This is a genomic window from Pseudomonas sp. PARCl1, assembly GCF_947311875.1.
Lineage (GTDB): Bacteria > Pseudomonadota > Gammaproteobacteria > Pseudomonadales > Pseudomonadaceae > Aquipseudomonas > Aquipseudomonas juntendi.
Window position 1 is genome coordinate 1 of sequence record NZ_CAMZMX010000040.1, and the last position, 48,505, is coordinate 48,505.

General features: G+C 63.2%; 51 protein-coding genes. 31 read left to right on the forward strand and 20 right to left on the reverse strand.

What is annotated here, in order from left to right; genetic code table 11:
- Positions 1-206: 206 nt before the first annotated feature.
- On the reverse strand, positions 207-1,103 hold the full coding sequence (locus QME24_RS18920; protein WP_029887673.1) for a LysR substrate-binding domain-containing protein: 897 nt from the start codon (positions 1,101-1,103) through the stop codon (positions 207-209).
- A 106-nt stretch (positions 1,104-1,209) separates the two neighbouring features.
- Between QME24_RS18920 and QME24_RS18925 the strand changes: the two genes are divergently transcribed.
- From QME24_RS18925 to rpoS, 8 genes are all read left to right on the forward strand, one after another.
- Positions 1,210-2,322 carry an S-(hydroxymethyl)glutathione dehydrogenase/class III alcohol dehydrogenase gene (locus QME24_RS18925; protein WP_009686067.1) on the forward strand — a complete coding sequence of 371 codons (1,113 nt, stop codon included), beginning with the start codon at positions 1,210-1,212 and terminating at the stop codon, positions 2,320-2,322.
- Positions 2,323-2,330: 8 nt separating this feature from the next.
- Positions 2,331-3,185, forward strand: coding sequence for an S-formylglutathione hydrolase (gene fghA, locus QME24_RS18930; RefSeq protein ID WP_281690951.1), 855 nt, complete (start codon positions 2,331-2,333; stop codon positions 3,183-3,185).
- Positions 3,186-3,335: 150 nt separating this feature from the next.
- Positions 3,336-3,809: a 2-C-methyl-D-erythritol 2,4-cyclodiphosphate synthase gene (ispF, locus tag QME24_RS18935; RefSeq protein WP_192439741.1), complete on the forward strand. Its 474-nt coding sequence runs from the start codon at positions 3,336-3,338 to the stop codon at positions 3,807-3,809.
- On the forward strand, positions 3,806-4,864 hold the full coding sequence (truD, locus tag QME24_RS18940) for a tRNA pseudouridine(13) synthase TruD (protein WP_281690952.1): 1,059 nt from the start codon (positions 3,806-3,808) through the stop codon (positions 4,862-4,864). The genes ispF and truD overlap by 4 nt, the downstream gene beginning before the upstream one ends.
- Positions 4,852-5,601 carry a 5'/3'-nucleotidase SurE gene (gene surE / locus QME24_RS18945; RefSeq protein ID WP_281690953.1) on the forward strand — a complete coding sequence of 250 codons (750 nt, stop codon included), beginning with the start codon at positions 4,852-4,854 and terminating at the stop codon, positions 5,599-5,601. Before truD ends, surE begins: the two co-directional genes overlap by 13 nt.
- Before the next feature lie 35 nt (positions 5,602-5,636).
- A complete protein-coding gene (locus QME24_RS18950; protein ID WP_009686062.1) occupies positions 5,637-6,275 on the forward strand; it encodes a protein-L-isoaspartate(D-aspartate) O-methyltransferase in 639 nt (212 codons plus the stop codon).
- A 219-nt stretch (positions 6,276-6,494) separates the two neighbouring features.
- A complete protein-coding gene (locus tag QME24_RS18955; protein ID WP_054881999.1) occupies positions 6,495-7,340 on the forward strand; it encodes a peptidoglycan DD-metalloendopeptidase family protein in 846 nt (281 codons plus the stop codon).
- 108 nt (positions 7,341-7,448) lie between these two features.
- Positions 7,449-8,456, forward strand: a complete 1,008-nt coding sequence (rpoS, locus tag QME24_RS18960) for an RNA polymerase sigma factor RpoS (RefSeq protein ID WP_009686059.1) — start codon at positions 7,449-7,451, stop codon at positions 8,454-8,456.
- Positions 8,457-8,977: 521 nt separating this feature from the next.
- Here rpoS and fdxA read toward each other — a convergent pair.
- Both fdxA and mutS read right to left on the reverse strand, forming a co-directional pair.
- The gene (fdxA, locus tag QME24_RS18965) at positions 8,978-9,301 is read right to left on the reverse strand and encodes a ferredoxin FdxA (protein ID WP_004375459.1); all 324 of its coding nucleotides are present in this window, start codon (positions 9,299-9,301) and stop codon (positions 8,978-8,980) included.
- A gap of 140 nt (positions 9,302-9,441) precedes the next feature.
- Positions 9,442-12,015, reverse strand: a complete 2,574-nt coding sequence (mutS, locus tag QME24_RS18970) for a DNA mismatch repair protein MutS (RefSeq protein ID WP_154211909.1) — start codon at positions 12,013-12,015, stop codon at positions 9,442-9,444.
- 186 nt (positions 12,016-12,201) lie between these two features.
- On the opposite strand from mutS, the gene QME24_RS18975 reads away from it, so the two are divergent.
- From QME24_RS18975 to recX, 3 genes are all read left to right on the forward strand, one after another.
- Positions 12,202-12,714, forward strand: a complete 513-nt coding sequence (locus tag QME24_RS18975; RefSeq protein ID WP_029887665.1) for a CinA family protein — start codon at positions 12,202-12,204, stop codon at positions 12,712-12,714.
- Positions 12,715-12,786: 72 nt separating this feature from the next.
- Positions 12,787-13,854, forward strand: a complete 1,068-nt coding sequence (gene recA, locus QME24_RS18980; RefSeq protein WP_009686047.1) for a recombinase RecA — start codon at positions 12,787-12,789, stop codon at positions 13,852-13,854.
- A gap of 21 nt (positions 13,855-13,875) precedes the next feature.
- A complete protein-coding gene (gene recX / locus QME24_RS18985) occupies positions 13,876-14,346 on the forward strand; it encodes a recombination regulator RecX (protein WP_009686046.1) in 471 nt (156 codons plus the stop codon).
- 96 nt (positions 14,347-14,442) lie between these two features.
- Here the strand turns inward: recX and QME24_RS18990 are convergent, their stop codons facing one another.
- Entirely contained in the window at positions 14,443-15,561 is a 1,119-nt protein-coding gene (locus tag QME24_RS18990; protein WP_029887663.1) for an LOG family protein, read from the reverse strand.
- 161 nt (positions 15,562-15,722) lie between these two features.
- On the opposite strand from QME24_RS18990, the gene QME24_RS18995 reads away from it, so the two are divergent.
- A complete protein-coding gene (locus tag QME24_RS18995) occupies positions 15,723-15,932 on the forward strand; it encodes a hypothetical protein (RefSeq protein ID WP_009686044.1) in 210 nt (69 codons plus the stop codon).
- Between the two features lie 14 nt (positions 15,933-15,946).
- Here the strand turns inward: QME24_RS18995 and QME24_RS19000 are convergent, their stop codons facing one another.
- Entirely contained in the window at positions 15,947-16,366 is a 420-nt protein-coding gene (locus QME24_RS19000) for a quorum-sensing-regulated virulence factor family protein (protein WP_009686043.1), read from the reverse strand.
- Positions 16,367-16,552: 186 nt separating this feature from the next.
- Here QME24_RS19000 and QME24_RS19005 point away from each other — a divergent pair, with 186 nt between their 5' ends.
- From QME24_RS19005 to QME24_RS19015, 3 genes are all read left to right on the forward strand, one after another.
- On the forward strand, positions 16,553-17,263 hold the full coding sequence (locus tag QME24_RS19005; RefSeq protein WP_009686042.1) for a tRNA-uridine aminocarboxypropyltransferase: 711 nt from the start codon (positions 16,553-16,555) through the stop codon (positions 17,261-17,263).
- A 177-nt stretch (positions 17,264-17,440) separates the two neighbouring features.
- Entirely contained in the window at positions 17,441-18,091 is a 651-nt protein-coding gene (gene erdR / locus QME24_RS19010) for a response regulator transcription factor ErdR (RefSeq protein ID WP_009686041.1), read from the forward strand.
- 71 nt (positions 18,092-18,162) lie between these two features.
- On the forward strand, positions 18,163-18,528 hold the full coding sequence (locus QME24_RS19015) for a diacylglycerol kinase (RefSeq protein WP_009686040.1): 366 nt from the start codon (positions 18,163-18,165) through the stop codon (positions 18,526-18,528).
- Here QME24_RS19015 and finR read toward each other — a convergent pair.
- A complete protein-coding gene (gene finR / locus QME24_RS19020) occupies positions 18,525-19,451 on the reverse strand; it encodes a LysR family transcriptional regulator FinR (protein WP_009686039.1) in 927 nt (308 codons plus the stop codon). The genes QME24_RS19015 and finR overlap by 4 nt on opposite strands.
- A 120-nt stretch (positions 19,452-19,571) precedes the next feature.
- Between finR and fpr the strand changes: the two genes are divergently transcribed.
- On the forward strand, positions 19,572-20,351 hold the full coding sequence (gene fpr / locus QME24_RS19025; protein ID WP_054890398.1) for a ferredoxin-NADP reductase: 780 nt from the start codon (positions 19,572-19,574) through the stop codon (positions 20,349-20,351).
- 222 nt (positions 20,352-20,573) lie between these two features.
- Here the strand turns inward: fpr and QME24_RS19030 are convergent, their stop codons facing one another.
- Both QME24_RS19030 and QME24_RS19035 read right to left on the reverse strand, forming a co-directional pair.
- The gene (locus QME24_RS19030) at positions 20,574-21,068 is read right to left on the reverse strand and encodes a SprT family zinc-dependent metalloprotease (protein ID WP_009686036.1); all 495 of its coding nucleotides are present in this window, start codon (positions 21,066-21,068) and stop codon (positions 20,574-20,576) included.
- Positions 21,069-21,200: 132 nt separating this feature from the next.
- Positions 21,201-21,800 carry a Yip1 family protein gene (locus QME24_RS19035; RefSeq protein ID WP_009686035.1) on the reverse strand — a complete coding sequence of 200 codons (600 nt, stop codon included), beginning with the start codon at positions 21,798-21,800 and terminating at the stop codon, positions 21,201-21,203.
- 259 nt (positions 21,801-22,059) lie between these two features.
- Between QME24_RS19035 and ttcA the strand changes: the two genes are divergently transcribed.
- The gene (gene ttcA / locus QME24_RS19040; RefSeq protein WP_009686034.1) at positions 22,060-22,884 is read left to right on the forward strand and encodes a tRNA 2-thiocytidine(32) synthetase TtcA; all 825 of its coding nucleotides are present in this window, start codon (positions 22,060-22,062) and stop codon (positions 22,882-22,884) included.
- Between the two features lie 4 nt (positions 22,885-22,888).
- Positions 22,889-23,560, forward strand: a complete 672-nt coding sequence (locus QME24_RS19045; RefSeq protein ID WP_029887431.1) for a DNA-3-methyladenine glycosylase I — start codon at positions 22,889-22,891, stop codon at positions 23,558-23,560.
- A 460-nt stretch (positions 23,561-24,020) separates the two neighbouring features.
- Here QME24_RS19045 and QME24_RS19050 read toward each other — a convergent pair whose 3' ends face one another.
- The 3 genes from QME24_RS19050 to arsC are packed head-to-tail and all read right to left on the reverse strand — an operon-like array spanning position 24,021 to position 25,382.
- On the reverse strand, positions 24,021-24,434 hold the full coding sequence (locus QME24_RS19050) for a DUF2069 domain-containing protein (RefSeq protein ID WP_029887454.1): 414 nt from the start codon (positions 24,432-24,434) through the stop codon (positions 24,021-24,023).
- Positions 24,427-25,032 carry an NAD(P)H:quinone oxidoreductase gene (gene wrbA / locus QME24_RS19055; protein ID WP_029887453.1) on the reverse strand — a complete coding sequence of 202 codons (606 nt, stop codon included), beginning with the start codon at positions 25,030-25,032 and terminating at the stop codon, positions 24,427-24,429. Before wrbA ends, QME24_RS19050 begins: the two co-directional genes overlap by 8 nt.
- Positions 25,029-25,382, reverse strand: coding sequence for an arsenate reductase (glutaredoxin) (gene arsC / locus QME24_RS19060; RefSeq protein ID WP_154211880.1), 354 nt, complete (start codon positions 25,380-25,382; stop codon positions 25,029-25,031). Before arsC ends, wrbA begins: the two co-directional genes overlap by 4 nt.
- A gap of 85 nt (positions 25,383-25,467) precedes the next feature.
- Between arsC and QME24_RS19065 the strand changes: the two genes are divergently transcribed.
- Positions 25,468-25,932, forward strand: coding sequence for a TlpA disulfide reductase family protein (locus QME24_RS19065; protein WP_009684283.1), 465 nt, complete (start codon positions 25,468-25,470; stop codon positions 25,930-25,932).
- A gap of 146 nt (positions 25,933-26,078) precedes the next feature.
- On the opposite strand, the gene QME24_RS19070 is transcribed toward QME24_RS19065, so the two are convergent.
- The 4 genes from QME24_RS19070 to QME24_RS19085 are packed head-to-tail and all read right to left on the reverse strand — an operon-like array spanning position 26,079 to position 30,742.
- On the reverse strand, positions 26,079-26,483 hold the full coding sequence (locus QME24_RS19070) for an META domain-containing protein (RefSeq protein WP_009684284.1): 405 nt from the start codon (positions 26,481-26,483) through the stop codon (positions 26,079-26,081).
- Positions 26,480-26,917 carry a hypothetical protein gene (locus QME24_RS19075; RefSeq protein ID WP_029887452.1) on the reverse strand — a complete coding sequence of 146 codons (438 nt, stop codon included), beginning with the start codon at positions 26,915-26,917 and terminating at the stop codon, positions 26,480-26,482. The genes QME24_RS19070 and QME24_RS19075 overlap by 4 nt, the downstream gene beginning before the upstream one ends.
- Positions 26,918-26,948: 31 nt before the next feature.
- The gene (locus tag QME24_RS19080) at positions 26,949-27,938 is read right to left on the reverse strand and encodes a 2-hydroxyacid dehydrogenase (protein WP_029887451.1); all 990 of its coding nucleotides are present in this window, start codon (positions 27,936-27,938) and stop codon (positions 26,949-26,951) included.
- A 50-nt stretch (positions 27,939-27,988) separates the two neighbouring features.
- Positions 27,989-30,742, reverse strand: coding sequence for a response regulator (locus tag QME24_RS19085; protein ID WP_054881989.1), 2,754 nt, complete (start codon positions 30,740-30,742; stop codon positions 27,989-27,991).
- Between the two features lie 193 nt (positions 30,743-30,935).
- On the opposite strand from QME24_RS19085, the gene QME24_RS19090 reads away from it, so the two are divergent.
- The 7 genes from QME24_RS19090 (at position 30,936) to QME24_RS19120 (ending at position 39,226) form a co-directional block, all read left to right on the forward strand.
- Positions 30,936-31,655, forward strand: a complete 720-nt coding sequence (locus tag QME24_RS19090) for a response regulator transcription factor (protein WP_281690954.1) — start codon at positions 30,936-30,938, stop codon at positions 31,653-31,655.
- A 1-nt stretch (position 31,656) separates the two neighbouring features.
- Positions 31,657-33,018: a sensor histidine kinase gene (locus QME24_RS19095; RefSeq protein ID WP_232893047.1), complete on the forward strand. Its 1,362-nt coding sequence runs from the start codon at positions 31,657-31,659 to the stop codon at positions 33,016-33,018.
- 87 nt (positions 33,019-33,105) lie between these two features.
- Positions 33,106-34,005 carry a cysteine synthase CysM gene (gene cysM / locus QME24_RS19100; RefSeq protein WP_029887222.1) on the forward strand — a complete coding sequence of 300 codons (900 nt, stop codon included), beginning with the start codon at positions 33,106-33,108 and terminating at the stop codon, positions 34,003-34,005.
- Positions 34,006-35,364 carry a 23S rRNA (uracil(1939)-C(5))-methyltransferase RlmD gene (gene rlmD / locus QME24_RS19105; protein ID WP_029887223.1) on the forward strand — a complete coding sequence of 453 codons (1,359 nt, stop codon included), beginning with the start codon at positions 34,006-34,008 and terminating at the stop codon, positions 35,362-35,364.
- Positions 35,365-35,461: 97 nt separating this feature from the next.
- Entirely contained in the window at positions 35,462-37,702 is a 2,241-nt protein-coding gene (gene relA, locus QME24_RS19110; RefSeq protein WP_009684292.1) for a GTP diphosphokinase, read from the forward strand.
- 124 nt (positions 37,703-37,826) lie between these two features.
- On the forward strand, positions 37,827-38,660 hold the full coding sequence (gene mazG / locus QME24_RS19115; RefSeq protein ID WP_281690955.1) for a nucleoside triphosphate pyrophosphohydrolase: 834 nt from the start codon (positions 37,827-37,829) through the stop codon (positions 38,658-38,660).
- 26 nt (positions 38,661-38,686) lie between these two features.
- Positions 38,687-39,226: a DUF2058 domain-containing protein gene (locus QME24_RS19120; RefSeq protein ID WP_054881991.1), complete on the forward strand. Its 540-nt coding sequence runs from the start codon at positions 38,687-38,689 to the stop codon at positions 39,224-39,226.
- 45 nt (positions 39,227-39,271) lie between these two features.
- On the opposite strand, the gene QME24_RS19125 is transcribed toward QME24_RS19120, so the two are convergent.
- The 4 genes from QME24_RS19125 to purM all read right to left on the reverse strand — a co-directional run bounded on the left by QME24_RS19125 (position 39,272) and on the right by purM (position 42,090).
- Entirely contained in the window at positions 39,272-39,454 is a 183-nt protein-coding gene (locus tag QME24_RS19125) for a hypothetical protein (RefSeq protein ID WP_029886605.1), read from the reverse strand.
- 205 nt (positions 39,455-39,659) lie between these two features.
- Positions 39,660-40,370 carry a DUF3108 domain-containing protein gene (locus QME24_RS19130; protein ID WP_029886606.1) on the reverse strand — a complete coding sequence of 237 codons (711 nt, stop codon included), beginning with the start codon at positions 40,368-40,370 and terminating at the stop codon, positions 39,660-39,662.
- 8 nt (positions 40,371-40,378) lie between these two features.
- Positions 40,379-41,032 (reverse strand): phosphoribosylglycinamide formyltransferase, encoded by a 654-nt coding sequence (gene purN / locus QME24_RS19135; RefSeq protein WP_029886607.1) that lies wholly within the window; start codon positions 41,030-41,032, stop codon positions 40,379-40,381.
- Positions 41,032-42,090 (reverse strand): phosphoribosylformylglycinamidine cyclo-ligase, encoded by a 1,059-nt coding sequence (purM, locus tag QME24_RS19140; protein WP_009683953.1) that lies wholly within the window; start codon positions 42,088-42,090, stop codon positions 41,032-41,034. The genes purN and purM overlap by 1 nt, the downstream gene beginning before the upstream one ends.
- Positions 42,091-42,411: 321 nt before the next feature.
- On the opposite strand from purM, the gene QME24_RS19145 reads away from it, so the two are divergent.
- The 5 genes from QME24_RS19145 (at position 42,412) to QME24_RS19165 (ending at position 46,898) form a co-directional block, all read left to right on the forward strand.
- Entirely contained in the window at positions 42,412-43,473 is a 1,062-nt protein-coding gene (locus QME24_RS19145; RefSeq protein WP_154211881.1) for a DUF2066 domain-containing protein, read from the forward strand.
- Positions 43,474-43,485: 12 nt separating this feature from the next.
- Positions 43,486-44,559, forward strand: a complete 1,074-nt coding sequence (locus tag QME24_RS19150; RefSeq protein WP_029886609.1) for an AI-2E family transporter — start codon at positions 43,486-43,488, stop codon at positions 44,557-44,559.
- 187 nt (positions 44,560-44,746) lie between these two features.
- Positions 44,747-45,454, forward strand: coding sequence for a DnaA regulatory inactivator Hda (gene hda / locus QME24_RS19155; protein WP_009683956.1), 708 nt, complete (start codon positions 44,747-44,749; stop codon positions 45,452-45,454).
- 127 nt (positions 45,455-45,581) lie between these two features.
- A complete protein-coding gene (locus tag QME24_RS19160) occupies positions 45,582-46,220 on the forward strand; it encodes an NlpC/P60 family protein (protein ID WP_281690956.1) in 639 nt (212 codons plus the stop codon).
- 141 nt (positions 46,221-46,361) lie between these two features.
- Positions 46,362-46,898, forward strand: a complete 537-nt coding sequence (locus QME24_RS19165; protein WP_281690957.1) for a C40 family peptidase — start codon at positions 46,362-46,364, stop codon at positions 46,896-46,898.
- Between the two features lie 16 nt (positions 46,899-46,914).
- Here QME24_RS19165 and QME24_RS19170 read toward each other — a convergent pair whose 3' ends face one another.
- Positions 46,915-48,234, reverse strand: coding sequence for a sorbosone dehydrogenase family protein (locus QME24_RS19170; protein ID WP_260778588.1), 1,320 nt, complete (start codon positions 48,232-48,234; stop codon positions 46,915-46,917).
- Positions 48,235-48,505: the final 271 nt, after the last annotated feature.

Here is a 48,505-nt window from a genome sequence, read left to right on the forward strand (position 1 = left end):
GCACCAAGGCGTTCGCGCGCGAATCCCACAGGAATAATTGGCCCGAAACAAACGTAGGAGCGAGCGCAGCTCGCGATTGCGCCGCGCGGGCGGCGCTCGATCTCACAGGCGCTGGATATCTTCTGACAAACACCTGTCAGCCCTGATGCGATCCCTGTGGGAGCTGGCTTGCCGGCGATTGGGCCGCGCAGCGGACCCCTTTGCAATCAGGCCCCGCGATACTCCGGCAACCCCGCCAACCCTTCCTTTAGATAGTCCACCAACCGCCGCACCTTCGGCGACAGGTGCCGCTGTTGCGGGTACAGCGCCCAAACCGCGGTATTGGGCGGTTGGTGCCCCTCCAGCAACGACACCAGTGCGCCGCTGTGCAGGTGCTCCAGCACGTAATAGTCCGGCAACTGGCACAGGCCCATGCCTTGCAAGGCTGCATCCAGAACCGCCTGACCACTGTTGCAACGCCAGTTGCCCTGCACCCGCTGGCTGATCTCGCGGCCGTCCTGCTGCAGTGCCCACGCATCCGAGCTGCCGATCAGGCAATTGTGCCGCGCCAGTTCCGACAGGCTGTGCGGCCGGCCATAACGCTCCAGATAGGCTGGCGATGCGCACAGGTACATGCGCCGCGGCGCCAGGCGGGTCGCCACCAGTCGCGAATCGGCCAGCCTGCCCAGGCGGATGGCCAGGTCCATGCCTTCATGCAGCAGGTCAAGGGTGTGGTTGTTCAACTCCACATCCACGCGCAACTGGGGGTACAACGCCATGAAGCGTGTGACCAACGGCACGATGAAGCGCTCGCCATAGGCCACCGCGCAGGTCATGCGCAGCAGGCCCTTGGGCTCGCTGGCCAGGTCACCCATGGCGCGCAGGGCTTCTTCACGGCCATCCTGCAGGCGCTGGCAATGCTGCAGAAAGGTCTGCCCGGCTTCACTCAAGGTCACGCGGCGGGTACTGCGGTACAGCAGGCGGGTCTGCAAGCGTTCTTCCAGCCGGGCGATCTGCCGGCTGATGTGTGATGACGAAACCCCCAGGCGCTCGGCGGCAGCCGTGAACTGCCCCGATTCGGCGACAGCCACGAATTCATCGATGCCCTCCCAGCGGTTGTTCATGATTATCCCTGCACAGCAATAATGTTTTGTCTTTGCCTGGATTATTCATCAAAAGTCAGTGAATTACACTGGTGGTCTGAACTGACACCCTGTCTGGAGACACTCGATGATCAAGTCCCGTGCTGCTGTAGCCTTCGAAGCCAAGAAACCCCTGGAAATCGTCGAAGTCGACGTGGCCATGCCCAAGGCCGGTGAAGTGCTGCTGCGCGTGGTCGCCAGCGGTGTCTGCCACACCGACGCCTACACCCTGTCGGGTGCCGACCCGGAGGGCATCTTCCCATCCATTCTTGGCCATGAAGGCGGTGCGATCGTCGAAGCAGTAGGCGAGGGCGTGACCTCGCTGGCCGTGGGCGACCACGTGATCCCGCTGTACACCCCGGAATGCGGCAAGTGCAAGTTCTGCCTGTCGGGCAAGACCAACCTGTGCCAGGCGATCCGTGCTACCCAAGGCAAGGGCCTGATGCCGGACGGCACCACGCGCTTCTCCTACAAAGGCCAGCAACTGTTCCACTACATGGGCACCTCGACCTTCTCCGAGTACACGGTGTTGCCGGAAATCTCGGTGGCCAAGATCCAGAAAGAAGCCCCTCTGGAAAAGGTCTGCCTGCTGGGCTGCGGCGTGACTACCGGTATCGGTGCCGTGCTCAACACCGCCAAGGTCAAGCCGGGTGACACCGTGGCCATCTTCGGCCTCGGCGGCATCGGCCTGTCGGCAGTGATCGGTGCGGTGAAGGCCAAGGCCTCGCGCATCATCGCCATCGACATCAACCCGGCCAAGTTCGAGATCGCCCGTCAACTGGGCGCCACCGACTGCATCAACCCGAAAGACTACGACCGCCCGATCCAGGAAGTGATTGTCGACCTGACCGACGGTGGCGTGGACTTCTCCTTCGAATGTATCGGTAACGTGCAACTGATGCGTGCTGCCCTGGAATGCTGCCACAAAGGGTGGGGCGAGTCGGTCATCATCGGCGTGGCCGGTGCCGGCCAGGAAATCGCTACCCGGCCGTTCCAGCTGGTGACCGGCCGGGTCTGGCGTGGCTCTGCGTTCGGTGGCGTGCGTGGCCGCAGCGAGTTGCCGAGCTACGTGGAAATGTCCGAGAAAGGCGAGATTCCGCTGGATACGTTCATCACCCACACCATGGGCCTGGAAGACATCAACAAGGCCTTCGACCTGATGCATGAAGGCAAGAGCATTCGCAGCGTCATCCACTTCTGAGGTGCGCCATGAGCCTGGATAACATCTCTTGCCAGAAAAGCTTCGGCGGCTGGCACAAGCGCTACCGGCACCATTCCAGCGTGCTGGGTTGCGACATGGTGTTCGCCGTGTACCTGCCGCCACAGGCCGAGCATGGTGCCAAGCTGCCGGTGCTGTACTGGCTGAGCGGCCTGACCTGTACCGACGAAAACTTCATGCAGAAGGCCGGCGCCCAGCGCCTGGCTGCCGAACTGGGGTTGATCATCGTTGCGCCGGACACCAGCCCGCGTGGCGAGCAGGTGCCTGGCGACCCGGACGGCGCCTGGGACTTTGGCCTGGGGGCCGGCTTCTACCTCAATGCCACCCAGCAGCCTTGGGCCAAGCACTACCGCATGCATGACTATGTGGTAGAGGAGCTGCCGGCGTTGATCGAGGCGCATTTCCCGGCCTCGGCCGAGCGCAGCATCAGCGGCCATTCCATGGGTGGGCACGGTGCGCTGGTGTGCGCTTTGCGCAACCCGGGGCGTTATCGCTCGGTGTCGGCGTTTTCGCCGATCAGCAACCCCATGGATTGCCCGTGGGGCGAGAAAGCCTTCAGCCGCTACCTGGGTGACGACCGCGCGCGCTGGCGTGAGTGGGATGCCAGCGTACTGCTGGCCGAGACGGCCGCTGGCGAGTGCCCACCGTTGCTGGTGGACCAGGGCGACCGTGACGACTTCCTCGAAAAGCAGCTCAAACCTGAAGCGCTGGAGCAGGCAGCACGCAAGGGTGGCCACGAGCTGACCCTGCGCCTGCAGCCAGGCTATGACCACAGCTACTACTTCATTGCCAGCTTCATCGAAGAGCACCTGCGCCACCATGCGGTGGCGCTGGGGCGGGTGTAGGGCTTTGCTTTTTCGGGGGCTGTGAGATCGAGCGCCGCGCGGGCGGCGCTCGATCGCATGGGCGCTAAAAATCTTGAGGCGATCACCTCCAGCCCCAATGGCAGCCAAAGCAGGTAGAATCACGCCCTGACTCATTCAGGGCGTTTTCTTATGCGTATTGGCCACGGCTACGATGTGCATCGTTTCTGCGACGGTGATTTCATTACCTTGGGCGGGGTGCGTATCCCGCACACATTCGGCCTGCTGGCCCATTCCGACGGCGACGTGCTGCTGCACGCCCTGAGCGATGCCTTGCTTGGCGCTGCAGCGCTGGGTGACATCGGCAAGCACTTCCCCGACACCGACCCACAGTTCAAGGGTGCCGACAGCCGCGTGCTGTTGCGGCACGTGGTGGGCATCGTCCACGCCAAGGGCTGGAAGGTCGGCAACGTCGACGCCACCATCGTCGCCCAGGCGCCGAAAATGGCCCCGCACATTAACACCATGCGGCAGTTGATCGCCGAAGATCTGCAAGTCGAACTCGACCAGGTCAACGTCAAGGCCACTACCACCGAAAAACTCGGTTTCTGCGGCCGCGAGGAGGGCATTGCCGTGCATTCGGTTGCCCTGCTGCTGCCAGCATGACGGAACTGCAACTGCTGGGCCCGCGTGCATCGGGCGAAGTATTGGGCACCGCCGTGCTCAAGGCAGTGGCCGAGGACTTCCAGGTCGACGAGGTGTTGGATATCCCGTTGTCGGGCCAGGGCGAGCACCTGTGGTTGTGGGTCGAAAAGCGTGACCTCAATACCGAAGAAGCCGCCCGCCGCCTGGCCCGCGCCGCAGGCGTGCCGGTGCGCAGCATCAGCTATGCCGGGCTGAAGGACCGCCAGGCGCTGACCCGCCAGTGGTTCAGCCTGCACCTGCCAGGCAAGGCCGACCCGGACCTGTCACGCGCCGAAGATGCCACCCTGCGCGTGCTCAAGCAGGTGCGCCACCAGCGCAAGCTGCAGCGTGGTGCGCATTCGGCCAACGGCTTCACCTTGCGCCTGACCGCGCTGAACGCCGATCACCAGGCGCTGGATGCGCGGCTGCAACTGCTCAAGCAACACGGCGTGCCCAACTATTTCGGCAGCCAACGCTTCGGTCACGGCGGTGGCAATGTCCATGACGCCCTGGAGTGGGCGGCGCGCAAGGCCTTGCCCGAGCAACGCAACACGCGCTCACGGCTGCTGTCGGCCGGGCGCAGCTACCTGTTCAACCAGGTGCTGGCGGCGCGTGTCGCCGACGGCAGCTGGAACCGGGCCCAGGTCGGCGATCTGCTGGCGTTCACCGACAGCCGCAGTTTTTTTCCTGCAGGTGAAGCGGAATGTACCGACCCGCGCCTGGCCATTCTCGACCTGCACCCGACTGGCCCGATGTGGGGCGCGGGCGGTTCGCCCGCCGCCGCCGCGCCCGCGCAGCTGGAAAATGCCGTAGGCGACCAGCAACCGGCGCTGTGCCAGTGGCTGGCCCTGGCGGGCATGGATCACGAACGGCGTATTCTGCGGCTCCCTATTGCCGGCCTTACGTGGCATTATCCCGAGCCTGATATCCTGCAACTGGAATTCGTCCTGCCGGCCGGATGCTTCGCCACCGTGGTGGTGCGTGAAGTCGTGGATCTGGTGTCGGCAGGGCAGACGGACAGCCCATGCGTATTCTGATTTCGAACGACGACGGTGTTACCGCACCCGGGATCGCCGCGCTGCACGCTGCGCTGGCGGATTACGCCGAGTGCGCGGTAATTGCCCCGGAGCAAGACAAGAGCGGCGCCAGCAGTTCGCTGACGCTGGACCGGCCCCTGCACCCGCAGACCTTGGCCAACGGCTTCATCAGCCTCAACGGTACGCCGACCGACTGCGTGCACCTGGGGCTCAACGGGCTGTTGCCGTACATCCCGGACATGGTCGTGTCGGGGATCAACCTGGGTGCCAACCTGGGGGACGACGTACTGTATTCGGGTACGGTCGCCGCGGCGCTGGAGGGGCGCTTCCTTGGGGGGACGTCGCTGGCGTTCTCGCTGCTCTCGCGCCAGCCCGACAACCTGCCGACCGCTGCGCATATCGCCCGGCGCCTGGTCGAGGCGCAGTCGCGCCTGGCACTGCCCCCGCGTACCGTGCTCAACGTCAACATTCCCAACCTGCCGCTGGCGCACATCCGCGGCATCCAGCTGACCCGCCTGGGGCACCGCGCGCGGGCTGCCGCGCCAACGAAGGTGGTCAACCCGCGCGGCAAGGAAGGCTACTGGATCGCCGTTGCCGGCGATGCCGAGGACGGCGGCCCAGGCACCGACTTCCATGCGGTGATGCAGGGTTACGTGTCGATCACCCCGCTGCAACTCGACCGCACCTTCAGTGATGCCTTCGAGCAGCTCGATGGTTGGCTGGAGGGCCTGCTCTGATGCGCGAGGACGATATGCTGCGGCGGGGCATCGGCATGACCTCCCAACGGACCCGGGAGCGGCTGATCCAGCGCCTGTGCGAAGAGGGCGTCTCGAACACCCAGGTGCTCGATGTGATCCGCCGCACCCCGCGCCACCTGTTCGTCGACGAAGCGCTGGCGCACCGCGCCTACGAAGACACCGCACTGCCAATCGGCCACAACCAGACCATCTCGCAGCCATTCATGGTTGCCCACATGAGCGAGTTGCTGCTTGAAGCCGGGCCGCTGGACAAGGTGCTGGAGATCGGCACCGGGTCCGGCTACCAGACGGCGGTGCTGGCGCAGTTGGTCGAGCGGGTATTCTCGGTGGAGCGCATCAAGGTGCTGCAAGACCGTGCCAAGGAGCGTTTACTGGAGCTGAACCTGCGCAACGTGGTGTTCCGCTGGGGCGACGGGTGCGAGGGCTGGCCGGCGCTGGCACCGTACAACGGCATTATCGTCACTGCCGTGGCACCGGAAGTGCCCCAGGCGCTGCTTGACCAACTGGCTCCCGGTGGCCGGCTGGTCATACCGGTAGGGCCTGCGGGCGAAGCGCAGCAATTGATGCTGATCGTCCGCGAAGAGCATGGCTTCTCGCGTCGCGTACTCGGTGCGGTGCGTTTTGTCCCGTTGCTGAACGGGCCGCTGGCCTGAGCAGCACTGGTGCGCGGCCCGGGGTATTTTTGCGTGGGCGGCGAATTCTCGCGGCGCCGCCCTGTCTATCAGGCGGGCGTGGCGTAAACGCATCGCTTGCAGTAACGCTGCGCTACAGCCTGGCGGCGGCCTGCCAATCCCGGCTCGCTTGGTTATAATTGCAACAATATTGCATTTCTTGTCTTCATATCGTTTTTCGGCACCATGAGGGGAGCGCGGGTGGGTCACACAGTCATTCGGCAGCGCAAGGACGGTTCGGGCTTCAAGCTTCTGGTGATTGCATTGGCCATGGGCACGCTACTGGTGGGTTGCTCGAGCACCGGCAGCAACAGCGCGCGCGTGGTCGACCGCAACAGCAGTGCGCCCAAGCGCCCGACGGTGACCTCTGGGCAATACGTCGTCAAGCCTGGCGATACCCTGTTCTCCATCGCCTTCCGTTATGGCTGGGATTACAAGGAGCTGGCGGCCCGTAATGGTATCGCGCCGCCTTACACCATCCGCCCGGGCCAAGCGATTCGTTTCAGCAGCGGCTCCGGCAGCAGCACCACAGTGGTGTCCGGCCCGTCCTCTTCAAGCCGCACCACGGTCACGCGGCGGCCTGTCACAGCGCCCGCCAGTTCCAGCAAACCCGCTACCCCGGCTGGCACCACCAGCGCGCCGGTGGTCGCCACTGTGCCTGCCGCAGAGCGCGCGGTGGGGGGGTGGACCTGGCCCGCCAATGGGGTGCTGATTGGAAAATTTGCTTCAAACGGTAGTTTGAATAAAGGCATTGATATCGCCGGTGATTTGGGACAGCCTGTTTTTGCTGCGTCTGATGGTGCAGTGGTTTACGCCGGGAGTGGATTAAGGGGCTACGGCGAGCTGATCATCATCAAGCACAGCGATACCTACGTCAGTGCCTACGGTCACAACCGCAGGCTGTTGGTTCGGGAGGGGCAGCAGGTCAAGGCAGGGCAGTCGATTGCTGAAATGGGGTCCACGGGCACTGATCGGGTGAAGCTGCATTTCGAGATTCGCCGCCAGGGCAAACCCGTCGATCCGCTCCAGTTCCTGCCACGTCGTTGACCGTTGTACCCGGCCTGTTCCTGTGATGTAGAGGGGACAGGCTCAAGCGCTGCCAGGGATAAAGGTGCCGCTCGAGTCTGAGTTCGAACTCAGCAAAGGACTATAACAATGGCTCTCAGTAAAGAAGTGCCGGAGTTTGACATCGACGATGACGTCCTCCTGATGGAGACGGGCATCGTTTTGGAAACGGATGTGGTGTCAGACGAACCTGCTGTATCTTCGGTTCGGACGAGGGCCAAATCGGGCTCTTCGCTCAAGCAACACAAGTATATCGATTACACCCGGGCGCTAGACGCCACCCAGCTGTACCTCAACGAGATCGGTTTCTCGCCACTGCTGTCGCCGGAAGAAGAAGTCCATTTTGCGCGTCTGTCGCAAAAAGGTGATCCTGCCGGCCGCAAGCGCATGATCGAAAGCAACCTTCGCCTGGTTGTGAAAATTGCCCGTCGTTACGTCAACCGTGGCCTGTCGTTGCTCGACCTGATCGAGGAAGGCAACCTGGGCCTGATCCGTGCGGTGGAGAAGTTCGACCCGGAGCGCGGTTTCCGTTTTTCGACCTATGCGACCTGGTGGATTCGCCAGACCATCGAACGGGCGATCATGAACCAGACCCGCACCATCCGCCTGCCGATCCACGTGGTCAAGGAGCTCAACGTCTACCTGCGCGCTGCGCGCGAGTTGACGCAGAAGCTGGACCACGAACCCTCGCCGGAAGAAATCGCCACCTTGCTGGAAAAGCCCGTTGCCGAGGTCAAGCGCATGCTCGGCCTGAACGAGCGGGTGTCGTCGGTAGACGTTTCGCTCGGCCCGGATTCGGACAAGACCCTGCTCGATACCTTGACCGACGACCGTCCCACCGACCCCTGCGAACTGCTGCAGGACGACGACCTGTCGCAGAGTATCGACCAGTGGCTGGGCGAGTTGACCGACAAGCAGCGTGAGGTGGTGGTACGCCGCTTCGGGCTGCGCGGGCACGAAAGCAGCACCCTGGAGGATGTTGGGCTGGAGATTGGCCTGACCCGCGAACGGGTGCGGCAGATTCAGGTAGAAGGCCTGAAGCGCCTGCGCGAGATCCTGGAGAAAAACGGCTTGTCCAGCGAGTCTTTGTTCCAGTAGCCAAAGCAGTCGCTCACGAACGCCCCGATAACCTCGGGGCGTTTTTGTTTGTGCGCTGAAGCACAGCGAAAGCTGCCTCAGAACTGCCCGGCAAGAAACCTGTCAAATATGTATTGCGCTACCCCGCTAACACCTGCTGTAAGCCTTTGCTTACTCGTGCTGTAAGCCATTTTAGCGAGCGGCAGTAAATCAATGTCGTTTTCAGATATTGGTTTTTCATAACCTGTTGAAAAACAAGGGTTATCTTCAAGTGAGTAAATGTTTCCCCGGCAATATCCGGCAAACTCCGGCGCTTGCCCACGCTGTTGAACCCGCTAGTATTCGAACTGTGCACAGGGACATGCACAGGCTTTCAGGATGAAGGCCAAGGACATCGCAAGACGCGATTTCATCAGGATGATGTTTGGGACAAGCAGGGACTACGGAAAAAAATGTGGGCGGGTCAAACCGCCCCTTTTTTTGTCCGCAGTTTTGCCGGCACAAAAAAAGGCCCCGCAGGGCCTTTTGGCATTTCAGCGCTATCAGCGCTCCAGGTCGGCAATCTTGCCAGTCTTGCCATCCCACTCTTCGGCGTCTGGCAGGGCATCCTTACGCTCGGTAATGTTCGGCCAGATTTCCGCCAACTCGGCGTTCAGCTCGATGAAGTTCTCCATGCCCGCGGGCACTTCGTCTTCCGAGAAAATCGCTTGCGCTGGGCACTCCGGCTCGCACAGGGCGCAGTCGATGCACTCGTCCGGGTGGATAACCAGGAAGTTCGGGCCTTCGTAGAAGCAGTCCACCGGACAGACTTCCACGCAGTCGGTGTATTTGCATTTGATGCAGTTGTCGGTGACAACGAAGGTCATTTTTAATTCTCTCCTCAGGCGACGGCGGCGGCCCTTCCTCTCGGGGCCGCGCGGTTTACGGGCATGTGGCTGCAGGCCAGGCTAATAACCTGCAGCACCAGCAAACCGCGGCGGATTCTACCAGCTTGTAATGGGCGCCGTTATAACAGGTTCTTTAGTTGATATAGCATTTCGATAGCTTGACGCGGGGTCATGTCGTCCAGCTGCAGTTTGCCCAGCTTTTCGATGGCCGGGTGTGGCAGGCTGGCGAACAGGTCGCTCTGGTGCGGCACCTGCGGCGCGTCCTTGGCCTTTTGGGCCACAGGCTGCTCATGGGGCAGGCTGGTGGTTTCCAGCCGGCCAAGGTGTTCGCGGGCACGTTGGATCACCACGGCCGGCACGCCCGCCAGTTGTGCCACCGCCAGGCCGTAGCTCTGGCTGGCAGGCCCAGGCAGTACGTGGTGCAGGAACACGATGCGTTCGTTGTGCTCGGTGGCGTTCAGGTGCACGTTGGCCACCAGTGGCTCGCTTTCCGGCAGCACGGTGAGTTCGAAATAGTGGGTGGCGAACAGCGTGTAAGCGCGCAGTTCGGCCAGCCGCTCGGCGGCGGCCCAGGCCAGCGACAGGCCGTCGAAGGTGCTGGTGCCCCGGCCCACTTCGTCCATCAGCACCAGGCTGCGGTCAGTGGCATTGTGCAGGATGTTGGCGGTTTCGCTCATCTCGACCATGAATGTGGAGCGCCCGCCGGCCAGGTCGTCACTGGAGCCGATACGGGTGAAGATGCGGTCGACCAGCGACAGCTCGCAGCTGGCAGCCGGTACGAAACTACCGATGTGGGCCAGCAGCACGATCAGGGCGGTCTGGCGCATGTAGGTGGACTTACCGCCCATGTTCGGGCCGGTGATGATCAGCATGCGCGTGTTGTTGTCCAGGCCCAGGTCGTTGGCCACGAACGGCGTGGTCAGTACCTGCTCGACGACCGGGTGACGGCCTTGCTCGATCCGCAGGCAGGGCTCGTCGACAAAGCGTGGGCAGTTCAGGTCGAGGTTCAGCGCGCGCTCGGCCAGGTTGCTGAGTACGTCCAGTTCGGCCAGGGCGGCAGCGCTGTCCTGCAGCGGCGCCAGGTGGCTGATCAGGGTCTCCAGCAGGGCGTCGTAGAGCATCTTCTCGCGGGCCAGGGCGCGGCTCTTGGCCGACAATGCCTTGTCCTCGAAGGCCTTCAGCTCCGGCGTGATGAAGCGTTCGGCACCTTTGAGGGTCTGGCGACGAATGTAGTCGCCGGGGGCCTGTTCGGCCTGCTTGGTCGGCAGCTCGATGAAGTAGCCGTGCACCCGGTTGTAGCCGACCTTCAGGTTGGCCAGGCCGGTGCGCGCCTTTTCGCGGGCTTCGAGGTCGATCAGGAACTGCCCGGCGTTTTCGCTGATGGCCAGCAGGTCGTCCAGTTCGTTGTCGTAACCGGCCTTGAGCACGCCCCCATCGCGGATGACCGCCGGCGGGTTGTCGATGATCGCCCGTTCCAGCAGGCTGGCCAGCTCGGGGTAGGTACCGGTGATCGCAGCCAGGCGTGCCAGGTGCGGCGCTTCGAGCTCGGTCATGGCGTTCTGCAACTCGGGCAGCGCGCCCAGGGCGTCGCGCAGCCGGGCCAGGTCACGCGGGCGGGCGTTACGCAGGCCGATACGCGCCAGGATGCGCTCGATGTCGCCAATTTCTTTCAGCTGTGGCTGCAGCTTTTCGAAACGGTAGCCGTCGAGCAGGCAGCGAATCGAGTCCTGGCGTGCCTGGAGTACCTTGAGGTCGCGCAGCGGGCGGTTCAGCCAGCGGCTCAGCAGGCGGCTGGCCATGGCCGTCTGGCAGCGGTCGACCACCGATTGCAGGGTATTGTCGCGCCCGCCGGCCAGGTTGATGTCCAGTTCCAGGTTACGCCGGCTGGCGCCATCGAGGATGACCGTATCGTCCAGGCGCTCATGGCGCAGGCTGCGCAGGTGCGGCAGCGCCGTGCGCTGGGTTTCCTTGGCGTAGGTCAGCAGGCAGCCAGCGGCACCGATGGCCAGGGTCAGCTTGTCGCAGCCGAAGCCCTTCAGGTCCTTGGTTGCGAACTGCTGGCACAAGGCCTTGCGCGCTGAGTCGCGGTCGAAGTCCCACGGTGCACGGCGCCGCGCGCCCGGGCGCTTCTCGGCGGGCAGGTCGCGTGGCCAGTCGTCGGGGATCAGCAGCTCGACCGGGTTCAGGCGCTCGAGTTCGGCCAGCAGGTTTTCCCAGCCCTTGATCTCCTGCACGCTGAAGTTACCGCTGGTGATGTCCAGTACGGCCAGGCCGAACAGGCGCTCGTCACCGAGCAGCGCGGCAATCAGGTTGTCGCGGCGTTCGTCGAGCAGGGCTTCATCGCTGACCGTGCCGGGGGTGATGATGCGCACCACCTGGCGCTCGACCGGGCCCTTGCTGGTCGCCGGGTCGCCGATCTGCTCGCAGATCACCACCGATTCGCCCAGTTTGACCAGCTTGGCCAGGTAACCTTCCAGCGAATGGAACGGAATCCCGCACATGGGGATGGACTGGCCGGCCGACTGGCCGCGCGCGGTCAGCGTGATGTCCAGCAGTTTGGCGGCTTTTTTCGCATCTTCGTAGAAGATCTCGTAGAAGTCGCCCATGCGGTAGAACATCAACTGCTCCGGGTGCTGATTCTTCAGCTTCCAGTACTGTTGCATCATCGGGGTGTGTGCGGAGAGATCAGACATTCAGGGCCTTACAGCGGATGATCTGGTTGGCGGTAAACCGGCAATGGTACAGGCTTTTTTCGCGAGATGCAGGCACGCACGGAACACTGGCCGGCGGCCGCCGCAGGCCGCTGCGGTGCTGCAGTTTTCCTGAGCCAGGTTGCCGGCAGGGTGGTAGGGTAGAGGGCCGCCCTGGAGGAGCCCGACATGGACCCGATCACCCTGCTTGCCGCCCGTTTGGGTGAACATCTGCGCCGTTTGGATGCCCAAGTGACCACTGCCGAGTCCTGCACGGGTGGCGGCATCGCGCAAGCCATCACACGCATCCCCGGTAGCTCCGCCTGGTTCGAGGCCGGTTACGTGACGTACTCCAACGCCCAGAAAACCCGCCAGCTGGGGGTGCCCGAGGCGCTGTTCGGGCAGGTGGGGGCGGTCAGCCAGGAGGTGGTCGAGGCCATGGTCCGCGGCGCCCAGGCGGCCAGCGGCGCGCGCTTTGCGGTGGCGGTAAGCGGGGTGGCGGGGCCGGATGGCGGCTCGCCGGCCAAACCCGTGGGTACCGTGTGGCTGGCCTGGGGCGACGGCAGTCGGGTGATCAGCCAGCGGCGGCAGTTCGACGGCGACCGCGAAGCGGTGCGCCGACAGACGGTGAGCGCCGCGTTAGACGGCTTGTTACAGCTTGCTGGCGAGGAATTCGAAGACAGGGGTTTGCGCCAGCGCTAGCCTGTGGAATAATACTGGCTACTTATACAGGTATTGCGGCCGTCAGGGCCCGTCGAACACGTGAGGATTTCAATGGACGACAACAAGAAGCGCGCCTTGGCTGCGGCCCTGGGTCAGATCGAACGTCAATTCGGTAAAGGCGCGGTAATGCGCATGGGCGACCACGAGCGCCAGGCTATCCCGGCCATCTCTACCGGCTCTCTGGGCCTGGACATTGCCTTGGGCATTGGTGGTCTGCCAAAGGGCCGTATCGTCGAAATCTACGGTCCGGAATCGTCGGGTAAGACCACGCTGACCCTGTCGGTCATCGCCGAAGCCCAGAAGAATGGCGCCACCTGCGCCTTCGTCGACGCCGAGCACGCACTCGACCCTGAATATGCCGGCAAGCTGGGCGTCAATGTCGACGACCTGCTGGTCTCGCAGCCGGACACGGGTGAGCAGGCCCTGGAAATCACCGACATGCTGGTGCGTTCCAACGCAGTTGACGTGATCATCGTCGACTCGGTGGCCGCGCTGGTACCCAAGGCCGAGATCGAAGGCGAAATGGGCGACATGCACGTGGGCCTTCAGGCTCGCCTGATGTCCCAGGCGCTGCGCAAGATCACCGGTAACATCAAGAACGCCAACTGCCTGGTCATCTTCATCAACCAGATCCGCATGAAGATCGGCGTCATGTTCGGTAGCCCGGAAACCACCACCGGTGGTAACGCCCTGAAGTTCTACGCCTCTGTGCGTCTGGACATCCGCCGCACCGGCGCTGTCAAGGAAGGCGACGAGGTGGTCGGCAGCGAAACCCGCGTCAAGATCGTCAAGAACAAGGTCTCGCCTCCGTTCCGTCAGGCCGAGTTCCAGATCCTCTACGGCAAGGGTATCTACCGTAACGGTGAGATCATCGACTTGGGCGTTGCCCAAGGCCTGGTCGAGAAGTCCGGTGCCTGGTATGCCTACCAGGGCAACAAGATCGGCCAAGGTAAAGCCAACGCGGCCAAGTACCTGGCGGAAAACCCGGCTATCGGTACCGAGATCGAGAGGCAGATCCGTGAGAAGCTGCTGAACGCTGGCGCTGTAGCCGCAGCCGGTAAAGCTGCCGCTGTCGAAGCGGGTGCCGACGACATGGCCGACGCTGAAGCCGGTTATTGATCGCGTGGTTTATAGCTGAACATGTCCGCCGTACTCGACACCCCCGTCGCCATTCGGCGGACAGCCATGGACCTGCTTGCGCGACGTGAGCATGGTCGCGTCGAGCTGACGCGCAAGTTGCGTCAGCGCGGTGCCTCCGATGAGCTGATCGAGCCAGAGCTCGACCGGCTCACCGAAGAGGGTCTGCTGAGTGAAGCCCGTTACCTCGAGAGCTTCATTCGTTACCGTTCCGGATCTGGCTATGGCCCAGCACGTATTCGTGAAGAGCTGGGGCAGCGTGGTTTGCTGCGCGCCGACATTGAGCAGGCGCTGCGTGAAAGCGGCGTGGATTGGGCCGAACGTATGCGGGATGTATGGCAGCGCAAGTTCGCCGGGCAACGCCCGCAGGACCCACGCAGCCGCGCCCAGCAAACCCGTTTTCTCGCCTATCGGGGCTTCACCATGGACATGATCGGCCGCTTGCTCAGCGGGCGAGACCTCGACGATTACTAGCCGCCGCAGACCTCGCAACAATCCCCGTAGCAGCGGCCTCAGCCGCGAACATCGGCAACGCCGGTACTCTCCAGCGCGCTGCCCCCAAGTGCCTGATCAGCTGGCCTTCAACGCCTCCCTGGCCCGCTGCGTGGTATGCATGGGCTGTGGCTTGGCCCAGTTCTCCGGCAGGTTGATGAAGTCCACCAGTTCGCGCAGGCGCCCTTGGTTTCGGCCATTGAAGGCGAACGACAAACGGGTCAGGTGGCTGTAGTCCCCCAACTCATGTTCGGCGCTGCTGTCTGCTTGCTGGTGGTACTTGCCGCTCAGGCGCAGGTCAGCAAAGCCTTCCTCGATGTCAGACAGCGCCGCCTCGCTCAGGGCGTGATGCATGCGGATCACGAACTGGCTGTTCAACCAGCGGCTGGAGTGATAGTTGCGGTAGAACTGGTTGATTTCCTCCACCGCCTCCTCGGCACTGTGCACCAGGCGCACCAGCTTCAGGTCGCTGGGCAGAATGTAATGGTTGTCCTCCAGTTGGCGGCTGATGAAGCCCAGGCAATCACGCCAGAAGCTACCGCCCGGTGAGTCCAGCAATACCACGGGGACCAGCGGGCTTTTGCCGGTCTGGATCAGGGTCAGCACTTCCAGCGCCTCATCGAGGGTGCCGAAGCCGCCCGGGCACAGCACCAGGGCGTCGGCCTCCTTGACGAAGAACAGTTTGCGGATGAAGAAGAAGTGGAAAGGCAGCAGCTTGTCGGTGCCGTCCACCGTAGGGTTGGCATGCTGTTCAAAAGGCAGGGTGATGTTGAAGCCCAGGCTGTGGGCGCTGCCGGCGCCTTCGTGGGCTGCAGCCATGATGCCGCCGCCTGCGCCGGTGATGACCATCAGGTCCGAGCGCGCCAGGGTAGCGCCCAGTTCACGGGCCAGTGCATACATCGGGTGTTCCAGCGGCGTACGCGCCGAGCCGAACACGGTCACCTTGCGGCGGCCCTTGTAGCGCTGCAGGGTGCGGAACGACTGGTCCAGTTCGCGCAAGGCCTGCAGGGTGATCTTGGCGCTCCAGCGGTCACTGTCATCGTGGGCCATGCGCAGGATGGTCAGCATCATGTCACGGTACAGCGGCAGGTTAGGGCTGTCGGGTGCAACCAGTTGCAATTGGGCGTCGATGTGGCTCAGGTCGATATGGTTGTCCTGGAAGTGGCTGAACAGCGATTCGTTCGATTGGTAAGGCATGCAACGTCTCCTTCTGCACCAATACCTCTAAACCTCAATCTAGACCGTGGCGGCCGATCGTGCCGGGGGGATTGCCAGCGCCACCCGTCGGCACGTGGCCAATGGCGGCAGGGGTTTGGTTAACTGGTAAAGCGAAACGTATCGATGCGGGAGGTGGCGGTATGCATCGCTTGGTCATCGAAGTGGACCTGCAGCTCTACCAGCAATTGGAACGTGCCGCCCAGGTACATCACCTAAGCCTGGAGGCCGAGTGCCAGCGCCGGCTCGCAGGCCTGGAATGCCAGTCGCGCTACGTGCAGGCGCTATTGGCCGAGATGCGCGCCGAAGCTGCCGAGGGGCACTGGCGCGCACGGGAGGAAAACCAGGTCTAGCCTGGGCGCGGCGTTTACTTCTTCTTGTTGCCGGCTACGCAGCTGGCATTGTCGAAGGCCTGGTCCATGATCGGCTGGTTGGTTTTGTAGACGGTGAACCGGTAAACCATCACCGCGCCCTTGGACATCAGGTTGCGGAAGCCGTTGTTGCGGCACACGCTGTCGCCCAATTGGCTGCGCACCTGTGCAGGGTTGGCCTGCATGCGCTCGGCGTGGCTCTGGCGCACGCTGAGGTGGTTGACCAGCGCCTTGCCTTCCACGGTGTAACCCTGGTCGAGGATGTCTTCATTGATGGCACGTGGGGTGCCGACGCTGCTCTCTTTGGCGACCTTTTCCAGCATCTTGTTCAGGTCGTAGTCCTGTTTGGAAGCCGCCTGGGCTGCCAGGGGCAGGGCGAGCATCAGGCTCAGGGCGGGGGCGATAAGGCGCAGCATGGGTATCTCCTGGTTCGATGACTGGCGCTTTGACATGCGCGGGTCGACGGCGTTCCGTCAACCCTGGGCTGGCGGTAGCCCAAGGGTACGGGAAAGCCCGATTATAAGGATTCTGGTAAACTGGCGCCCTTGTTTTCCCAGAGCCATCCTTGTGCCCATTTCCCATCTTTCCACAGGCCTGCCGGCATGAGCCATGCGGTAGCGCGCCTGCGTGCCGAGCGCCTGGCCCGCAGCAACAAGCCTTTCATTGCCCGAGGGTCGCGGGCCGAGCGTTGCCCGGATTGCCGGGTCATTGCCAGCCATTGCCTGTGCGCCTGGAAGCCCCGCGTGCAGGCCGACGCCGGCATGTGTCTGCTGATGCACGACACCGAGCCACTGAAACCCACCAATACCGGCTGGCTGATTGCCGACCTGATCGAAGATACCTCGGCGTTCGGCTGGCTGCGCACCTCGGTTGACGAGCGCCTGCTGGCCCTGCTCGACGACCCGCACTGGCAGCCCTATATCGTTTTCCCAGGTGAGTTCGTCGCCCCGCAGCGGGTGGTCAGCGAGGTGGTGCGTGAGCCGGGCAAGCGCCCGCTGTTCATCCTGCTGGATGCCACTTGGACCGAGGCGCGCAAGATGTTCCGCAAAAGCCCCTACCTGGACCGGTTCCCGGTGTTGAGCCTGCAGGCCGAACAGATGTCACGCTACCGCCTGCGCCGTTCCAAGCGCGATGATCACTTCTGCACCGCAGAAGTTGCAGCCATGTGCCTGGAGCTGGCCGGCGATAGCCTGGCGTCGCAGGCACTGGATGCCTACCTGGATGTATTCAGCCTGCATTACCTCAGTGGCAAGCGGCGCCTGCCGCTGGACGAGCAGGACGAGACCCATCAGCGTTTGCATACCTTCCTATAGTCCAAGGGGCACCCACCCGGCTTTGGTTCATAATGACAGGGCTGGCAGCCAGGGTGGGCGAGGCGGCAAGGCGGTTGGCTTGACCACCCTTGACCGTGCTCGGCATCCTTGGCGCCGATTCCCCGTCGGGCACTTGGCAACCCCCAGTGCCCGGGACAGAACAGGATCCTTAGATCGATGGCCACTTACGAAATCCTGATTGCCGATGACCACCCGCTGTTTCGCGGCGCCCTGCGCCAGGCCGTTACCCTCGGCCTTGGCCCGGACGTTCGCCTGGTCGAGGTCGCGAGCATTGCCGAGCTGGAGGTGCGGTTGAGCGAAAAAGCCGACTGGGACCTCGTGCTCCTCGACCTGAACATGCCGGGTGCCTACGGTTTTTCCGGGCTGGTGCTGCTGCGCGGGCAATACCCGCAAATTCCCGTGGTGATGGTTTCGGCGCAGGAGGAGGCCGCCGTGGTGGTCAAGTCCCGCGAGTTTGGCGCCAGTGGCTTCATTCCCAAGTCCAGCCCGCTGGAAGTGATCCAGGATGCGGTGCGCAAAGTGCTCGACGGCGAAGTCTGGTGGCCGCCGCAGGCGTTCGAGAAGGTCGATGTTTCGGCCGAGGCCAAGGCCGCCAGTGAAGGCCTGGCCAGCCTCACGCCGCAGCAGTTCCGGGTGCTGACCATGGTCTGCGAAGGCCTGCTGAACAAGCAGATTGCCTATGAGCTGAATGTCTCGGAGGCCACCATCAAGGCCCACGTCACGGCGATTTTCCGTAAACTGGGGGTGCGCACCCGCACCCAGGCTGCGCTGCTGTTGCAACAACTTGAATCAGTTGCCAGCCACTGACGCGTGCGGCTTCACGCTTTTTTGACCTGAGCCGGTCTAGCCTGCCGGCCTTCTGTTGTGAAATGACTCACATGACATCGCCATTCAAAGGCCAGACCGGCCTCAAACGTATCTTCAACGCCGCTGGCTATTCGCTGGACGGCCTGCGCGCGGCCTTCAAGGGCGAGGCGGCATTCCGCCAACTGGTGCTGCTCAACGTGCTGCTGATCCCGGTGGCGTTCTGGCTGCCGGTCAGCCGTGCAGAGCGAGCGATCATGATCGCCGTGTGCCTGCTGGGGTTGATTGTCGAGCTATTCAACTCTGCGATCGAGGCTGCTATCGATCGCATTTCGCTGGAGCGCCACCCGCTGTCGAAAAACGCCAAGGACATGGGCAGCGCCGCACAGCTGGTGGCGCTGAGCATGGTGGCGCTGGTGTGGGGGGTGATCCTGCTTTAAGCGATCGGCGGCAACACGATTTCGTCGCTGCGGGTGAAGCCCGCGGTGAAGTTGCGGCAGAGCTCCAGAAATTCGCGCATGGCCGACGTCTGGTACTTCTGCTTGTGCCAGATGAAGTAGAACTGGCGCATCAGGTCCAGCTCCGGGGTTTCCACCGGTACCAGGCTGCCACGGCGAAAGGCGTCCCGCAGGGCCAGGCGTGAAATGCAGCCGATACCCAACCCCGATTCCACTGCACGCTTGATCGCCTCGGTGTGCTCCAGTTCCAGGCGGATGTTGAGGTTGGCGCGGTGGTGGCGCATGGCCTGGTCGAAGGTCAGGCGCGTCCCCGAGCCTTGTTCGCGCAGGATCCACGCTTCCTGCGACAGGCTTTCGATATCGGCACGGCCCAGCTTGGCCAGCGGGTGCTGGGGCGCGCAGAACACCACCAGTTCGTCCTCCACCCAAGGCTGGACCTCCAGGTCGGGGTGGTTGCAGTCACCTTCGATCAGACCCAGATCAATTTCGTAATGAGCAACCTGCTGCACGATATGCACGGTGTTCTGGACATGCAGCTTCACCTGGCTCTCAGGGTGGGTCTGCATGTAGCTGCCGATCAACAGGGTGGCCAGGTAGTTGCCAATGGTGAGCGTGGCGCCGACCGCCAGTGAGCCGAAACCGGACTTGCCATTGAGCAGGTCTTCGATTTCCTTGGCCTGGTCGAGCAGCGCGACCGCCTGCGGCAACAACTGGTGGCCGAGGGCGTTGAGGGCCAGGCGTTTGCCGGCGCGGTCGAACAGTTGGCAGCTCGATTGCCGCTCCAGTTCGGTGATGGAGGTGCTGGCGGCCGATTGCGACAAGGCCAGCAGGCTAGCGGCGCGAGAGACGCTCTGGTGCTGGGCTACCGCGACGAAGACTTGCAGTTGACGAAGTGTAAATCGCATATCGATATAACCGATAACACATATCTTGATAATCCAGTTAACAGATATTGTCGCTGCCCCTAAACTATCGCGCAACTGTGCGTGCTGCACGCGCTGCGTTTTTCTTCAGGAGCCCCATCGATGAGCAACATGAACCACGAACGTGTCCTCAGTGTGCACCACTGGAACGACACCCTGTTCAGCTTCAAGTGCACCCGCGACCCGGGGCTGCGCTTCGAGAACGGTCAGTTCGTGATGATCGGCCTGCAGCAGGAAAGCGGCCGCCCGCTCATGCGTGCCTACTCCATCGCCTCGCCGAACTGGGAAGAGCACCTGGAGTTCTTCAGCATCAAGGTGCCGGACGGCCCGCTGACTTCGCAGTTGCAGCACCTGAAGGAAGGCGATGAGATCATCATCAGCAAGAAGCCTACCGGCACGCTGGTACTGGACGACCTGAACCCAGGCAAGCACCTGTACCTGCTGAGCACCGGCACTGGCCTGGCGCCGTTCATGAGCGTCATCCAGGACCCGGAAACCTACGAGCGCTTCGAAAAAGTGATCCTGGTGCACGGCGTGCGTTACGTGAACGAAGTGGCCTACCGCGAATTCATCACCGAGCACCTGCCACAGAACGAGTTCTTCGGTGAGGCGGTGCGCGAAAAACTGATCTACTACCCGACCGTGACTCGCGAGCCGTTCGAGAACCAGGGCCGCCTGACCGACCTGATGCGCAGCGGCAAGCTGTTCAGCGACATCGGCCTGCCGCCGATCAACCCGCAGGACGACCGTGCGATGATCTGCGGTAGCCCGAGCATGCTCGACGAGACCAGCGAAGTGCTGGACAGCTTCGGCCTGAAGATCTCCCCGCGCATGCGCGAGCCGGGCGACTACCTGATCGAGCGTGCCTTCGTCGAGAAATAAGGCGCAGGTAGGTACGAAGAAGGCGACCCTCGGGTTAATGCCTGTCAGTTAAGCGTTACTGGGGCTGCTTTGCAGCCCTTCGCGGGCACGCCCGCTCCCACAAGTGATCGCGCATTTCTTGATTTCAGCGCCAAACGAGTGGGAGCGGGCGTGCCCGCGAAGGGTCGCAAAGCGGCCCCAAATTACTTAACTGACAGGCATTTATCCATTGGCTGTTCCGGCCTATTCAACCCGGGTCTCGCCGCTGTACACCAGAATCTCCCGGCAACGCTTGCACAGGTAACGGCGGCCCTGGCGTACCAGCTTGTGCCGCTGGGCGGTAAACGGGAAGTCACTCTGCGGGCAAGGGCAGCGGTAGATGTAACGGGTCACCACGCGCCGTTGCACCTCGTAGTTATGGCAGCGGTTTGGCGGCAGTTCGTATACGCCGCGCATGATCAGTTGCCATTCCTCGCCATGGGCCTGGATGCGGTCACCGAACAATTGGTGGGCCACCAGGTGCGCCACTTCGTGCGCGACCGTCTGGCGCAGAAAGTCCTCCTGATTGTCACGGTACAACTGCAGGTTGAAACGCAGCAGGTTCTCGTGCAGGTGGGCGACGCCGGCTTTTTGCCCGCGCAGCTTGAAGCTGATTTCCGGGCGCGGGAACTGGCGTTTGAAGAAGGTTTCGGCTTGCTGGTAACAGGTTTCGACGCGTTGCTTGAGCAGCTCGGGCATGGCGGGGTGGTTCTCCTGACCCGATCATTATGCCGCAACCTCGGGCCATGTGCCGAGCCACCGGTCAGCGCTCAGCCAAGGGCCGCCTTGCGGCGGCCCCTGGTTGATGCCCCGGTGTTGGTCGAGTCTGTTCTAGTTGGTGTAGACCGGCCCCACGCCCAGTCCCCAGATGATCACCGTGGCGGCCATGATCGCCACCAGCACTACCAGGCCCACCGCCAGCACCGAGCTGGAGAACAGGAAGCCTTCGTCAGCGGGTATGTTCATGAAGGTCGGCAAGCCGACGTACAGCAGGTACACCGTGTAACAGACCGCCGCGGTGCCGATCAGCATGCCCAGCCACAAGTGCGGGTACAGCGCCGCCAGGCCGCCGATGAACAATGGGGTGGCCGTATAGGTGGCGAAGGCTATGCACTGGGCCATGGATGGGTTGGCATCGTAGGTGCGGGCCATCCAGTGGATGAACGCGCCCATTACCGCCACGCCTGCCAGCATCGCCAGGTATGACATGATGCTCATCCACAGGGCACTCTCCATGGTCAGCATCACGGCTGGCCGGTCGCCGATCACCCAGCCGACCTGGGTGGTGCCGATGAACGCGGACACTGCGGGGATCGCCGCAAGGATCAGGGTGTGCGTCAGGTACATGTGGCTGATGGATTCTTCTTCGCCACGGATTTCCCGCCATTCCTGGTCGGGATGGGTAAACAGCCCCACAACGTGATGAATCATGCCGTCACTCCTCTCAATGTTGCCAAACGCCCCCAAATGGAGCGCAAGCGGCCCGAGGCCGAACACCGAAGCAAGCGGTAATGTGGCCTTATGTCGCAGTATAGGAAGCGGTTACCCGCACAAACCGTGCTTTTTAGAGCAAATTGCGCTGTCGCCCGCCCCGTTGATTACATTGAAGTCTTTGTCGGAATGCCTACAGCACGCGCGCGTTTGTGCGTAAAATAGCCGCCTTTTGTCACACCTCGCGGATTCAAGCGCTATGGGCACCCTCTCGGTCAACCAGAACAAACTGCAAAAACGCCTGCGTCGTCTCGCTGGCGAAGCCATCACCGACTACAACATGATCGAGGATGGCGACAAGGTCATGGTCTGCCTGTCCGGCGGCAAGGACAGCTACACCATGCTCGATGTTCTGTTGCACCTGCAGAAGGTGGCGCCGATCACCTTCGAGATCGTTGCGGTGAACATGGACCAGAAGCAACCAGGGTTCCCCGAGCACGTGCTGCCGGCGTACCTGAAGGCGCTGGGGGTCGAGTACCACATCGTCGAGAAGGACACCTACTCGGTGGTCAAGGAGCTGGTGCCCGAGGGCAAGACCACCTGCTCGCTGTGCTCGCGCCTGCGCCGCGGCACGCTGTACACCTTCGCCGACGAAATCGGTGCGACCAAGATGGCGCTGGGGCACCACCGCGACGACATCGTCGAAACCTTCTTCCTCAACATGTTCTTCAACGGCGCGCTCAAGGGCATGCCGCCGAAGCTGCGTGCCGACGATGGCCGCAACGTGGTGATCCGCCCGTTGGCCTACTGCAGCGAGAAGGATATCCAGGCCTACTCGGACATGAAGGCCTTCCCGATCATCCCGTGCAACCTGTGCGGCTCGCAGGAAAACCTGCAGCGCCAGGTGGTCAAGGACATGCTGGTGGAGTGGGAGCGCAAGCACCCGGGCCGTACCGAGAGCATTTTCCGTGCATTGCAGAACGTGGCGCCGTCGCAGCTGGCCGACCGCAACCTGTTCGACTTCACCAGCCTGAAGATCGATGAAAACGCGGCGCCGCGCTTCCTGGACGTGGTGAACATCTAGGCCTATGCGCGATTATCAGTGGCTGCATGAGTACTGCCTGAACCGCTTCGGCTCTGCCCAGGCGCTGGAAGCCTTCCTGCCGCAGCCGCGCACGCCGGCGCAACTGCGCCAGATCAGCGACGACCGCTACTTGTCGACCTTGGCCCTGCGTGTATTTCGCGCTGGCCTTAAGCACAGCCTGGTGGATGCCAAGTGGCCGGCCTTCGAGCAGGTGTTTTTCGGCTTCGACCCGGAAAAAGTGGTGTTGATGGGCGCCGAACACCTGGAGCGGCTGATGCAGGATCAGCGCATCATCCGCCACCTGGGCAAACTCAAGAGCGTGCCACGCAATGCACAGATGGTGCTGGACATCGCCAAGGTGCATGGCAGTTTTGGCGCGTTCATTGCCGACTGGCCGGTGACCGACATTGTCGGGCTGTGGAAGTACCTGGCCAAGCATGGCAACCAGCTCGGCGGTTTGTCGGCGCCACGGTTCTTGCGCATGGTTGGCAAGGATACCTTTGTCCCGACCGAGGACATGGCGGCGGCGCTGATTGCCCAAAAAGTGATCGACAAGCAGCCGACCAGCCAGCGCGACCTGGCGCTGGTGCAGCAGGTGTTCAACCAGTGGCACGCCGAAAGCGGGCGGCCGCTGTGCCAGTTGTCGGTGATGCTGGCGCATACCGTCAACCATTGAGCATGCCGGGGCCGCTGTGCGGCCCAATCGCCGGCAAGCCAGCTCCCACGGGGATCGCATCAGGGCTGACAGGTGTTTGCCACAAGGTATGCAGCGCCTGTTAGAGCGAGCGCCGCCCGCGCGGCGCATCGCGAGCTGCGCTCGCTCCTACGTTTGTTTCGGGCCAATTATTTCTGTGGGATTTGCGCGCGAACGCCTTGGCGCATGCCTCAAAATCGCGTCGTACGAACAAGGCGGCCGCGCGCATCTGTCACAGGGGTTACTGGCCCGAAACAAACGTAGGAGCGAGCGCAGCTCGCGATGCGCCGCGCGGGCGGCGCTCAATCTCACAGGCACTGAAGATGCAGCGGCTACCCTTGCCAGGAACCATAGAATCTCCCACCTCGACCGCATCAGCCTCAAGCCATGTGCAGACCTGCGCTGGCTTGCCGGCGATTGGGCTGCAAGGCAGCCCCTTGACTCAACTGCCTTCGCCGGCCATGCGCCGCTCATGCTGGAACTTCCAGCGCACATACAGCAGCCCGGCAATGAACAGCCCCAGGCTGACCAGCACTTCAACCCAGCCAAACACCGCCCGCGCCGGGTCGAAGGCTGCCAGCACGCCCTTGATGAAGTAGATATTCACCACGAAGCAGGTCCAGGCATGCGCCCGGGCGCTGCCCAGCAGCATGCCCGGCAGCAGCAATAGCAGCGGCACCAGTTCGATCGCCAGGATCACCTCGACCCGAGCCCCATGCAGGTTGGCGAACCACAGGTTGTTCACCACCAGCAGGGCAATCAGGCCAAAGAAAAATGCCAGGCTAAGCGCCCGCGTCAGGCGCAAGCGCGGTGCCAGCCAAGCCAGCGGCGGCAACACCTTGGGCTTCCTAGCCACGCGCGGCCTCCAGGGCCTTGGCGGTGCTCGCCAGGCGTTGGCCAAGGGCGCGGCACAGGGCGATCTCGTGCGGGTCGAGTTCACGCTTGCCGTCTGCCCCGGCATGGTGGCTGGCGCCATAAGGGGTGCCACCACCGCGGGTTTCCAGCAGTGCCGATTCGCTGTAGGGCAGGCCCATTACCAGCATGCCGTGGTGCATCAGCGGCAGCATCATCGACAGCAGCGTGGTTTCCTGGCCACCGTGCAGGCTGGCGGTAGACGTGAACACACCGGCGGGCTTGCCTACCAGTTCACCGCCCAGCCACAGACTGCTGGTGCCATCGAGGAAGTACTTGAGCGGTGCCGCCATGTTGCCGAAGCGGGTCGGGCTACCCAGCACCAGGCCGGCGCAGTGGCGCAGGTCGTCGAGGGTGGCGTACAGCGCGCCGCTGGCCGGAATGTCCGGGGCCACGGCTTCGCATTCGGTGGAAATCGCCGGCACCGTGCGCAGGCGCGCTTCCATGCCGGCCAGCTCGATGCCGCGGGCGATGTGCCTGGCCATTTCGCTGGTGGCGCCATGGCGGCTGTAGTAAAGCACCAGGATGTAGGGTTGGCTCACGGCAGGATCTCCAGCACTTTTTCCGGTGGGCGACCGATCACCGCCTTGTCACCGGCAACCAGGATCGGCCGCTCGATCAGCTTGGGGTGCTGGACCATGGCCTCGATCAGCTGTGCGTCGGTCAGTGCAGGGTCGGTCAGGTTCAATGCCTTGTATTCATCCTCACCCGTGCGCAGCAGCTGCCGTGGGGCCAGGCCCAGCTTGCCGAGCAAGGTCTTGAGCGTGGCGGCGTCTGGCGGGGTCTCGAGGTAGCGCACGATGACCGGGGTTAGGCCACGGGCTTCGAGCAGTTCCAGCGCGCCGCGGGATTTTGAGCAGCGCGGGTTATGATAGAGCGTGAGGTCAGTCATGTGGGGTCGCATCCAGCTGGTTGTGGCGGCTATTCTAACCGCAGCGACTGACCAGTTTGCTTTAAAACTCGAGAAGGATTGATCCATGGCAAGGCGTCTGGCAGCAGTACTGGCCATCACCGCGAGCCTGATGCTCGGTGGTTGCGGTGCCGATTATGGCGTAGACCAGCACGGCAATACGGTTAAGGCCGAACAGATCGACGGGCACTGGCTGGTGCTCAATTACTGGGCGGAATGGTGCGGCCCGTGCCGCACTGAAATCCCGGAACTCAATACCGCGGCCAAGCAGTGGGCGGCCGAGGGTATCAAGGTGGTGGGGGTGAATTTCGATGGTTTGCAGGGCCAGGACCTGAAGCAGGCCGCCGAAACCCTGGGCATCGGGTTCACCGTACTGGCCCAGGACCCGGCCGAGCGCTATGACCTGCCGCGCAGCGAGGCGTTGCCGGTAACCTACATCATCGATGACAAGGGCAAGGTGCGTGAGCAGTTGCTGGGCGAACAGACCCTCGAAGGGCTGCAGGCCAGGATCAAGGCCCTGAAGCAGGGGTGACAAGCGACAAGAGACAAGCTACAAGCTACAAGCTACAAGCTACAAGCTACAAGCTACAAGAAAAGCAGACCGGTGCTAGGATCTGCTTTTTCTTGAAGCTTGAAGCTTGAAGCTTGAAGCTTGCAGCTTGCAGCTTGCAGCTGCGCTCAGCCTTCTTCAGGCCAGAAGCGCAGCGGCTTGCCCTCGGCCGGCCAGAAGCGCAGTTGCTCGATGGGCGACACATCCCAGCGCTGCACCGTTTCCAGCGCCTGCAGGAAGCGTTTTTCCTGCTCCATCAGCGCCGGCGCACACAGCTTGCGGGTCTTGCCGACCTTGCCGAAGCTCAGATGCTCGCCGTCCAGCGTGTAGGGCGCAAACCAGTGGTTGCACCCGGCATTGCCATAGGCACGGCCATCGCTGGCCAAGGTCAGGGTCAGGTGGCTGTAGTCGATCAACGGGCGCTCACCAATCCACTCCAGCACATAGCTGCGCTCCTGCTGCAACTTCAAAGGTTGTGCAGCGCAGCCGAGCAGGCCGGTGGCAATCAGCGCGCCGGTCAGCAGATTCTTCACTCGGCGCTCTCCTGGCAACGCGGGCACACATGCTTGTCGCCACGGCTGGCCCAGCCCAGCTCGGCGATACGTGCGCTGGCAGCAGGCTGGCGGGCTTGCTTGCCCAGCTTGGCGTCTACGGCGAACTCGAAGTCCAGGGCGGCGTCACAGTTGTCGCACTCAACCTTCCAGTTGAGGATTTCCAGCGCGTTGAACACTGGGCCAGTGGCCACGGCAACCCACTGGCCGCGCGGGTTGATCAGGTGGCGCACGCTCTCCACGGTCAGGCGCATGGCCAGGTCCTTGCTGCCTTTGAGGGTCACCAGCAGGGTATCGCCTTTGTGCATCGAACCGCCGTTGCCAGTGACCTGATAGCGGCCTGGCACCAGGGCGCGGCACTCGATCAGGGTGTGTTGCGGGTTGAAAAGGGTATAGCGGAAATCGTGCTCGACCATGGGTCCTCCAGAAATGCCGCGTATCCTAGCATTAACCCATGACCAGATTCTGTGGATTGCCTGCCGCCCAGCAGTTGATGTTGTCCAGCGTGGTAGTGGCGATCGCAGCCAGCGCCTCGCGGGTCAGGAACGCCTGATGTGCGGTGATGATGACATTTGGGAAGGTCAGCAGGCGCGCCAGCACATCGTCTTGCAGCGGCTGGTCGGAGCGGTCCTCGAAGAACAGCTGGGCTTCCTCTTCATAGACATCCAGCCCCAGGTAGCCGAGCTGGCCGCTTTTCAGCGCGTCGATCAGTGCCGGGGTGTCGACCAGTGCGCCGCGGCCGGTGTTGATCAGCATGGCGCCATGCTGGACTTCGGCCAGGCTCCGGGCGTTGATCAGGTGCCGGGTGTGTTCGGTCAACGGGCAGTGCAGGCTGATGATGCGCGCTTCGCGTAGCAGTTCGGGCAGTGGCAGGTAGCGCGCGCCGAGGGCCAGCAGTTCCGGGTTGGGGTAGGGGTCGTAGGCCAGCAACTGGCAGCCGAAACCGGCCATGATGCGGGCGAAGGCTGCGCCGATCTGGCCGGTACCCACGACTCCAACCGTTTTACCATGCAGGTCGAAGCCGGTCAGGCCATGCAGGGTAAAGTCCCCTTCACGGGTGCGGTTGTAGGCCCGGTGCAGGCGCCGGTTGAGCGCCAGGATCAGCGCCACGGCGTGCTCCGCCACCGCGTGCGGTGAGTAGGCGGGTACGCGCACCACGGCCAGGCCCAGGCGTTGCGCAGCGGCCAGGTCGACGTGGTTGTAGCCGGCCGAACGCAGGGCGATCAGGCGCGTGCCGCCGTCGGCCAGGCGCTGCAGCACCGGGGCGTCCAGTTCGTCATTGATGAAGGCGCAGACAACCTCGTAGCCGTCGGCCAGCGCTGCGGTGTCGAGGCTCAGGCGGGCAGGCTGGAAATGCAGCTCCAGGGGGTTACCGCTGGCGGCTCGGGTGAAGCTTTCCTGGTCGTAATGCTGGCTGCTGAACACTAGCGCGCGCATGGTCAGGGTTCCTTTGTCGGGCGTGTCCGGGGTAGCTGTTGGCAGTGAGTTCAAGCGCTCGACCGCGCCTGGGCTGCCAGGCGGCTGATCGCCGCATCCAGTTCATCCAGTGCCTGCTGGGCCTGCGGGCTGTCCTGCTTGAGCAAGGTTTCACTGCGCTGGCACGCCGCGCGCAACTGCGGCACGCCGCAATAGCGTGAAGCCCCGTTCAGGCGGTGTACCTGTTCGATCAGGCCCTCATGGTCATTGGCCAGGCGCGCGGCGCGGATGGCTTCGCGGTCGGCCTCCAGCGAGGCCAGCAGCATGTTCAGCATATCGGCGGCAAGGTCCGCTTTTCCGGCTGCCAGGCGTAGGCCTTCTTGCGGATCGAGCACCTTGAGTTCATCGCCGTTGCCGGTGGGTTCAGCCGGCGCCTGCTGCGGCGTGCCCAGGCTGAGACCGGTCCATTTCATCACCACCTGTGCCAGTTGCCGTTCACTGATCGGCTTGGTCAGGTAGTCATCCATGCCGCCGTGCAGCAATGCGCGTTTCTCGTTGGCCATGGCATGGGCGGTGAGGGCGACGATCGGCAATGGGTTGCCACTTTGGGTGTTTTCCCAGCGGCGAATCTGTTCGGTACAGGCGCGGCCGTCCATGCCGGGCATCTGCACATCCATCAGCACCAGGTCGAAGGGTTCCTGCTGCACGGCCTGCAGTGCCGCATAGCCATTGTCGACCGCCAGTACTTCGGCACCCAGGTCCTCGAGCAGCGTCTGCACCAGCAGCAAATTCGCAGGGTTGTCGTCGACACACAGTATTTTCGGCCGCCGCGGGCCGTTGCGGCTGTTCACCTCGCCCTGCAGGCGGCGGGGCTGGACCAGCTCCAGCAGCAGCCGGCGCAATTTGCGCGTGCAGGTAGGCTTGGACAGCAACTGGCCATGGCCATTGGGCAGGAAGGGGTGGTACAGCGCCTGCTCGGTGGTCGGGCACAGCACCACGCACTGGCAATGGTAGCGTTCGAGCTGTTGATGGTAGCGGCCCAGTTGTTCTGGCGACAGGTTGCCCAGGTTGGCGCCCAGCACCGCCAGCTCGAATGGCTGCCCGGCCTGGCTGGCGGCCTGCACGGCTTGCAGCAACTGGTCGTAGGTGGCGAACAGGCTGACACTCAGGCCACAGTCTTGCAGTTGGTGCTCCAGGGCCTGCCGGGCCAGTTCATGGTTATCGACGATGGCGGCACGGCGACCCAGCAGCGCTTGCAGCGGTAGTTCCTCGATATCGTCGTGCGCCTTGGGCAGGTTCAGGCTGATCCAGAACTGCGAGCCCTCGCCCGGGGTGCTGTCGACGCCGATTTCGCCACCCATCTGCTCGATCAGGCGCTTGGAAATCACCAGGCCCAGGCCGGTACCACCTGGCTGCCGGGCCAGCGAGTTATCGGCCTGGCTGAAAGCCTGGAACAGTGTACGCACATCCTGCGGTGACAGGCCGATGCCGGTATCCTGCACGCTGATGCGCAGTTGGGCATGATCCTCATGCTCATCGTCGAGCATGGCGCGCACGACAATGGTGCCCTCGCGGGTGAACTTGATGGCGTTGCTGACCAGGTTGGTGAGGATTTGCTTGAGCCGCAGCGGGTCACCGACCAGCGACGTGGGCGTGTCGCGGTAGACCAGGCTGAGCAGTTCCAGCTGCTTGGCATGGGCGGCGGGGGCCAGAATGGTCAGGGTGTCCTGGATCAGGTCGCGCAGGTTGAACGGGATGCTGTCCAGCACCAGCTTGCCGGCCTCGATCTTGGAGAAATCGAGAATTTCGTTGATGATGCCCAGCAGGTTGTCGGCCGACTTTTCGATGGTGCTCAGGTAGTCCAGCTGGCGCGGGGTCATCTCGCTTTTCTGCAGCAGGTGGGTAAAGCCGAGAATGCCGTTGAGCGGGGTGCGGATCTCATGGCTCATGTTGGCCAGGAACTCCGACTTGATGCGGCTGGCCTCCAGTGCCTCCTTGCGCGCCATGTCCAGCTCGATGTTCTGGATTTCGATAGTTTCCAGGTTCTGGCGCACGTCTTCGGTGGCCTGGTCGATGCTGTGCTGCAGTTCTTCATGGGCGTTGTGCAGGGTTTCGGCCATGCGGTTGATGCCGCGCGCCAGTTCGTCCAGCTCATGGCTGCCCATGGTCGGCAGGCGCTCTTCGAGGTGGCCGTCCTTGAGCTGGTTGACCGCGTGCTTGATACGTTCGATGGGGTCGTTGATCGAGCGGCTCATGCGCAATGCCAGCAGGCCGCTGAGCACCAGGCAGGCGAGGATCAGCAACAGGCTGGTGAACAGGTTGCGGTAGCCGCGCAGCAGGGTGCCATCGTGGGACAGCTCGATCTCGACCCAGCCCAGCAGCCGCTCGGCTTCGGCAGGCACGGCCTCGGTGGCCAGGTCCCGGTGGTGGCCGAACACGGGCATCAGGTAGCGGGTGGCGTCATTGCCGCTGCGCTGCAGCAACTGGGTGCCGGTGCCGCCGCTGGGTGGCTGGTTGAGCATGCTCGGCCCGGCATGGGCCAGGCGCGTGCGGTCCGGCGCCAGGAAGGCAACCGAGCGCACGTCGCTCTGCTCCAGGGTTTGCGCGGCGATGCGCTCCAGCTGCGCAGGCGCCAACCGGGCCATGGCCGGGGCGGCCAGCGGCGCCAGCTGTTCGGCGATCATCTTGCCGCGCTGCAGTAACTGGGTGCGCAGGTCGTTTTGTTGCAGCCAGGTGAAATAACTGCCCAGCACCAGCGCCATCAGGCCTGCCGGTAACAGTGCCAGCAGCAGGACCCGGCTGCGGATTCCCAAACGATCGAGCACACTCGCCTCCTGTGATGTGCCTGGCCACCGTCAGTGGGTGACGGCCAAGACGCGACGTTACTCTGCCTGGCACGCCATTGCATCTGTTTAGTCGGTGTTTTGCGCCGATCCTGCAGCACGGGTCGTATCGCGGTTGCCTGGCAGGGCGCACATACACAATAATCGCGTAATTGAGAATGCATGGCAGTTGCCAATGAGTCCTGTAGCTATTCACAACTCCAGTGTCCTCGCCATCGAGGACGACCCGGTGCTGGGCGCCTACCTGCATGAAGAGCTGCAGCGCGGTGGCTTCCACGTCACCTGGTGCCGCAGTGGCCTGGAGGGCCTGGAAACGGCAGGCCGCCAGGTCTTCGACGTGGTGCTCATGGATATTCTGCTGCCTGGGTTGAATGGTCTGGATGCGCTGGCCCAGTTGCGCCAGCGCAGTACCACACCGGTGATTCTGATGTCGGCGCTGGGCGCCGAGGCAGACCGCATCAGCGGCTTTCAACGCGGGGCCGACGACTACCTGCCCAAACCCTTCAGCATGGCTGAGCTGCAAGTGCGCATTGAAGCGATCCTGCGCCGTGTAGCGCTCGAACGCCGCTACCAGGCGCCGCAGCCGCCGCCAGAGGCGGGCGCGCTGCACTTCGACGAGGGCCTGTGCGATGTGCGCCTTGATGGCCGTCTGGCCGGGCTGACCCCCAGCGAGTTTCGCCTGCTCGACACCCTTTACCGCAACCAGGAGGAAGTGCTGAGCAAGGCGTTCCTGTACCAGCAGGTGTTGCAACGCGGCTATTCGCGGCACGACCGCAGCCTGGACATGCATGTCAGCCAGATCCGCCGCAAGCTCAAGGGCATCGGTTATCAGGGGTTGCAGATCCGCACCGTATGGGGCAAGGGCTACGTGTTCGGCGTGAGTGAGGCGCAATAGCATGCTCGACCGCCATTCGCTGTTCTGGAAACTGGCCATCCTGCTGGTCGGCTTCTGCCTGCTGATGATCGGCCTCAGCTACACCTGGGGCCAGCGCATGGAGCTGCAGAACGCCTTCTTGTCGGAGCCGGCGCGCCAGACCTTGCGCGGCTATGCCAGCGAGGCCGAGCAGGCTTGGCGCAGCGGTGGTCGGGCCGGGCTGGACCAGTGGGTGGCGGCGATGCACCAGCGTGAACATGGCTGGGTGGGTGTGCTCGATATCAACCTGAAACCGCTCGACAGCGCGGCCCTCAACCCGCAGATCATGCAGCGGCTGACCCGCCTGCGTGGGGTCGACTGGCCGATGAGCCGGCGCAGCGTCGAGCAGCCGTGGCTACGCATCCCGTTCCCCGGTGCGCCCGAGCAGGGCATGCTGGTGATCGAACTGCCCAAGCGCTTCAACCCGGACCAGCACCGCGTGCTGTGGCGCATCATCACCAACGGCATCATCCCGGGCCTGTTCACCTTGCTGCTGTGCGTGGGCCTGTACCGCATGCTGATCGTGCCGTTGAACCAACTGCGCGAGCAGGCCCGGGCCTGGCGTGCCGACCAGCTTTCGGCTCGCCTTGATTCGCGGCTCATCGCCCGGCACGACGAGCTGGGGGAACTGGCCCGCGCCTTCGACCAGATGGCCGAGCGGCTACAGGGCACCGTCACCCTGCAACAACAGCTGCTGCGCGACTTGTCCCATGAAATGCGCACCCCCCTGAGCCGTTTGCGCGTGGCTTGCGATGGGGAAACCGATCTGCAACGCCTGCGCGAGCGCCTTGGTCGGGAACTGGACGGCATGCAGCAACTGGTCGAGGCAACCCTGCAACTGGCCTGGCAGGACGCCGAGCGTGCGCCGATGAACCTGGAGCCGATCGAGGTTCAGGCCTTGTGGGACCTGCTGGCCGAGAATGCCTGCTATGAAAGTGGCTGGGCGCCCACGCGGCTGCGTTGCGAGGTACCAGACGGTTGCTGGGTGCAGGGTAACCTCAACCACTTGGCCCAGGCGCTGGAGAACCTGCTGCGCAATGCCATTCGGTATTCGCCGGCCGACGGTGTCGTGCGCTTGGGTGGGCAGCGCGAAGGTGGCTACTGGTGCCTGTGGCTGGAAGACGAGGGCGGTGGCGTGGGCGACGATGAGCTGGAGCGGATTTTCGCGCCGTTCTTGCGCCTGGAAGGTTCGCGGGCCGGCATGGGTGGCTTTGGCCTGGGGCTGAGCATTGCCCGCAGCGCCATCCAGCGCCAGGGTGGCACGCTGTGGGCACAGAACGGCAAGCGCGGGTTACGCCTGTGCATGAGGTTGCTGGTGCAGCAGCCCCCATCATATAGCCTGTAGCTATATCCACTACAGATTGCGTGATATGGCGGGGAAGGGTTTGCCGGTATGATAGGCGCCCCTGCCGTCCGGATTGTGAAATACACCATGACCTTGCAGTACCCAACCATCGCCGATTGCGTCGGCAATACGCCACTGGTTCGCCTGCAGCGCATTGCTGGCCAAACCAGCAATACCCTCCTGCTCAAGCTCGAAGGTAACAATCCCGCCGGCTCGGTGAAGGACCGCCCGGCCCTGTCGATGATCACCCGCGCCGAACTGCGTGGCCAGATCAAGCCCGGTGACACCCTGATCGAAGCCACCTCCGGCAACACCGGCATCGCCTTGGCGATGGCGGCGGCGATCAAGGGCTACAAGATGATCCTGATCATGCCGGACAACTCCACCGCTGAGCGCAAGGCGGCCATGACCGCCTACGGCGCCGAGCTGATTCTGGTGACCAAGGAAGAGGGCATGGAAGGTGCCCGCGACCTGGCCGACAAGCTGCAGCGTGAAGGCCGCGGCCTGGTGCTGGACCAGTTCGCCAACGGTGACAACCCGGTGGCCCACTACAACAGCACCGGCCCGGAAATCTGGCAGCAGACACAGGGCAGCGTCACCCATTTCGTCAGCTCCATGGGGACCACCGGCACCATCATGGGCTGCTCGCAGTACCTCAAGGAGCAAAACCCGGCCGTGCAGATCATCGGCCTGCAACCGATGGAAGGTTCGGCCATCCCGGGTATCCGCCGTTGGCCGCAGGAGTACCTGCCAAAGATCTTCGACGCCACGCGCGTAGACCGCGTGGTCGACATGTCGCAGCAGGAAGCCGAAGACACCACCCGCCGCCTTGCCCGCGAAGAGGGCATTTTCTGCGGCGTGTCTTCCGGTGGTGCGGTTGCCGCCATGCTGCGCCTGTCCCGTGAGGTTGAGCATGCAGTAATGGTGGCGATCATTTGCGACCGCGGTGACCGTTACCTGTCCACCGGCCTGTTCGATCCCAGCTAAATGACCAAGAAAAAAACCAGCAGCGGCCTGCGCTTCCAGCCGGCCGGCGGTAGCCGCAGCCCCCAGGTCCCCGTGGGCAAGAAGCAGCGCCTGGACATCGAGCGCCTGGCCGGCGACGGCCGCGGCATTGCCTTCCATGAAGGGCGTACCTGGTTCGTCAGTGGCGCCCTGGCCGGTGAGGCCGTGGAAGCGCGGGTGCTCAATGCACGCGGCAAGGTGGTCGAGGCCCGCCTGGAGCGTGTGCTGCAGGCCAGCCCCGAGCGCCGTGAAGCGCCCTGTCGGCACTATAGCCGCTGTGGTGGCTGCACCCTGCAGCACCTGCCGCACGAGGCGCAACTGGCGTTGAAGCAGCGGACCTTGGCCGAACAACTGCAACGGGTGGCCGGTGTGCAGCCCGACGCCTGGGCGCCGCCGCTCAGCGGGCCGGCGTTCGGCTACCGGCGCCGTGCTCGCGTGGCAGTGCGCTGGGACGTCAAGGCGCGCCAGCTGCAGGTCGGCTTCCGTGCCGAAGCCAGCCAGGACATCATCGCCATCGACGATTGCCCGGTGCTGGTACAGCCCTTGCAGTCGATTCTGCGCCACCTGCCGACCGTGCTGCGTTCGCTGGAAAAACCGCAGGCCCTGGGCCATGTGGAGCTGTTCAGCGGCTCTGCCGAAGCGCTGCTGGTGCGCCATGTGGCGCCATTGCCGGCGCAGGACCTGGCCCGGTTGCAGGCGTTCTGCGAGCAGGCCAACGCGCAGTTATGGCTGCAAGGCGAAGGTGAACCGGCGCCCGTCGAACCTGCGGCGCCATTGGGCTTTGCCCTGGCGCCGTGGCAGCTTGAGCTGGCCTGGCGCCCTGGCGACTTCGTGCAGGTCAACGCCCAGGTCAATACGGCGATGATCGAGCAGGCGCTGGCCTGGCTTGCGCCGCAGGCCGATGAGCGGGTGCTCGACCTGTTCTGCGGCCTGGGCAACTTCGCCCTGCCGCTGGCACGCCAGGCGCGTGAAGTGGTGGCAGTGGAAGGTGTGCAAGCCATGGTCGATCGGGCCGCGGCCAACGCCAGAAACAACAATGTGCATAACGCACGGTTTTTTCAGGCCGATTTATCGCAGCCATTGGCCGGCACCGGATGGGCCGCCGAGGGCTTTTCTGCGGTACTCTTGGACCCACCGCGCGACGGTGCTTACGAGGTGGTGCAAGGCATCGCCCGCCTCAAGGCCAGCAGGCTGGTCTATGTATCGTGCAACCCGGCCACACTGGCGCGAGACGCCCAGGTGCTGGCCGGCCAGGGGTACCGGTTAACACGGGCCGGGATTCTCGACATGTTTCCTCAAACGGCGCATGTCGAGGCCATGGCGTTATTCGAAGCGGGCTAGCTGACTGGCCCGTTGGTGCGGCCGCCACGGAAGGGTGGCTGTACGGTGATCGCCAGCGCCGCCGTGAGTGCAGCGCTGTATGGAAAGGTAAAACAAGATGGTACAGGTGAGAGTGCACCAGCCGGTCAACACGGACGGCAGTATCAATCTCGATGCATGGCTGGATCATGTGGTAAGTGTCGATTCGGCACTGGATCGCGCAGCGCTGAAAGAAGCCTGCGAGTTTGCTCACGAGGTCGAAAAAAAGGGCAACCCCGCCAAGCATTCCTGGGCGGACGGCACGTCCAGCTTTCAGGCAGGGCTGGAAATTGCCGAAATCCTCGCCGACCTCAAGCTCGACCAGGATTCGCTGGTGGCCGCGGTCATCTACCGTTCGGTGCGCGAGGGGAAGGTCACGCTGGCCGAGGTCAGCCAGCGCTTTGGGCCGGTGGTCTCGAAGCTGATCGACGGCGTGCTGCGCATGGCCGCCATCAGCGCCAGCCTCAGCCCGCGGCAGTCGCTGGTGTTGGGCTCGCAGGCGCAGGTCGAAAACCTGCGCAAGATGCTTGTGGCCATGGTCGACGACGTACGCGTGGCGCTGATCAAGCTGGCCGAGCGGACCTGCGCCATCCGTGCGGTCAAGGCGGCCGACGATGAGAAACGCCTGCGCGTCGCGCGTGAGGTGTTCGACATCTATGCGCCGTTGGCGCACCGCCTGGGTATCGGCCATATCAAGTGGGAGCTGGAGGACTTGTCCTTCCGCTACCTGGAGCCCGAGCAGTACAAACAGATCGCCAAGTTGCTGCACGAGCGCCGGCTGGACCGCGAACGGTTCATCAGCGACGTGATGAACCAGCTGCAGAACGAACTGCTGGCCACCGGGGTGAAAGCCGACATCAGCGGCCGGGCAAAACACATTTATTCGATCTGGCGCAAGATGAAGCGCAAAGGCCTGGAATTCAGCCAGATCTACGATGTGCGCGCAGTGCGTGTGCTGGTGCCGGAAATTCGCGACTGCTATACCGCACTGGGCATCGTCCACACCTTGTGGCGGCACATCCCCAAAGAGTTCGACGACTACATCGCCAACCCCAAGGAGAACGGCTATCGCTCGTTGCACACGGCGGTAATCGGGCCTGAGGGCAAGGTGCTGGAAGTGCAGATCCGTACCCACGGCATGCACGAGGAAGCCGAGCTTGGCGTGTGCGCCCACTGGCGCTACAAAGGCACCGACGTCAAGCCAAGCTCCAACCACTACGAAGAAAAGATCTCCTGGCTGCGCCAGGTGCTGGAATGGCACGAAGAGCTGGGCGACATCGGTGGCCTGGCCGAGCAACTGCGGGTCGACATCGAGCCGGACCGGGTTTATGTGTTTACCCCGGACGGGCATGCCATCGACCTGCCCAAGGGTGCGACACCGCTGGACTTCGCCTACCGCGTGCACACCGAAATCGGCCACAACTGCCGCGGCGCCAAGATCAACGGCCGGATCGTGCCGCTGAACTACAGCCTGCAGACGGGCGAGCAGGTCGAGATCATCACCAGCAAGCACGGCAACCCGAGCCGTGACTGGTTGAACTCGAACCTGGGCTATGTCACCACGTCGCGGGCCCGGGCCAAGATCGTGCACTGGTTCAAGCTGCAGGCGCGCGACCAGAACGTGGCCGCCGGCAAGACCTTGCTCGAACGGGAGCTCAGCCGCCTGGGCCTGCCGCAGGTGGACTTCGAGCGCCTGGCGGAGAAAACCAACGTCAAGACCGCCGAAGACATGTTCGCTTCGCTCGGTGCTGGCGACCTGCGCCTGGCGCACCTGGTCAACGCTGCCCAGCAGTTGCTGGAGCCCGAGCGCATCGAGCAGATCGAACTGGTGCCGCGCAAGCCTGCCGGGCCGCGTTCCGGCAAGCGTGGCGACATCCAGATCCAGGGGGTTGGCAACCTGCTGACGCAGATGGCCGGCTGCTGCCAGCCACTGCCGGGCGATGCCATCGTCGGTTACATCACGCAAGGCCGTGGCGTGAGCATTCACCGCCAGGATTGCGCATCGGTGCTGCAACTGGCAGGCAAGGAACCGGAGCGCATGATCCAGGTGAGCTGGGGGCCGATACCGGTGCAGACCTACCCGGTCGACATCGTCATCCGTGCCTACGACCGCCCGGGGTTGCTGCGCGATGTGTCGCAGGTGCTACTGAACGAGAAGATCAACGTGCTGGCGGTGAACACCCGCTCGAACAAGGAAGACAACACCGCGCTGATGTCGCTGACCATCGAAATTCCAGGCCTGGACGCGCTGGGGCGGTTGTTGGGGCGCATCTCGCAGTTGCCGAACATCATCGAGACGCGGCGTAACCGTACCCCTTGAGACCGCGGCGCCTGCTTCGCGGGCTTGCCCGCTCCCACAGGTACGGTGCAGTTTTCGAAACCTGCATCCACCCTGTGGCAGCGGGCAAGCCCGCGATGAAGCCACCACCGAAGGACCTGCCTGAATGACCTACACCCTCAAAGACCTGCTGCACCTCATGGCCCGCCTGCGCGACCCGCAGTACGGTTGCCCATGGGACCTGCAGCAGAACTACGCGAGCATCGTCCCGCATACCCTCGAAGAGGCCTACGAAGTCGCCGACACCATCGAGCGCGGTGACTTCGAGCACCTGCAAGGTGAGCTGGGCGACTTGCTGTTCCAGGTGGTCTACTACAGCCAGCTGGCCAGGGAGGAGGGGCGTTTCGAGTTCGATGGCGTGGTCGACAGCATCACCCGCAAGCTCATTCGGCGCCACCCGCATGTGTTCCCCACGGGTGAGCTGTATGCGCCGCTGGACACCCCCCGCTTGAGCGAGGCCCAGGTCAAGTCGCGCTGGGAAGAAATAAAGGCCCAGGAACGGGCGGAAAAAAGCCTGCCTGAGCAGTTGTCCCTGCTCGACGACGTACCCACGACCTTGCCGGCGCTGTCGCGGGCGGCCAAACTGCAAAAGCGTGCGGCCACGGTCGGCTTCGACTGGCCTGCAGCGCTGCCGGTGCTGGACAAGGTCCGTGAAGAACTGGACGAAGTGCTACAGGCCATGGCCGATGGCGATGCCGATGCGCTCGAAGATGAGGTCGGTGACCTGCTGTTCGCGGCCGTGAACCTGGCGCGCCACCTCAAGCAAGATCCGGAACATGCCCTGCGCCGCGCCAATCGCAAGTTCGAGCGGCGTTTCCGCTTTATCGAACAGGCATTGCGCGACAGCGGTCGCCCTATTGAAGCGTGTAACCTTGACGAGCTGGACGCCCTGTGGGGCGAAGCCAAGCGTCAGGAAAAGAACCTGCCCAGCTGCGGCTGAGCTGTTGCATAAGTGAGTGAACATTCATGAGCCTTTCCCTTCGCGACCAATTGCTCAAAGCCGGTCTGGTCAACCAGAAACAGGTCTCGCAGACCAACAAAGCTGAAAAGAAACAGAAGCGCATGGAGCACAAAGGCCAGGTCGACGTCGACGACAGCCAGCAGCGTCTGGCCAAGGAAGCCATGGCCGAAAAGGTCAAGCGCGACCAGGAGCTGAACCGCCAGCAGCAGGAAAAGGCGGAGCAGAAGGCCCGTGCCGCACAGATCAAGCAACTGATCGAAGCCACGCGCCTGCCCAAGCTGAGCACAGAGGACTATTACAACTTCGTTGACGACAAGAAGGTCAAGCGTATCGCCGTCAACGCGCTGATGCGTACCAAGCTGAGCAACGGTTCGTTGGCGGTGGTGGCCCATGCCGGCGGTTACGAGGTGATCCCGCGCGAAGCAGCGGTGAAGATCCAGGAACGCGACCCTAGCCGTATCCTGTTGCTGAACACCCATGTTGAGGAAGCGGACGAAGATGACCCGTACGCGGCCTACAAGATCCCTGACGATCTGATGTGGTAAAAACGAAAAACCCCGCTTCGGCGGGGTTTTTCATGACGAATGGGGTCATTGCGTGGTGCGCTGGTTTTCCAGGTTCTCGAGCTCTGCCCGGTACTGGTGGGCCTCGTGTTCATTGTGGAACATGCCGACCAGTTGACCTTGCTGGTGCACATCCCAGATGCGTACACCAGCGGCCACGCCTTCGTGGGACATTTTCGATTCGTCGCGTTCGGTTACTTGGACTGTCATCGTTAAACTCCACTTCTTGAGAGGGCTGCGACACTCTGTCGCACACCTTCTTTATAGGGTTTGTTAGCAGCCTAAGTAAATAAAACGGGCATGAAACAAGTTTCATGAAGGCCGAACGCGGTCAAAAAATGTGGGAGCGGCCTTGTGCAGGCACAAAAAAGCCCCGCACTAGGCGGGGCTATCTGATGTCACTGGCAACGCGGGCTCAGTTACCCTTCACCGGCTTGCCATCGACCGTACCATCCTGCAGTACGATCACATACTCCTTGCCATCGGTCTCCACCTGGCGCAGTTGCACCAGCAGGTAGTCCCAGTTCTTGGCAAACCACAGCTCGGTGATACGCTTGCTCTGGCTTGGGTCGCGCACGCGCTCGACCTTCACCGCATCGACCTGGCCGGTCTTGGTGGTGACTTTTTCAGTGCCCAGCACGCGGAAGTCGTAATTGTCGATCTCGTCGCCATCGACTACCTGGTAAGTCATGCTCTTCTTGCCTGCCGCCACGTCATGCTGCAAGGCCAGCTGGTAGGAAGACTTGTCCAGTACCCCGCGGTTGAGCGGCAGGGTAATGGCGTCGCCCCGGTCGCTACCGGTGATTTTCTTGGTGTTCCAGTCGAAGTTCAGGTCGACCTTCTTGGCCTTGCCCAGGCCACCACGCTCGAAGTGGTACTTCTGTGGCAGCAGGGTGTCGTTTTCCAGGCGCAGGGTGCTTTGCTCGGTCAGGCTGGCGATCATCATGGAAGCCTTGAAGTTAAGGTCCCAGGTACCGTTGGCATTTTTGACCAGGCTGCGCTCGGCGGTGCCGCTCATGGGCAGCTGCTTCCAGTCGGCGGTGTAGCTGGCCGAGAAGGGCTTCAGATCAGCTGCCTGGAGCGGCAGGGCGAGCACGGCGAGAGCCAAGAGCAGGGCGCGACGCATAAGTTCTCCTAGGATCGAATCAAGTGACCGCTGGCCGCCAGCGGCTGGCCGTCCAGTAATGCACCCTGTTCAGCAAGGCGCAAGCGGCCTTCGGCAAACCAGCGCACTGCCAGCGGGTAGATCAGGTGTTCCTGCTGGTGAACCCGCTGGGCCAGGCTTTCGACGGTGTCGTCTGGCGCCACCGGCACTACTGCCTGTACGACCAGTGGGCCGCCATCGAGTTCCTCAGTCACGAAGTGTACGCTGCAGCCATGCTCGGCGTCGCCTGCCTCCAGCGCCCGGCGGTGGGTATGCAGGCCTTTGTACTTGGGCAGCAACGACGGGTGGATGTTGAGCAGGCGGCCCTGATAGTGGCGCACGAAGTCGCCACTGAGGATGCGCATGAACCCGGCCAGCACCACCAGGTCCGGGGCAAAGCCGTCGATGCGCGCCATCAGCGCTGCATCGAAGGCTTCACGGCCGTCGAACCGGGTGTGGTCAAGCACGGCGCTTTCAATGCCGGCGGCTGCGGCGCGTTGCAGGCCGAAGGCATCGGCGCGGTTGGAGACCACCGCACGAATGCGCACCGGGCTGTCCTGGCCTTGGCAACTGTCGATCATGGCTTGCAGGTTGCTGCCGGAACCCGACAGCAGTACCACTACATTGCAGGTCTTGCTCGGCATCAGTGTGCCTTGAGGTTCTGCAGCTCGACCTGGGCGGCGCCTTCGGCGGCTTCGGCGATGTGGCCGATGACCCATGGCTGTTCACCGGCGGCGCGCAGTTCGTTCAGGGCCGCTTCGACCTGGTCTTGGGCGACGCAGATGACCATGCCAACGCCACAGTTCAGCACGCGGTGCATTTCGTGCTCGTCGACGTTGCCTTTTTCCTGCAGGAAGTCGAACACCGCCGGGCGCTGCCAGCTGGCCACGTCTACCACGGCCTGGGCGTTTTTCGGCAGTACGCGCGGGATGTTGTCGAGCAGGCCGCCACCGGTGATGTGGGCCATGGCTTTGACTGCGCCGGTGTTCTTGATCAGCTGCAGCAGCGGCTTGACGTAGATGCGGGTCGGGGCCATCAGCAGGTCGGTCAGCGGGGTGCCGCCCAGCTGGGTGTTCTCGATGTCGGTGGCCGACACTTCGAGGATCTTGCGGATCAGCGAGTAGCCGTTGGAGTGCGGGCCGGAGGACGGCAGGGCGATCAGTGCATCGCCGGTGGCAACCTTGGAACCGTCGATGATATCGGCCTTTTCCACCACGCCCACGCAGAAACCGGCCAGGTCGTAGTCTTCGCCTTCGTACATGCCAGGCATTTCGGCGGTTTCACCACCGACCAGCGAGCAGCCGGCCAGTTCGCAACCGGCACCGATGCCGGTGACCACGGTGGCAGCCACGTCGACATTGAGCTTGCCGGTGGCGTAGTAGTCGAGGAAGAACAGCGGCTCGGCGCCGCACACCACCAGGTCGTTGACGCACATGGCGACCAGGTCCTGGCCGATGCTGTCATGCTTGTTCAGGTTCAGCGCCAGGCGCAGCTTGGTGCCGACGCCGTCGGTGCCGGAGACCAGCACCGGCTGCTTGTAGCCGGCCGGGATCTCGCAAAGGGCGCCGAAGCCGCCCAGGCCACCCATGACTTCAGGGCGTGCGGTGCGTTTTGCCACGCCCTTGATGCGTTCGACCAGTGCTTCGCCGGCGTCGATGTCTACACCGGCGTCCTTGTAGCTCAGGGAGGGTTGCTTGCTCATTGATCCAGGCCTTTAGGAGGGAGGGATTCTTAAAAACGACCATGGCGGCCAGGGCCGGCGGGTGAGCGACGGCTGCCTGAAACGTCAGTGGTCTGTGAAGGCGCGCGATTTTATCAGGGTTGCCGGGCAGCGGCCATCCTCAGGCCGACGGGCAGGCCGGTAAATTGCTGAAAAATGGCCCGGGGTGGTTGATGGGGTTGCATATGTATAAGCTGCAACCAGCGAGCCTCAGGCCGTAAGAAAATGCAGCGCCGCGTTGGCGCTGCATTAAGCTTGTAGCGTGAAGCTCACGGCTTGAAGCACGACTGGACGGAATCCTCGATGCGCTTGATCTCTATTCTGGCAGCCGGTTGCCTGGCCCTTGTGTCGGCCGCCGCCATGGCTGAAAACGTCTCCGACCTTTACCAGGTGCACGAACCGCTTGCGGGGCAGGGCGCCGAAGCGCGTACAGCCGCTACCGGCAAGGCCCTCGAAACCCTCATCCTGCGCCTGACCGGTGACCCCAAGGCGGTGCAAAGCCCAGGGTTGGCGGGCCTGCGCAAAGACCCGCAGCAAATCATCAACCAGGTCGGCACCGAGGCGGGCCCGCCGGAATCGGTTGTGGTCGAGTTCGACCCGGGCAGTACCGAGCGCGCACTGCGCAAGGCTGGCCTGGCCTTGTGGGGGAGCAACCGGCCGTCGATCCTCAGCTGGTGGCTCAATGACAGTGTCGAAGGCAGCAGCCTGGTCGGTGATGGCCAGCCCAGTGCCCAGCCACTGCGGCGTGCCGCCCAGCACCGCGGTTTGCCGCTGCGCCTGCCGCTGGCCGACCTGCAGGAGCAATTGGTGGCCAATGCCAAGCAACTCGAAGGCAGCGACCCGGCGCCGCTGCGCGAGGCCGCCGAGCGTTACGGCGCCGACGCCATGCTGGCGGTGCATGCCCAGGAAGCCGATGGCAAGTGGCAAGGTAAATGGCAACTGTGGCTGGGTGACCAGCGCGAGCAGGGCACTGCCGAGGGCACCGACCAGGCCGCACTGGCTGATGCCGTGATGCTGGCGGTGGGCAACCGCCTTGCACCGCGTTATGTCACCCGGCCGGGGGCCAGCAGCCAGTTGCAGGTGCAGGTGCAGGGGATGAACCTGCAGCGCTACGCCGAGTTGGCTCGGGTGCTGGAACCCTATGGCCCACGCTTGCAGTTGGCTGATGGCACCACCCTGACCTACGGCGTGACCGGCAACCGTGAGCAATTGCGTGCCCAGCTGGGCCTGGCCAAGTTGCAGGAGCTGCCGGTGGAACAAACCGCCGCAGTACCGGCCACGCCGGTGCCTACGGGTGGCCAGGCCCCGGCTACCGAGCCTCAACCTACACCCCCGCCGTTCGACGGCCTGCGTTTTCGTTGGTAAGGAGTACTGACATTGACTGACCTGCGTCGCTGGATCTGGCTCGGCGCCATACTACTGGTTGTCGTGCTGCTCTATAGCTTGCACAACATTCTCACGCCCTTTCTGATCGGTATTCTGCTGGCCTACCTGGCCGACCCGCTGGTTGATTGGCTGGAGCGCCGCGGGCTGTCGCGGACATGGGGTGTGGTGGTGGTGTTCGCGCTGTTCACCTTGCTGTTCATGGCGTTGTTGCTGGTGCTGGTGCCGATGCTGGCCAAGCAGCTGGTGCGCTTGTACGAGCTGGCGCCGCAGATGCTTGACTGGTTGCAGCACGTGGCCTTGCCGTGGGTGCAGCAGCGGCTTGGCCTGGCCGATGGTTTCTGGAAGTTCGACAAGATCAAGTCGGCGATCAGCGAGCACATGGGCCAGACCACCGACATTGTCGGGGTGGTGTTGTCGCAGGCGACCGCTTCGAGCCTGGCGCTGATCGCCTGGCTGGCCAACATGGTGATGATTCCGGTCGTGGGCTTCTACCTGCTGCGGGACTGGGACCTGATGATGGCCAAACTGCGCAGCCTGTTGCCCCGCCAACACGAACCCCAGATAGTCGGCCTGGCTGGCGAGTGCCATGAAGTACTGGGGGCCTTCGTTCGCGGGCAGCTGCTGGTGATGGTGGCGTTGGGCATCATCTATTCGGTGGGGCTGATGCTGGTGGGCCTGGAACTGGGCCTGCTGATCGGCATGCTCGCCGGCCTGGCGGCCATCGTGCCGTACATGGGTTTCATCATCGGCATCGGCGCGGCGCTGGTGGCCGGGCTGTTCCAGTTTGGCGGCGACCTGTACCCGATGCTGGGCATTGTCGCGGTGTTCGTCATCGGGCAGGCACTGGAAGGCATGGTGCTGACTCCGTTGCTGGTGGGTGACCGCATCGGCTTGCACCCGGTGGCGGTGATCTTCGCCATCCTCGCGGGGGGCGAGCTGTTCGGTTTTACCGGGGTATTGCTGGCGTTGCCGGTGGCGGCGGTGATCATGGTGCTGCTGCGGCATGTGCATGATCTTTATAAAGAGTCGGACATGTATGCCGGGGAGGTCGACCCAGAGCTGTAACCCCAGCCACCGCGTCGCGGCTTCATGAGGGGCGCTCCTGGCGTGGCGCAGTGTCGGGCGTTGCAGCGCAACCTGTTGATTTTGCTTGCGCTATCGGTTGCCGCGATTGTGCGCCCCGCGTTGCGGGTATAGACTTTGCAGATTGTTCACCTAAGGCCCCCTGCGGTCTCATCGACTGCCCGCGAGCATGAAACCACCGATCCAGTTGCCCCTGGGTGTGCGCCTGCGCGATGACGCCACCTTCATCAACTACTATCCGGGCGCCAATGCTGCGGCATTGGGCTACGTCGAGCGGTTGTGCGAAGCCGACGCCGGCTGGACCGAAAGCCTTATCTACCTGTGGGGCAAGCAGGGTGTCGGCCGCAGCCACCTGCTGCAGGCCGCCACGCACCGTTTCCAGCAGCGCGGTGAGCCCGCGGTCTACCTGCCACTGGCGCAACTGCTCGAGCGTGGCGTAGGGCTGCTCGACTATCTGGCGCAGTATGAACTGGTCTGCATAGACGATCTGCATGTGATCGCCGGCAAGCCAGACTGGGAAGAGGCCATGTTCCACCTGTTCAACCGCCTGCGTGACAGCGGCCGACGCCTGTTGCTGGCCGCTTCGGCATCACCGCGCGAACTGCCGGTGAAATTGCCGGACCTGAAGTCGCGGCTGACCCTGGCCCTGGTGTTCCAGATGCGTGGCCTGTCCGATGAAGACAAGCTGCGTGCGCTACAACTGCGTGCCTCGCGCCGCGGCCTGCACCTCACCGACGAAGTCGGGCACTTCATCCTTACCCGCGGTGCACGCAGCATGAGTGCGCTGTTCGACCTGCTCGAGCGCCTCGACCAGGCATCGCTGCAGGCCCAACGCAAGCTCACCATCCCTTTCCTCAAGGAAACCCTCGGCTGGTAACCCCCTGAAATCCTTGGGCCAGAGCAGCAAAACGAAAAAGTCACATCTTTTTCGATAAAATTTGCAAATGGCCATGATAGAGGGCATAGTTTCCCCCTTCTAAAGGATTACAGACACGGTCGTGCCCATGCTGAAGCGCTTTGCACCCCTCGTGCCACTCGCACTCGTGACCCTGCTTTTTGGCTGCGCGGCCCAAGGCCCGGTTTCCCAGCCCCAGGATCACACCCCTGCCGCCGCTCAGGCGGCAGTTAAAACCCAAGCCTCGCCTTCGTCGGTATTCGGCGAACCGGAAGAGCTGGCTACCGAAGATGACCTGGCGTCGTTCTCCAGCAGCAAGCCTTACCAGCTGCCGGTTCTGGCCGACAGCATCCTGGAACGCGGCATGTCGTTGATCGGCACCCGGTATCGCTTCGGCGGTACCTCGGAAAAGTCCGGCTTCGACTGCAGTGGCTTCATCGGCTACCTGTTCCGCGAAGAGGCGGGCATGACCCTGCCGCGCTCCACGCGTGAAATGATCAACGTCGATGCCCCGAAAGTGGCGCGCAATAAACTCAAGCCAGGTGACCTGCTGTTCTTCAGCACCAATGGCCGCGGTCGCGTCAGCCATGCCGGCATCTACCTGGGTGACAACCAGTTCATCCACTCCAGCAGCCGCCGCAGCGGTGGCGTGCGCATCGACAGCCTCGGTGACCGCTACTGGAGCAAGACCTTCATTGAAGCCAAGCGCGCCTTGGCCATGGCGCCGACCAACATCGCGCGCAACTGATAGCAAAATGCTGTACCCTGCCACGGCGGCGGTGCTTTTGAAAAAAAGCTCGCCGCCGTGCGCATTTACAGAAAGCGTCTAATCTAATTTCTCAACTCTTTTCAGCTGCGGCGCAGCGGTCTCAGACAGGAAGTTATGGCCATGGCAACGATGGCGCGCTTCGCATTCTTCTCCTTGGCAACCTTGCTGGCTGCCTGTTCCAGCCGTGCCCCAGCGCCGGCCCCTGTGATAAAGCCCGAGGTCACCTCCTATAGCCAGGCCAGCCCTTCGCCGGTTGCCGATGACGTGTTGATTCGCGCCATTGGTCTGGTGGGCACGCCCTACCGCTGGGGTGGCAATACGCCGGATTCCGGCTTCGATTGCAGCGGCCTGATCAAGTACGTTTACCGGGATGCCGCCGGCATCAGCCTGCCGCGCTCGACGCGGGAGATGATCGTCATGCGGGCGCCCACCGTAAACCTCAACGCGTTGCAGTCCGGTGACCTGGTGTTCTTCGCTACCAGTGGCGGCTCGCAAGTCAGCCATGCAGGTATCTACGTAGGTGATGGGCGCTTTGTGCATGCCCCTTCCACGGGTGGCACCGTGCGCTTGGACTACCTGTCCAACAGCTACTGGGCCAAAGCCTACCTGCAGGCCAAGCGGGTGATTCCACAAGGGCACCTGGCGCAGAACCCCTGATAGCAGGGGATCGGGGCTACGGCGCGGTGGCGGCTGCCTTGCTCACCCGCCAGACCACGTTGCCCACATCGTCTGCCACCAGCACCGCTCCGCGTCCGTCGTTGATGACACCGACCGGGCGCCCCTTGGCCTGGCCCTGTTCATCCAGGAAGCCGCTCAGCAGGTCCACCGGGCTCCCTGCAGGTTTGCCTGCGCGGTCGAACGGCACGAAAATGACCTTGTAGCCACTGTGAGGCTTGCGGTTCCAAGAGCCATGTTGCCCGACGAACGCGCCGCGCTGGAATGGCGCAGGCAGCGCGCCCGGTTCGGCGAACGCCAGCCCCAGCGAGGCGGTGTGCGGCCCCACAGCATAATCGGGGACCAGCGCCTGGGCTACCTTTTGCGGCGCGGGCGGTTGCACACGGCTGTCCACATGCTGGCCGTAGTAACTGTAGGGCCAGCCATAAAAGCCGCCGTCCTTCACGGAGGTGATGTAATCGGGCACCAGGTCGCTGCCGATTTCGTCGCGTTCATTGACGGCAGTCCACAGGCTGCCGGTGTTCGGCTCCCAGGCCAGGCCGTTGGGGTTGCGCAGCCCGGTGGCGAACAACCGGTGCTGGCCGTTGGCCGGGTTCACTTCCCAGATCGCTGCCCGCCCTTGTTCCTTGTCCATTCCGTTCTCGGCGACATTGCTGTTTGAACCGACTGTCACGTAAAGGTGTTTGCCGTCGGCGCTGGCGATCACGTTCTTTGTCCAGTGGTGGTTCAGCGGGCCGCCGGGTAGCGCGGTTACCACCTGGCCTTTGTCGGTGATGTGGGTTGCGCCGCTTTGGTAATGAAAGCGCAGCAGCTTGTCGGTGTCGGCGACGTAGAGGTCATCGCCTATCAAGGCCATGCCGAACGGTGAGTTCAGCCCCTCGATGAACGGCACCTGGGTTTCTGCCGAACCATCGTGATCGGCATCGCGCAGTAAGGTGATGCGGTTGGCGCTGGGTACGCCAGCCCCTGCACGCGCCATGACCTTTTTCATGGCCCAGCCGCGCAGGCCCTTGGCGTCATCCGGCTTGGGTGGGGCATTGGTCTCGGCCACGAGAACGTCGCCGTTTGGCAGCAGGTATAGCCAGCGGGGGTGGTCGAGGCCGCTGGCGAACGCGTTCACCTGAAGGCCGGGGGCTGCCGTGGGTTTTGCATGTTCCGGCCAGCCTACTGCTGGGGCGATGTTCACGGTGGGCAGGGGCGTGCGTACGGGGGCGGGTAGCTGGGGGGAAGGGCCGGTGCCGTCGTTTACACTCAGCAGGGCGGTGTCGCCGCAGGCGGTCAGGCTGGTGGCCAGCAGCCATGGTATGAGGTGTTTCATGGGCGGCGTTCTCCGCAGCGGGCTCATGAGGGTGAGAGGTCGGCCGGGCTTGCAGGGTTCCCGATGGTTTATCGCGGCCTCTGCTACGCGGACGAATACCTATGCGTCGCCTACGCGAACGAATACCCATGCGGTGTAAACGCCCACACCTTTGCAGCGCTTGAAATCCTGAGCGCTGGTTTTGATAGCGCGAAAACTCCAGCTGCGATAGCGACGCATAGTCACCTTTTCGCCCTTACGGCGAGTCACTTTTTGTCAAACGCGACAAAAA

Excerpts from the sequence above, each read along its gene's own strand:
- fpr (WP_054890398.1), top strand. The coding sequence starts at position 19,572 with ATGAGCAACATGAACCACGAACGTGTCCTCAGTGTGCACCACTGGAAC.
- recA (WP_009686047.1), top strand. The coding sequence starts at position 12,787 with ATGGACGACAACAAGAAGCGCGCCTTGGCTGCGGCCCTGGGTCAGATC.
- QME24_RS19015 (WP_009686040.1), top strand. The coding sequence starts at position 18,163 with ATGACATCGCCATTCAAAGGCCAGACCGGCCTCAAACGTATCTTCAAC.
- QME24_RS18975 (WP_029887665.1), top strand. The coding sequence starts at position 12,202 with ATGGACCCGATCACCCTGCTTGCCGCCCGTTTGGGTGAACATCTGCGC.
- QME24_RS19075 (WP_029887452.1), bottom strand. The coding sequence starts at position 26,917 with ATGGTCGAGCACGATTTCCGCTATACCCTTTTCAACCCGCAACACACC.
- arsC (WP_154211880.1), bottom strand. The coding sequence starts at position 25,382 with ATGACTGACCTCACGCTCTATCATAACCCGCGCTGCTCAAAATCCCGC.
- QME24_RS18995 (WP_009686044.1), top strand. The coding sequence starts at position 15,723 with ATGCATCGCTTGGTCATCGAAGTGGACCTGCAGCTCTACCAGCAATTG.
- purN (WP_029886607.1), bottom strand. The coding sequence starts at position 41,032 with ATGCCGAGCAAGACCTGCAATGTAGTGGTACTGCTGTCGGGTTCCGGC.
- QME24_RS19160 (WP_281690956.1), top strand. The coding sequence starts at position 45,582 with ATGCTGAAGCGCTTTGCACCCCTCGTGCCACTCGCACTCGTGACCCTG.
- QME24_RS19145 (WP_154211881.1), top strand. The coding sequence starts at position 42,412 with ATGCGCTTGATCTCTATTCTGGCAGCCGGTTGCCTGGCCCTTGTGTCG.
- surE (WP_281690953.1), top strand. The coding sequence starts at position 4,852 with ATGCGTATTCTGATTTCGAACGACGACGGTGTTACCGCACCCGGGATC.
- mazG (WP_281690955.1), top strand. The coding sequence starts at position 37,827 with ATGACCTACACCCTCAAAGACCTGCTGCACCTCATGGCCCGCCTGCGC.
- rpoS (WP_009686059.1), top strand. The coding sequence starts at position 7,449 with ATGGCTCTCAGTAAAGAAGTGCCGGAGTTTGACATCGACGATGACGTC.
- QME24_RS19005 (WP_009686042.1), top strand. The coding sequence starts at position 16,553 with ATGAGCCATGCGGTAGCGCGCCTGCGTGCCGAGCGCCTGGCCCGCAGC.
- finR (WP_009686039.1), bottom strand. The coding sequence starts at position 19,451 with ATGCGATTTACACTTCGTCAACTGCAAGTCTTCGTCGCGGTAGCCCAG.
- truD (WP_281690952.1), top strand. The coding sequence starts at position 3,806 with ATGACGGAACTGCAACTGCTGGGCCCGCGTGCATCGGGCGAAGTATTG.
- recX (WP_009686046.1), top strand. The coding sequence starts at position 13,876 with ATGTCCGCCGTACTCGACACCCCCGTCGCCATTCGGCGGACAGCCATG.
- cysM (WP_029887222.1), top strand. The coding sequence starts at position 33,106 with ATGACCTTGCAGTACCCAACCATCGCCGATTGCGTCGGCAATACGCCA.
- mutS (WP_154211909.1), bottom strand. The coding sequence starts at position 12,015 with ATGTCTGATCTCTCCGCACACACCCCGATGATGCAACAGTACTGGAAG.
- ispF (WP_192439741.1), top strand. The coding sequence starts at position 3,336 with ATGCGTATTGGCCACGGCTACGATGTGCATCGTTTCTGCGACGGTGAT.
- QME24_RS19095 (WP_232893047.1), top strand. The coding sequence starts at position 31,657 with ATGCTCGACCGCCATTCGCTGTTCTGGAAACTGGCCATCCTGCTGGTC.
- fdxA (WP_004375459.1), bottom strand. The coding sequence starts at position 9,301 with ATGACCTTCGTTGTCACCGACAACTGCATCAAATGCAAATACACCGAC.
- purM (WP_009683953.1), bottom strand. The coding sequence starts at position 42,090 with ATGAGCAAGCAACCCTCCCTGAGCTACAAGGACGCCGGTGTAGACATC.
- QME24_RS18925 (WP_009686067.1), top strand. The coding sequence starts at position 1,210 with ATGATCAAGTCCCGTGCTGCTGTAGCCTTCGAAGCCAAGAAACCCCTG.
- relA (WP_009684292.1), top strand. The coding sequence starts at position 35,462 with ATGGTACAGGTGAGAGTGCACCAGCCGGTCAACACGGACGGCAGTATC.
- QME24_RS18920 (WP_029887673.1), bottom strand. The coding sequence starts at position 1,103 with ATGAACAACCGCTGGGAGGGCATCGATGAATTCGTGGCTGTCGCCGAA.
- QME24_RS19125 (WP_029886605.1), bottom strand. The coding sequence starts at position 39,454 with ATGACAGTCCAAGTAACCGAACGCGACGAATCGAAAATGTCCCACGAA.
- QME24_RS19120 (WP_054881991.1), top strand. The coding sequence starts at position 38,687 with ATGAGCCTTTCCCTTCGCGACCAATTGCTCAAAGCCGGTCTGGTCAAC.
- QME24_RS19165 (WP_281690957.1), top strand. The coding sequence starts at position 46,362 with ATGGCAACGATGGCGCGCTTCGCATTCTTCTCCTTGGCAACCTTGCTG.
- rlmD (WP_029887223.1), top strand. The coding sequence starts at position 34,006 with ATGACCAAGAAAAAAACCAGCAGCGGCCTGCGCTTCCAGCCGGCCGGC.
- QME24_RS19130 (WP_029886606.1), bottom strand. The coding sequence starts at position 40,370 with ATGCGTCGCGCCCTGCTCTTGGCTCTCGCCGTGCTCGCCCTGCCGCTC.
- QME24_RS18950 (WP_009686062.1), top strand. The coding sequence starts at position 5,637 with ATGACCTCCCAACGGACCCGGGAGCGGCTGATCCAGCGCCTGTGCGAA.
- QME24_RS19080 (WP_029887451.1), bottom strand. The coding sequence starts at position 27,938 with ATGCGCGCGCTAGTGTTCAGCAGCCAGCATTACGACCAGGAAAGCTTC.
- QME24_RS18990 (WP_029887663.1), bottom strand. The coding sequence starts at position 15,561 with ATGCCTTACCAATCGAACGAATCGCTGTTCAGCCACTTCCAGGACAAC.
- ttcA (WP_009686034.1), top strand. The coding sequence starts at position 22,060 with ATGGGCACCCTCTCGGTCAACCAGAACAAACTGCAAAAACGCCTGCGT.
- QME24_RS19065 (WP_009684283.1), top strand. The coding sequence starts at position 25,468 with ATGGCAAGGCGTCTGGCAGCAGTACTGGCCATCACCGCGAGCCTGATG.
- hda (WP_009683956.1), top strand. The coding sequence starts at position 44,747 with ATGAAACCACCGATCCAGTTGCCCCTGGGTGTGCGCCTGCGCGATGAC.
- QME24_RS19000 (WP_009686043.1), bottom strand. The coding sequence starts at position 16,366 with ATGCTGCGCCTTATCGCCCCCGCCCTGAGCCTGATGCTCGCCCTGCCC.
- QME24_RS19045 (WP_029887431.1), top strand. The coding sequence starts at position 22,889 with ATGCGCGATTATCAGTGGCTGCATGAGTACTGCCTGAACCGCTTCGGC.
- QME24_RS19090 (WP_281690954.1), top strand. The coding sequence starts at position 30,936 with ATGAGTCCTGTAGCTATTCACAACTCCAGTGTCCTCGCCATCGAGGAC.
- QME24_RS19035 (WP_009686035.1), bottom strand. The coding sequence starts at position 21,800 with ATGATTCATCACGTTGTGGGGCTGTTTACCCATCCCGACCAGGAATGG.
- erdR (WP_009686041.1), top strand. The coding sequence starts at position 17,441 with ATGGCCACTTACGAAATCCTGATTGCCGATGACCACCCGCTGTTTCGC.
- fghA (WP_281690951.1), top strand. The coding sequence starts at position 2,331 with ATGAGCCTGGATAACATCTCTTGCCAGAAAAGCTTCGGCGGCTGGCAC.
- QME24_RS19170 (WP_260778588.1), bottom strand. The coding sequence starts at position 48,234 with ATGAAACACCTCATACCATGGCTGCTGGCCACCAGCCTGACCGCCTGC.
- QME24_RS19030 (WP_009686036.1), bottom strand. The coding sequence starts at position 21,068 with ATGCCCGAGCTGCTCAAGCAACGCGTCGAAACCTGTTACCAGCAAGCC.